Origin of the sequence: Pseudomonas sp. FSL R10-1339, assembly GCF_009600545.1 — a bacterium.
GTDB lineage: Bacteria > Pseudomonadota > Gammaproteobacteria > Pseudomonadales > Pseudomonadaceae > Aquipseudomonas > Aquipseudomonas bubulae.
Window position 1 is genome coordinate 1 of the sequence record NZ_WIVQ01000031.1, and the last position, 50,316, is coordinate 50,316.

At 59.1% G+C, this 50,316-nt stretch carries 48 protein-coding genes and 1 pseudogene; 23 read left to right on the forward strand and 26 right to left on the reverse strand.

The genetic code is table 11. The features are described from left to right. A partial coding sequence (locus tag GHO03_RS11765) for a thermonuclease family protein (RefSeq protein WP_178110307.1) occupies positions 1-327 on the reverse strand: 327 nt, incomplete at its 3' end. A gap of 5 nt (positions 328-332) precedes the next feature. Beyond that, complete coding sequence (gene rpmE, locus GHO03_RS11770) at positions 333-560, reverse strand: 50S ribosomal protein L31 (RefSeq protein WP_016783180.1); 228 nt, start codon at positions 558-560, stop codon at positions 333-335. 214 nt (positions 561-774) lie between these two features. Here rpmE and GHO03_RS11775 point away from each other — a divergent pair, with 214 nt between their 5' ends. From GHO03_RS11775 to GHO03_RS11800, 6 genes are all read left to right on the forward strand, one after another. Further along, complete coding sequence (locus GHO03_RS11775) at positions 775-2,994, forward strand: primosomal protein N' (RefSeq protein WP_095000843.1); 2,220 nt, start codon at positions 775-777, stop codon at positions 2,992-2,994. 242 nt (positions 2,995-3,236) lie between these two features. After that, complete coding sequence (gene argS / locus GHO03_RS11780; protein ID WP_095017730.1) at positions 3,237-4,973, forward strand: arginine--tRNA ligase; 1,737 nt, start codon at positions 3,237-3,239, stop codon at positions 4,971-4,973. A 1-nt stretch (position 4,974) separates the two neighbouring features. After that, positions 4,975-5,667: an SPOR domain-containing protein gene (locus GHO03_RS11785; RefSeq protein ID WP_095000840.1), complete on the forward strand. Its 693-nt coding sequence runs from the start codon at positions 4,975-4,977 to the stop codon at positions 5,665-5,667. Positions 5,668-5,910: 243 nt separating this feature from the next. Beyond that, a complete protein-coding gene (gene hslV / locus GHO03_RS11790; protein ID WP_016783176.1) occupies positions 5,911-6,441 on the forward strand; it encodes an ATP-dependent protease subunit HslV in 531 nt (176 codons plus the stop codon). Between the two features lie 68 nt (positions 6,442-6,509). Continuing rightward, the gene (gene hslU, locus GHO03_RS11795) at positions 6,510-7,844 is read left to right on the forward strand and encodes an ATP-dependent protease ATPase subunit HslU (RefSeq protein ID WP_083369675.1); all 1,335 of its coding nucleotides are present in this window, start codon (positions 6,510-6,512) and stop codon (positions 7,842-7,844) included. Positions 7,845-7,909: 65 nt separating this feature from the next. Further along, positions 7,910-8,281 (forward strand): gamma-butyrobetaine hydroxylase-like domain-containing protein, encoded by a 372-nt coding sequence (locus tag GHO03_RS11800; RefSeq protein WP_169916155.1) that lies wholly within the window; start codon positions 7,910-7,912, stop codon positions 8,279-8,281. A 149-nt stretch (positions 8,282-8,430) separates the two neighbouring features. On the opposite strand, the gene GHO03_RS11805 is transcribed toward GHO03_RS11800, so the two are convergent. After that, positions 8,431-9,111: a phasin family protein gene (locus GHO03_RS11805; protein WP_153399858.1), complete on the reverse strand. Its 681-nt coding sequence runs from the start codon at positions 9,109-9,111 to the stop codon at positions 8,431-8,433. A gap of 144 nt (positions 9,112-9,255) precedes the next feature. Further along, positions 9,256-9,531, reverse strand: coding sequence for a polyhydroxyalkanoic acid system family protein (locus GHO03_RS11810; RefSeq protein ID WP_095000837.1), 276 nt, complete (start codon positions 9,529-9,531; stop codon positions 9,256-9,258). A gap of 106 nt (positions 9,532-9,637) precedes the next feature. On the opposite strand from GHO03_RS11810, the gene ubiE reads away from it, so the two are divergent. The 12 genes and pseudogenes from ubiE (at position 9,638) to GHO03_RS11865 (ending at position 19,438) form a co-directional block, all read left to right on the forward strand. Then, a complete protein-coding gene (gene ubiE / locus GHO03_RS11815) occupies positions 9,638-10,408 on the forward strand; it encodes a bifunctional demethylmenaquinone methyltransferase/2-methoxy-6-polyprenyl-1,4-benzoquinol methylase UbiE (RefSeq protein ID WP_095000836.1) in 771 nt (256 codons plus the stop codon). Continuing rightward, on the forward strand, positions 10,408-11,031 hold the full coding sequence (locus GHO03_RS11820; protein WP_095000835.1) for an SCP2 domain-containing protein: 624 nt from the start codon (positions 10,408-10,410) through the stop codon (positions 11,029-11,031). Before ubiE ends, GHO03_RS11820 begins: the two co-directional genes overlap by 1 nt. After that, positions 11,028-12,632 (forward strand): ubiquinone biosynthesis regulatory protein kinase UbiB, encoded by a 1,605-nt coding sequence (gene ubiB / locus GHO03_RS11825; RefSeq protein ID WP_095000834.1) that lies wholly within the window; start codon positions 11,028-11,030, stop codon positions 12,630-12,632. The genes GHO03_RS11820 and ubiB overlap by 4 nt, the downstream gene beginning before the upstream one ends. A 79-nt stretch (positions 12,633-12,711) precedes the next feature. Continuing rightward, positions 12,712-13,113, forward strand: a complete 402-nt coding sequence (gene hisI / locus GHO03_RS11830; protein WP_095023783.1) for a phosphoribosyl-AMP cyclohydrolase — start codon at positions 12,712-12,714, stop codon at positions 13,111-13,113. Further along, positions 13,106-13,438, forward strand: coding sequence for a phosphoribosyl-ATP diphosphatase (locus tag GHO03_RS11835; protein ID WP_095000832.1), 333 nt, complete (start codon positions 13,106-13,108; stop codon positions 13,436-13,438). Before hisI ends, GHO03_RS11835 begins: the two co-directional genes overlap by 8 nt. A gap of 24 nt (positions 13,439-13,462) precedes the next feature. Then, entirely contained in the window at positions 13,463-13,741 is a 279-nt protein-coding gene (locus tag GHO03_RS11840; RefSeq protein ID WP_019825245.1) for a twin-arginine translocase TatA/TatE family subunit, read from the forward strand. 10 nt (positions 13,742-13,751) lie between these two features. After that, a complete protein-coding gene (tatB, locus tag GHO03_RS11845; RefSeq protein WP_095000831.1) occupies positions 13,752-14,168 on the forward strand; it encodes a Sec-independent protein translocase protein TatB in 417 nt (138 codons plus the stop codon). Between the two features lie 4 nt (positions 14,169-14,172). Then, positions 14,173-14,970, forward strand: a complete 798-nt coding sequence (gene tatC / locus GHO03_RS11850; protein ID WP_095000830.1) for a twin-arginine translocase subunit TatC — start codon at positions 14,173-14,175, stop codon at positions 14,968-14,970. After that, the gene (locus tag GHO03_RS11855) at positions 14,967-15,677 is read left to right on the forward strand and encodes a 16S rRNA (uracil(1498)-N(3))-methyltransferase (RefSeq protein WP_095000829.1); all 711 of its coding nucleotides are present in this window, start codon (positions 14,967-14,969) and stop codon (positions 15,675-15,677) included. Before tatC ends, GHO03_RS11855 begins: the two co-directional genes overlap by 4 nt. Before the next feature lie 179 nt (positions 15,678-15,856). Beyond that, a pseudogene (locus GHO03_RS25835) lies at positions 15,857-16,918 on the forward strand (methyl-accepting chemotaxis protein); the annotation flags it as partial. Positions 16,919-17,059: 141 nt separating this feature from the next. Next, complete coding sequence (locus tag GHO03_RS25840) at positions 17,060-17,773, forward strand: methyl-accepting chemotaxis protein (protein WP_371926149.1); 714 nt, start codon at positions 17,060-17,062, stop codon at positions 17,771-17,773. A gap of 96 nt (positions 17,774-17,869) precedes the next feature. Next, positions 17,870-19,438, forward strand: a complete 1,569-nt coding sequence (locus tag GHO03_RS11865; protein ID WP_153399860.1) for a methyl-accepting chemotaxis protein — start codon at positions 17,870-17,872, stop codon at positions 19,436-19,438. 61 nt (positions 19,439-19,499) lie between these two features. On the opposite strand, the gene GHO03_RS11870 is transcribed toward GHO03_RS11865, so the two are convergent. The 14 genes from GHO03_RS11870 to hutC form a co-directional block, all read right to left on the reverse strand. Then, positions 19,500-20,234, reverse strand: coding sequence for an amino acid ABC transporter ATP-binding protein (locus GHO03_RS11870; protein ID WP_095000826.1), 735 nt, complete (start codon positions 20,232-20,234; stop codon positions 19,500-19,502). Beyond that, positions 20,227-21,186, reverse strand: coding sequence for an amino acid ABC transporter permease (locus tag GHO03_RS11875; protein ID WP_370688616.1), 960 nt, complete (start codon positions 21,184-21,186; stop codon positions 20,227-20,229). The genes GHO03_RS11870 and GHO03_RS11875 overlap by 8 nt, the downstream gene beginning before the upstream one ends. Positions 21,187-21,260: 74 nt before the next feature. Next, a complete protein-coding gene (locus tag GHO03_RS11880; RefSeq protein WP_016783160.1) occupies positions 21,261-22,058 on the reverse strand; it encodes a transporter substrate-binding domain-containing protein in 798 nt (265 codons plus the stop codon). Positions 22,059-22,342: 284 nt separating this feature from the next. Further along, the gene (gene mdoH / locus GHO03_RS11885) at positions 22,343-24,895 is read right to left on the reverse strand and encodes a glucans biosynthesis glucosyltransferase MdoH (RefSeq protein ID WP_095017735.1); all 2,553 of its coding nucleotides are present in this window, start codon (positions 24,893-24,895) and stop codon (positions 22,343-22,345) included. Further along, positions 24,888-26,618, reverse strand: coding sequence for a glucan biosynthesis protein G (locus tag GHO03_RS11890; RefSeq protein ID WP_095001089.1), 1,731 nt, complete (start codon positions 26,616-26,618; stop codon positions 24,888-24,890). The genes mdoH and GHO03_RS11890 overlap by 8 nt, the downstream gene beginning before the upstream one ends. Before the next feature lie 231 nt (positions 26,619-26,849). Further along, positions 26,850-27,287, reverse strand: coding sequence for a D-aminoacyl-tRNA deacylase (gene dtd / locus GHO03_RS11895; RefSeq protein WP_095000823.1), 438 nt, complete (start codon positions 27,285-27,287; stop codon positions 26,850-26,852). After that, a complete protein-coding gene (gene pip / locus GHO03_RS11900; protein ID WP_095000822.1) occupies positions 27,284-28,255 on the reverse strand; it encodes a prolyl aminopeptidase in 972 nt (323 codons plus the stop codon). Before pip ends, dtd begins: the two co-directional genes overlap by 4 nt. A gap of 220 nt (positions 28,256-28,475) precedes the next feature. Beyond that, positions 28,476-29,270, reverse strand: coding sequence for an N-formylglutamate deformylase (hutG, locus tag GHO03_RS11905; RefSeq protein ID WP_095017736.1), 795 nt, complete (start codon positions 29,268-29,270; stop codon positions 28,476-28,478). A 10-nt stretch (positions 29,271-29,280) separates the two neighbouring features. Continuing rightward, positions 29,281-30,486 carry an imidazolonepropionase gene (gene hutI / locus GHO03_RS11910; RefSeq protein WP_133143889.1) on the reverse strand — a complete coding sequence of 402 codons (1,206 nt, stop codon included), beginning with the start codon at positions 30,484-30,486 and terminating at the stop codon, positions 29,281-29,283. A 27-nt stretch (positions 30,487-30,513) separates the two neighbouring features. Continuing rightward, the gene (locus tag GHO03_RS11915) at positions 30,514-31,917 is read right to left on the reverse strand and encodes an amino acid permease (protein WP_133143890.1); all 1,404 of its coding nucleotides are present in this window, start codon (positions 31,915-31,917) and stop codon (positions 30,514-30,516) included. Positions 31,918-31,991: 74 nt separating this feature from the next. Beyond that, positions 31,992-33,524: a histidine ammonia-lyase gene (gene hutH / locus GHO03_RS11920; protein WP_095000818.1), complete on the reverse strand. Its 1,533-nt coding sequence runs from the start codon at positions 33,522-33,524 to the stop codon at positions 31,992-31,994. A gap of 118 nt (positions 33,525-33,642) precedes the next feature. After that, positions 33,643-35,340, reverse strand: coding sequence for a urocanate hydratase (gene hutU / locus GHO03_RS11925; protein WP_133143891.1), 1,698 nt, complete (start codon positions 35,338-35,340; stop codon positions 33,643-33,645). Between the two features lie 354 nt (positions 35,341-35,694). After that, positions 35,695-36,273 carry a HutD family protein gene (locus GHO03_RS11930; RefSeq protein WP_095017740.1) on the reverse strand — a complete coding sequence of 193 codons (579 nt, stop codon included), beginning with the start codon at positions 36,271-36,273 and terminating at the stop codon, positions 35,695-35,697. Beyond that, a complete protein-coding gene (gene hutC, locus GHO03_RS11935; RefSeq protein WP_153399868.1) occupies positions 36,270-36,980 on the reverse strand; it encodes a histidine utilization repressor in 711 nt (236 codons plus the stop codon). The genes GHO03_RS11930 and hutC overlap by 4 nt, the downstream gene beginning before the upstream one ends. Positions 36,981-37,125: 145 nt before the next feature. Here hutC and GHO03_RS11940 point away from each other — a divergent pair, with 145 nt between their 5' ends. Beyond that, entirely contained in the window at positions 37,126-38,490 is a 1,365-nt protein-coding gene (locus tag GHO03_RS11940; protein ID WP_153399862.1) for a formimidoylglutamate deiminase, read from the forward strand. A gap of 119 nt (positions 38,491-38,609) precedes the next feature. On the opposite strand, the gene GHO03_RS11945 is transcribed toward GHO03_RS11940, so the two are convergent. The 3 genes from GHO03_RS11945 to GHO03_RS11955 form a co-directional block, all read right to left on the reverse strand. Further along, on the reverse strand, positions 38,610-40,547 hold the full coding sequence (locus GHO03_RS11945) for an ATP-dependent DNA helicase RecQ (RefSeq protein ID WP_133143894.1): 1,938 nt from the start codon (positions 40,545-40,547) through the stop codon (positions 38,610-38,612). A gap of 124 nt (positions 40,548-40,671) precedes the next feature. Then, positions 40,672-41,010: a type II toxin-antitoxin system RelE/ParE family toxin gene (locus tag GHO03_RS11950; RefSeq protein WP_095038729.1), complete on the reverse strand. Its 339-nt coding sequence runs from the start codon at positions 41,008-41,010 to the stop codon at positions 40,672-40,674. Next, positions 40,979-41,248, reverse strand: coding sequence for a type II toxin-antitoxin system Phd/YefM family antitoxin (locus tag GHO03_RS11955; protein WP_169916159.1), 270 nt, complete (start codon positions 41,246-41,248; stop codon positions 40,979-40,981). Before GHO03_RS11955 ends, GHO03_RS11950 begins: the two co-directional genes overlap by 32 nt. A 153-nt stretch (positions 41,249-41,401) precedes the next feature. On the opposite strand from GHO03_RS11955, the gene GHO03_RS11960 reads away from it, so the two are divergent. After that, on the forward strand, positions 41,402-41,752 hold the full coding sequence (locus GHO03_RS11960; protein WP_095017744.1) for a DUF1493 family protein: 351 nt from the start codon (positions 41,402-41,404) through the stop codon (positions 41,750-41,752). Between the two features lie 176 nt (positions 41,753-41,928). Here GHO03_RS11960 and GHO03_RS11965 read toward each other — a convergent pair whose 3' ends face one another. The 3 genes from GHO03_RS11965 to GHO03_RS11975 all read right to left on the reverse strand — a co-directional run bounded on the left by GHO03_RS11965 (position 41,929) and on the right by GHO03_RS11975 (position 45,105). Further along, a complete protein-coding gene (locus GHO03_RS11965) occupies positions 41,929-43,470 on the reverse strand; it encodes a phosphoenolpyruvate carboxykinase (RefSeq protein WP_095017745.1) in 1,542 nt (513 codons plus the stop codon). A gap of 179 nt (positions 43,471-43,649) precedes the next feature. Further along, the gene (gene hslO / locus GHO03_RS11970; RefSeq protein ID WP_133143895.1) at positions 43,650-44,552 is read right to left on the reverse strand and encodes an Hsp33 family molecular chaperone HslO; all 903 of its coding nucleotides are present in this window, start codon (positions 44,550-44,552) and stop codon (positions 43,650-43,652) included. Positions 44,553-44,697: 145 nt separating this feature from the next. Beyond that, complete coding sequence (locus GHO03_RS11975) at positions 44,698-45,105, reverse strand: RNA-binding S4 domain-containing protein (protein ID WP_095000808.1); 408 nt, start codon at positions 45,103-45,105, stop codon at positions 44,698-44,700. Positions 45,106-45,373: 268 nt separating this feature from the next. On the opposite strand from GHO03_RS11975, the gene GHO03_RS11980 reads away from it, so the two are divergent. Continuing rightward, on the forward strand, positions 45,374-45,823 hold the full coding sequence (locus GHO03_RS11980; protein WP_169916200.1) for an ATP-dependent zinc protease: 450 nt from the start codon (positions 45,374-45,376) through the stop codon (positions 45,821-45,823). Then, entirely contained in the window at positions 45,820-46,725 is a 906-nt protein-coding gene (rimK, locus tag GHO03_RS11985; RefSeq protein WP_016783140.1) for a 30S ribosomal protein S6--L-glutamate ligase, read from the forward strand. The genes GHO03_RS11980 and rimK overlap by 4 nt, the downstream gene beginning before the upstream one ends. A 69-nt stretch (positions 46,726-46,794) precedes the next feature. On the opposite strand, the gene GHO03_RS11990 is transcribed toward rimK, so the two are convergent. Both GHO03_RS11990 and ompR read right to left on the reverse strand, forming a co-directional pair. After that, the gene (locus GHO03_RS11990; protein ID WP_016783139.1) at positions 46,795-48,108 is read right to left on the reverse strand and encodes an ATP-binding protein; all 1,314 of its coding nucleotides are present in this window, start codon (positions 48,106-48,108) and stop codon (positions 46,795-46,797) included. 114 nt (positions 48,109-48,222) lie between these two features. Then, on the reverse strand, positions 48,223-48,963 hold the full coding sequence (gene ompR / locus GHO03_RS11995) for a two-component system response regulator OmpR (protein ID WP_095000806.1): 741 nt from the start codon (positions 48,961-48,963) through the stop codon (positions 48,223-48,225). A gap of 359 nt (positions 48,964-49,322) precedes the next feature. Here ompR and GHO03_RS12000 point away from each other — a divergent pair. Beyond that, a partial coding sequence (locus tag GHO03_RS12000) for a Tex-like N-terminal domain-containing protein (RefSeq protein WP_306108793.1) occupies positions 49,323-50,316 on the forward strand: 994 nt, incomplete at its 3' end.

Here is a 50,316-nt window from a genome sequence, read left to right on the forward strand (position 1 = left end):
TGCCAGCAACCCGACACGGCCATCGCTTTGCGCCACCAGCGTTTGCAGGCGCTTGCGCGCCGCCTCGGCAAAGGGCTCGGCGGGCCGGCCTTTTTTGCCCGTCTCCGGGGCATTGAGGCCGATCATGCGCACGCTGCGGCCATCCTTGAGACGCAGGGTGTCGCCATCGGTCACCCGCTCCACCGTGGCGTAGGCCACAGCCCCTGGCGCCGGGCACAGCGGCGCGGCCGAAACACTGGCCAGCCAAATCGCAGGCACAAAAAAGGCGCCCGCAAGGGACGCCTTTTTCAATAACCTGGCCAGACCCAAAAGCCTGCCCATGGTCATGCGCCTTACTCGGCGGCTTTTTTCGTAGCGCCGAAAGCACCGAAACGAGTTTTGAAGCGATCAACACGACCGCCAACGTCCAGAGTTTTCTGCTTACCGGTGTAGAACGGGTGGCACTCGTTGCATACGTCGGTGCCCAGTGGCTTGCACAGGTTCGAACGAGTTTCGAACTTGTTGCCGCAGCTGCAAGTTACCAGGATTGTTTCGTACGCTGGATGGATATCGGCTTTCATGGGGTATTCCTCTAGCGTGCCGCCACTCAACACCATTGTTGAATACCGCACGTAAAATTAGGGCGCCGATAATACCAGACCTTTGCATTGACGCAAGCGGCAAAGCATGATCCGCCTGCAAGTTTCACAGTTCATTGACCTGCCTTTTAGTCCCGCGCGGCGTTGTCTGCTAGGCTCCGGGCCATCTTTGCCGTTCATCACTTGAGAGCTCCGCGTGCCCGACGCCATTTTGCGCCTTGCCCTGCCTTCCCCCTTGCGCCGCCTGTTTGATTACCGGGCGCCTGCTGGCGTGCTGCGCAGTCAATTACAGCCCGGCATGCGCCTGCGGGTACCGTTCGGACGACGGGAGATGATTGGCATACTGGTCGAGGTGGTCGACCACAGCGAAGTACCAGCCGAAAAGCTCAAGCCCGCCATCGCACTGCTCGACGCCACGCCGCCGCTGCCCGCCTCTTTATTCAAGCTGTGCCTGTGGACGTCGCAGTACTACCAGCACAGCCTGGGCGACACCCTGAGCTGGGCGTTGCCAGTATTGCTGCGCCAGGGTGAGCTGGCCGAAACGCGCCAGGAACGATTCTGGCAGATTGCCCCGGGCGCCCGGCTTGACGACCCCCGTGTTGCCCGCGCTCCACGCCAGCGTGAAGCACTGGCCACCCTCGCCCAACACCCCCACGGCGTGGCGCATCAACTGTTAAGCAAGTTGATGCTGAGCAAGGACAGCCTCGACCTGCTGCTGGCCAAGGAGCTGGTCACTGTCGAGATTCGCCGCCATGCACCCAGTGAGCGCCATGAACATTGGCTGGCTCAGCCCGAGTTGCCGCTCAACGACGAGCAACGCGCTGCCTACGAAGCGATTCGCGCAGGTTTCGACCACTTCCATGCCTTCCTGCTGGCCGGGGTCACTGGCAGCGGCAAGACCGAAGTGTATTTGCAATTGATCCGTGAAACCCTCCAGGCCGGCAAGCAGGCGCTGGTGCTGATCCCGGAAATCAACCTGGGTCCGCAAACCCTGGCCCGCTTCGAACAACGCTTCAATGCCCGTATTGCGCTGGTGCATTCTGCGGTCAATGACCGCGAGCGCCTGGAAAGCTGGCTGGCAGCCCGTGATGGCGAAGCCGACATTATTATTGGCACGCGTTCAGCGCTGTTCACCCCGATGAAAAACCCGGGGCTGATCATTATCGACGAAGAGCACGACGGCTCTTATAAACAGCAGGAAGGTTTGCGCTACCACGCCCGCGACCTGGCACTGGTGCGTGCCCGGCAGGAAAACATCCCCATCGTACTCGGCTCCGCAACGCCATCACTGGAAAGCCTGCACAACGCCTACACCGGCCGTTACGGCTTGCTGCGCCTGAACGAGCGTGCTGGCGGGGCCAAACAGCCTCGTTTTCTGCGCCTGGATGTGAAAAGCCGCCCCCTGGACAGCGGCATTTCCGGGCCGATGCAACAGGCCATCGGCCAGACCCTCGCTGCGGGCCAGCAAGTACTGGTGTTTTTGAACCGTCGAGGCTTCGCGCCGACATTGCTGTGCCATGACTGTGGCTGGATGTCTGAATGCCAGCGCTGCGATGCGCGCATGACCGTTCATCAGCGCTCTGGCGAGCTACGCTGCCATCACTGCGGCTACGTCGAGCGCGTTCCGCGCAACTGCCCGCAATGCGGCAAAGTCGACCTGCGGCCAGTAGGTGCCGGGACTGAGCGCGCCGAAGAGCGGCTGGGGATTCTGTTCCCCGACTACCCGGTACTGCGGGTAGATCGAGACAGCACCTCGCGCAAGGACGCGATGAACCAACTGTTTGCCACGATCCAGAAGGGCCAGCCGTGCATACTGATCGGCACACAAATGCTCGCCAAAGGCCATCACTTCCCCCGGGTGACGCTGGTATCGATCCTGGATGCCGATGGCGGCCTGTTCTCCGGCGACTTCCGCGCCAGCGAGCGCATGGCCCAGCTGATCGTTCAGGTCGCGGGCCGGGCCGGCCGGGCTGAAGAGCCGGGCAAGGTGATTATCCAGACCCATCTGGCCGACCACCCGCTGCTGATCCAACTGACCGAGCAGGGTTACTTCGCCTTCGCCGAACAGGCCCTGAGCGAACGCCGGGCGGCAGGGCTGCCGCCTTTCGCCCATCTGGCGCTGCTGCGCGCAGAAGCCCACAAACCGGGACAAGCCGAAGGTTTTCTGGATGAAGCCTGCAGCGAGGCTGAACGCCTGCTGGGTGAGCTGAACCTGGGGGGTATCGAGTTGCTCGGCCCCGTGCCTGCGCCAATGGAGCGCAGGGCCGGACGCTATCGTGCTCAACTACTATTACAGGCCAATGCCCGTGCACCGCTGCATCGTTTACTGAGCCAATGGCTGCTGGTCCTTGAGCAAATGCCCAGCGGTCGTCAGGTGCGCTGGTCGCTGGACGTAGACCCGGTAGACCTTTATTGAGTCACCTCATGACCACCGTGGGAGCGGGCTTGCTCGCGATGCAGACGACGCGGTACAACTTGAAAACCGCAGCGATGCCATCGCGAGCAAGCTCGCGCCCACCGTTTTGAAGTAATAACCGAACACCGCAGATCCATAACCCGCCTGCTAAGGTTGGCAAGGCCGACCTTGCAACGGATAATACCCAGTTTTTCCACCTGCGCACTGAAGCGCTACCGCGCTTGCGGTCGAAAGAGAAGACCATGAAAGACACCATTCGCCAGCTTATTCAACAAGCCCTAGCTCAACTCGTCACAGAAGGTGTGTTGCCTGAAGGCCTGACGCCAGCGATTCAGGTGGAAAACGCCCGTGACAAAACCCACGGCGACTTCGCCAGCAACATCGCCATGATGCTGGCCAAGCCTGCGGGTATGAAACCCCGTGATCTGGCTGAAAAAATCATCGCGGCACTGCCCGCCGATGAGCAGATCAGCAAAACCGAAATCGCCGGCCCTGGCTTCCTGAATTTCTTCCAGAACACCCAGGCCCTGGCTTCGCGCCTCGACGCGGCCCTGGCTGACGAGAAAATCGGTGTACGCAAGGCCACCCCGGCCATGCGTACCGTGATCGACATGTCCGCGCCCAACCTGGCCAAAGAGATGCATGTGGGCCACTTGCGCTCCACCATCATTGGCGATGGCGTGGCCCGTGTACTGGAATTCCTCGGCGACGAGGTGATTCGCCAAAACCACGTAGGCGACTGGGGCACCCAGTTCGGCATGCTGATGGCCTATCTGGAAGAAAACCCGATCACCAGCGACGAGCTGTCCGATCTGGAAAACTTCTACCGCGCCGCGAAAAAACGCTTTGACGAGTCCCCGGAGTTCGCCGACCGTGCCCGTAGCCTGGTGGTCAAGCTGCAAGCCGGTGACCCGGACTGCCTGGCACTGTGGACCAAGTTCAAAGACATCTCACTGTCGCACTGCCAGAAAATCTACGAGCAGTTGAACGTTAAACTGACCATGGCTGACGTAATGGGCGAAAGCGCCTACAACGACGACCTGATCAACGTGGTCAACGACCTCAAGGCCAAGGGCATGCTGGTCGAGAGCAACGGCGCCCAGTGCGTGTTCCTCGATGAGTTCAAGAATGCCGAAGGCGAACCGCTGCCCGTCATCATCGTCAAAGCTGACGGCGGCTATCTATACGCCACCACTGACTTGGCAGCCATCCGCTATCGCAGCGGCGTATTGAAAGCCGATCGCGCCCTGTACTTCGTCGATCAGCGCCAGGCCCTGCACTTCCAGCAGGTGTTTGCGGTTGCGCGCAAGGCCGGTTTCATCACCCATCCGATGGAAATGGAACACATGGGCTTCGGCACCATGAACGGCGCCGATGGCCGTCCATTCAAGACCCGTGATGGCGGTACGGTTAAACTCATTGACCTGCTCAACGAAGCCAAAGAACGTGCCTACACGTTGGTTAAAGAGAAAAACCCGGAGTTGCCTGAAGACGAACTGCGTGCCATCGCCAAAGTTGTCGGCATTGGCGCGGTGAAATACGCCGACCTGTCCAAGCACCGCACCAGCGACTACAGCTTCAACTTCGACTTGATGCTGAACTTTGAAGGCAATACCGCACCTTACCTGCTGTACGCCTACACCCGCGTTGCGGGCGTGTTCCGTAAACTGGGCAAGGGCTTTGAAGAAGTGCAGGGCCAGATCGTGCTTGAAGCCCCGCAAGAACAGGAACTGGCTGCCAAGCTGGCGCAGTTCGGCGAGGTGCTGAACAACGTGGCCGAAAAAGGCACGCCTCATACCCTCTGTACTTACCTGTACGAAGTGGCCGGCCTGTTCTCCAGCTTTTACGAGAACTGCCCGATCCTGAGCGCCGAAGACGAAGCACAGAAACAGAGCCGCTTGCGTCTGGCGGCACTGGCAGGCCGTACCCTCAAGCAAGGCCTGGAACTGCTGGGTCTGGAAACCCTGGAGCGCATGTAAGTTGGCCGCCAAGAAGAAACCAGTACCCAAGCGTGGTGCCAGCCGGTATCAGGCGCCCGCCAAAAAGCCGATCCCGGGCTGGCTATGGATGGCCATCGGCCTGACCGTGGGCGCCTTTATCGTGTTTCTGATGAAGCTCGAACCCGGCCAGGGTGATGACGTCAAACGGGTCAAGCAGGAGCAGCAGAAAGCCACGAAAGTGGCCGAAGCCAACAAGACCGCGCCGAGCCCGACTCAGCCGGCCAAGCCCAAGTACGACTTCTATACCTTGCTGCCCGAGTCTGAAGTGCTCGTGCCGCCAGAAGCCGTGCCCGAGAAGACCCTGCCTACACCACAAACCGCGCCGCTGGCACCGGTAACACCGGCTGAAGCAGCCAAAATCGACACCGCCCGCGCCCAGGCAGCCTTGAGCGGAATCACTCCGCCTCCAGCGCCACCTGTCGTCAAGGCGGCACCGGTTACCAAGTTCTTCCTGCAAGCGGGCTCGTTCCGCAAACAGGCCGATGCCGAAAAAGTACGCGCGCAAATCATCCTGCTGGGCCAGACCGCTACGGTTGAAGCCGGCACGGTGAAAGACGAAACCTGGTACCGGGTGCTGGTTGGCCCGTTCAGCAATCGCGACCAGTTGACGGTGGCCCAAAAGCAATTGGCGGGCGGCGGTTTCAACAACCTGTTGTTGCAACAGCGCCGCTGACAGCAGCCGCTCCCACGGGATTACGCTACACCCTGTGGGAGCGGGCTTGCTCGCGATGGCATCACCGCGATCAGCCTGACACTGCGGGTCGTCTGCATTTCGAGCAAGCCCGCTCCCACAACATCTTCGCCAAATCCTGCCTCCCCGTTCATCCCCATTCCCTCCCCGCTGTTGAAAAATCCGCGACAACCCCCATATGTATTTCCATCAGGCATTTTCGCCCCGCTGCGTGGAGACTCTCCCTTGACCACCATCGTTTCAGTACGCCGCCACGGCAAAGTCGTCATGGCTGGCGACGGCCAGGTTTCTCTTGGCAATACCGTGATGAAAGGCAACGCGAAAAAAGTCCGTCGCCTCTATCACGGCCAGGTCATCGCCGGTTTCGCCGGTGCCACCGCTGATGCATTCACCCTGTTCGAACGCTTTGAAGGCCAGCTTGAAAAGCACCAGGGCCATCTGGTTCGCGCCGCTGTCGAGTTGGCCAAAGAATGGCGTACCGACCGCTCTCTGAGCCGCCTGGAAGCCATGCTGGCCGTAGCCAACAAGGACGCATCCTTGATCATCACCGGCAACGGTGACGTGGTTGAGCCTGAAGACGGCTTGATCGCAATGGGTTCGGGCGGTGCATTCGCCCAGGCAGCGGCCCGTGCCCTGCTGATGAAGACCGAACTGTCGGCCCGCGAAATCGCTGAAACAGCACTCGGTATTGCTGGCGATATCTGCGTATTCACCAACCACAACATCACTATTGAGGAGCAGGACCTCGCTGAATAAGTCACCTGCCGGGCCGCTTCAACGGCCCGTTTGTGAACCTTGATTCTGCTAGAGGAACGCCAATTATTATGTCCATGACTCCCCGCGAAATTGTCCACGAACTCAATCGCCACATCATCGGCCAGGACGACGCCAAGCGCGCCGTTGCCATCGCGCTGCGTAACCGCTGGCGCCGGATGCAACTGCCGGAAGAACTGCGCGTTGAAGTCACACCAAAAAACATCTTGATGATCGGCCCTACCGGCGTCGGTAAAACCGAGATCGCCCGTCGTCTGGCCAAATTGGCCAACGCACCGTTCATCAAGGTTGAAGCGACCAAGTTCACCGAAGTTGGCTATGTAGGCCGCGACGTCGAGTCGATCATCCGTGATCTGGCTGATGCTGCAATCAAGCTGCTGCGCGAACAGGAAATCGTAAAGGTTCGCCACCGTGCCGAAGACGCCGCCGAAGAGCGCATCCTCGACGCCCTGCTGCCTCCTGCCCGCACATTCGGCGAAGAAGCCGCCGTACCGCAGGATTCCAACACTCGCCAGCTGTTCCGCAAGCGTCTGCGTGAAGGCCAGCTGGACGACAAGGAAATCGAAATCGAAGTCGCCGATGCTGTTGGTGTGGACATCTCCGCGCCGCCTGGCATGGAAGAAATGACCAACCAGTTGCAAAGCCTGTTTGCCAACATGGGCAAAGGCAAGCGCAAGAGCCGCAAGCTGAAAGTCAAAGAAGCCCTGAAAATGGTGCGTGACGAAGAAGCCGGTCGCCTGGTTAATGACGAAGAACTCAAGGCCAAGGCCCTGGAGGCGGTCGAACAGCACGGTATCGTGTTTATCGATGAAATCGACAAAGTGGCCAAGCGCGGTAATGTCGGTGGCGCCGATGTGTCCCGCGAAGGCGTGCAGCGCGACCTGCTGCCGCTGATCGAAGGTTGCACCGTCAATACCAAACTGGGCATGGTCAAGACCGACCACATCCTGTTTATCGCTTCCGGTGCGTTCCACCTGAGCAAGCCAAGCGACCTGGTGCCCGAGCTGCAAGGCCGTCTGCCGATCCGCGTTGAACTCAAGGCGCTGTCGCCACAGGATTTCGAACGCATCCTCAGCGAGCCGCACGCTTCGTTGACCGAGCAATACCGCGAGCTGCTGAAAACCGAAGGCCTGAACATCGAGTTCATGCCTGAAGGCATCAAGCGTCTGGCCGAAATTGCCTGGCAGGTGAACGAGAAAACCGAGAACATCGGTGCCCGCCGCCTGCACACGCTGCTTGAACGTTTGCTCGAAGAGGTGTCCTTCAGCGCCGGTGATATCGCCAGTGCGCAGAATGAGGAGCCTATCCGCATCGACGCCGAATACGTCAACAGCCACCTGGGCGAACTGGCCGAGAACGAAGACCTCTCGCGCTACATCTTGTAAGCCCTTTGCACCTGTAGCCGCTCTCAGCGGCTACAGCGCTTGTGCAATGACCTAAGGTTATGACCATGATCCCCAGTGCCATCAACCTGCACAAAGCTTCTAAGACCCTCACCCTCAAATACCCGTCCGGCGAAGAGCACCACCTGCCGGCCGAGTTTCTGCGCGTGCACTCGCCGTCTGCCGAGGTCCAGGGCCACGGCAATCCGATTCTGCAATTTGGCAAGATCAATGTCGGCTTGAGCAAGATCGAACCCGCAGGCCAGTACGCGTTGAAACTGACCTTCGATGACGGTCACGACAGCGGGCTGTTTACCTGGGACTACCTCTACCAGCTTGGCGTGCGCCAGCAAGAGCTGTGGGCGGATTACTTGCAGGAACTGAAAAAAGCCGGCAAGTCCCGCGACCCTTCGGTGTCGGTGGTCAAATTGATGCTCTGAGCCGGCTGCAGCTTTTTTGTAGCCGCTGAGGCTGCGCCCGGCGGCGAAGCCGTCGTAGAACCATCCACTCCGGTTATTCAGATGCACTGCGTTTACCGGATTTACGACGGCTTCGCCGCCGGGCGCAGCCTCGCGCGGCTCGTCAGCGGCTACAAAGTGGAAGTCGTTCCCTTGGCATCAACCGCTGGCGCTTTAGGCGCTACTGGTTTCTTGGCCGCAGGTTTTTTGGCGGCCGGTTTGGCGGCTGCTGGCTTGCTCGCGGCCGCAGGAGCTTTAACAGCAGCGGGCTTGGCTGCAGGTTTGGCTGCAGGTTTGGCCGCAGGCTTGGCAGCCGCTTTGGCAACCGCAGGTTTTGCCGCAGCCTTGGCCGGTGCCGCCTTGCTCGCAACCGGCGCCTTGCTGGCCGCAACTTTGGCAGCCGCCGCAGTCAGCTTCTCGATATGCTTGGTCAGGGTCTCGACCTTGGCATGCAACGCCTTGACCTCATCACGGCTGGGGACACCCAAGCGGGTAATGGCGCTATTAAGGCGCTTGTCGAAAGCCTCTTCGAACTCGCCCCACTTTTCCAGGGCCAGATCCTTGACATCTTCAACCCGCGAGCGCGCGGACGATGTCGACGATTTAACGCCCTCGGCCACTTTGTGCCCGGCATCCTTGGCCAGTTTTTCGGCCTTTTCGCCATCCTTGACCAGGGTGTCGAAGAGCTTGCTGCCATCGGTATCAATTTTCGAGTACACACCCAAACCAGCCAGCCAGATTTTTCGTGAGTACTCTTCCACCTTGCCTACCCAGGTGTTGCTGTCTTTAGCAGTCGGTTTTTTCGCAGCCATCGTGTTCCCCTCAATGTCATGTCGCGACGCCGGAGAGCAGGATCGTCGAATCATCAAGATGAACAAAGGTGCTCACCTGCATCAGGTTTAGACGTTAAACCGCCTTGTATCAAGGGCGCGGCCGCTATTAGACCGGCAACACGACTACGCCAGCGCCTTATCCAGCGAGCGTTCGATTTCCGACTGGATCATGCCGCTCATCGCCGACATCAACAGGCCCAGTTCCACATCGACCTTGACGTTGTTGTCGCTGATTAGCAGGGTGCCATTCACTCCCGAGCGCTTCAGTTTTACCGTGTCGCCCGCCCAGGTAGGGGTCAGGCCATACTGGCTGGCCAGTTTCTCGACCAAAGGACGGGCTTTTTCCCGTGCGGCCTCAAGGCCCAGACTGTGGGTACGTTCAACGCTGATACGCGCCATGGCGTGGCTCCTGATAAATAAAGCCGCCACTATACATTCACCCTCGCCAAGACAAAGCCGGCCACCGGGATTAGAATGGCCAGCATTCTCTTTTGGTGACAGCGATATGACTGATCAGCGCAAAGGCAGCGATGCCGAACCCACCACTCACTTCGGCTTCAAAAACGTACCGGAAAGCCAGAAGGCCGAGAAAGTCGCCGAGGTTTTCCACTCTGTAGCCGGCAAATATGACCTGATGAACGACGTTCTGTCAGGCGGCATGCACCGTCTGTGGAAGCGTTTTACCATCGAGCTGTCCGGCGTACGCCCGGGCAACAAGGTGCTGGACATCGCTGGCGGTACCGGCGATCTGGCCCGCAAGTTCTCCCATCTGGTTGGCCCTACCGGCCAGGTCGTGCTGGCTGATATCAACGCGTCCATGCTTAAAGTCGGCCGTGACCGCCTGCTGGACAAGGGCGTAGCCGGCAATATCGAGTTCGTTCAGGCCGACGCTGAAAAGCTGCCGTTCCCGGACAACTATTTCGATTGCGTGACCATCGCTTTCGGCCTGCGCAACGTGACCCACAAGGAAGACGCCCTGCGCTCCATGCTGCGCGTGCTGAAGCCGGGCGGCCGCCTGTTGGTACTGGAGTTCTCCAAGCCGACCAACGCGCTGATGTCCAAGGTCTACGACACCTACTCGTTCGCTTTCATGCCGATGGTGGGCAAGCTGATCCTCAACGACCCGGAAAGCTATCGCTACCTGGCAGAATCGATCCGCATGCACCCGGACCAGGAAACCCTGAAGTCGATGATGGTCGAGGCCGGTTTTGACCGCGTGACCTATCACAACATGACCTCAGGTATCGTCGCCCTGCATCGCGGCATCAAGCCCTGATGTTGCTGCGCGGCCTTCTCGCCAGCGTCGAACACGGCGTCAACCGCGTATTGCGGCTGGACAGCACGGCCCTGGCGCGTTTGCGCCCCTTGACCGGCAAGTTGATTGCCGTCGATTGCGCCAGCCCTTCGCTGCACCTGTTTATTCTGCCCAGCGAAGAAGGCCTGATGCTGGCGAGCCAATGGGCAGCCGAGCCTGACTGCACCCTGCGCGCGCCTGCCTCCAGCCTGTTGCGCCTTGCTCTGAGCAAGGACAAGAGCGCCATCCTGCACAGCCCTGAAGTCGAACTCGAAGGCGACAGCGCTGTGTTGATGGAATTGGCGGCGGTGCTGCAAGACCTGGAACTGGATTGGGAGTATGAACTTTCGAACTGGATCGGGCCTGTGGCAACGGCATTGATCGGTGGCCATGTACGCAGCCGCGCCAACTGGTATCAACAAGGTTTCGCCAGCATCAACCAGAACCTGGCCGAATACCTGAGCGAAGAAGCCCGCACTTTGGTCGGAGAACGTGAGGCGCAAGCGCGCTTTGACGAGCTGGACCAACTCAAACTCGACCTGGATCGCCTTGAGGCGCGCTTCGAGCGCCTTTGCCGATCCCTCAATTCCAGCGATAACGCATGAAGCTGCTTGCCATACGCCGTTTGTTCCGCATCCAGCGCGTCGTCATTCGCTACCGGCTCGATGACCTGCTGTTCGCCCTGCCCTTGCCGTGGTGGATGTTGTCCCTGCGCTATGCACTGCCGTGGCGCTGGTTCCCGCGCAAAAAACTGGAGCTGAGCCGCGGTGCCGCCCTGCGCCTGGCGTTGCAGGATCTGGGGCCGATTTTCATCAAGTTCGGCCAGATCCTTTCGACCCGCCGCGACCTGCTGCCCGCCGATATCGCCGATGAGCTGATGCTGCTGCAAGACCGCGTACCGCCGTTTGACCCGCAGTTGGCAGTCAAGCTGATCGAAGAACAGCTCGGTGCCCGGATCAGTGAAGTGTTCAGCCGTTTTGATATCGAACCACTGGCCTCGGCCTCGGTGGCCCAGGTTCACTCGGCCAAACTCAAGACCGGCGAAGAAGTGGTGGTCAAGGTTGTACGCCCGGGCCTCAAGCCGATCATCGGCTCCGACCTGGCCTGGCTGTTTATCCTCGCCCGCACTGCCGAGCGTTTGAGCGCAGACGCCCGCCTGCTGCATCCGGTGGATGTGGTCAGTGACTACGAAAAAACCATTTACGACGAACTCGATCTGTTGCGTGAAGCAGCCAATGCCAGCCAGCTCAAGCGCAACTTCGAAGGCTCGCCGCTGATGTATGTGCCGCAAGTCTACTGGGACTGGTGCCGCCCGAAAGTGTTGGTGATGGAGCGCATCTACGGGATCCAGGTCACCGACCTTGCGGCCCTGGCCGATCAGCGCACCGACATGAAAATGCTGGCCGAGCGTGGCGTGGAGATTTTCTTCACCCAGGTGTTCCGCGACAGCTTCTTTCACGCCGACATGCACCCCGGCAACATTTTTGTCAGCACCGTGAACCCGTGGGCCCCGCAATACATCGCCATCGACTGCGGCATTGTCGGCAGCCTGACCCCCGAGGACCAGGACTATCTGGCGCGCAACCTGTTCGCCTTTTTCAAGCGCGATTACCGGCGCGTGGCGCAGTTGCACATCGATTCAGGCTGGGTACCGGCGCACACCAAGCTCAACGAGTTTGAAGCGGCGATCCGCACCGTCTGTGAGCCTATCTTCGAAAAGCCGCTGAAGGAGATTTCCTTTGGCCAGGTGCTTATGCGCCTGTTCCAAACTGCGCGACGCTTCAATATGGAAGTCCAGCCACAGTTGGTGCTGCTGCAAAAAACCCTGCTCAATATCGAAGGCCTGGGCCGCCAGCTGTACCCCGACCTGGATTTGTGGAGTACCGCCCAGCCGTTCCTTGAGCGCTGGATGCGTGAGCGCGTCAGCCCCAAGACCCTGCTGCGCAACCTGCACAGCCAGGTCGAGCAGATCCCGCATCTGGCCGGCATGACCCGCGACTTGCTCGAACGCATGTCGCAGCCCCATGCCCATAACAAACAATTGGTCGTGCGCGAACCCCGTGACAGCTGGTTCCTGCGCCTGATCGGTGCCGGGCATCTGGCCGCTGGCGCATTACTGGCCAGTATTGGCCCGCTACACACTGCAGGCTATTGGCCTGCCGGCATAATGCTGGCCGTGGGCTTGTATCTGATCGTGCGCCGATAGCCAGCCCCGGTCGAGGCTGGCAAACTGTTAATTCACCAGGCCTCAGCCACAGGGCTGAGGCAGGTTGTCGGAGTCGAACATGAAAGACTGGCTGGACGAGATCAAATGGGACAACGACGGCCTGGTGCCGGCGATTGCCCAGGACCACAAAACCGGGCGCGTACTGATGATGGCCTGGATGAACCGCGAGGCACTGAGCCTGACGGCAACCGAGAACCGTGCCATCTACTGGTCACGTTCCCGTGGCAAGCTGTGGCGCAAGGGCGAAGAGTCCGGCCATGTGCAAAAGCTGCATGAAATGCGCCTGGACTGCGACGCCGACGTGATCATCCTGATGGTCGAACAAATCGGTGATATCGCCTGCCATACCGGCCGTCAGAGCTGCTTCTACCGCGTGTACGAAAACGCCGAGTGGAAGATCGTCGACCCGGTACTTAAAGATCCGAACGCCATTTACCAAGCAGGGCACTCCCATGACTGACACTCTGAGCCGCGTAGCCCAAGTGCTCGAAGCGCGCAAAGGCGCAACCCCGGACAGCTCCTATGTGGCCAGTCTGTACCACAAGGGCCTGAACAAGATTCTGGAAAAGGTCGGCGAAGAGTCGATCGAGACCATCATCGCCGCCAAGGACGCTGCCATCAGCGGTGATTGCAGCGATGTCATCTACGAAACAGCCGATCTGTGGTTCCATAGCATGATCATGCTGGCCCAGCTGGGGCAGCACCCTCAGGCCGTACTGGATGAACTGGAGCGTCGTATCGGCACCTCCGGCCATGTGGAAAAAGCCTCGCGGCCGTCCACCTAACCCTTATTTGCAAAGGAACAGATCATGGGCATTTTTGACTGGAAACACTGGATCGTCATTCTGGTAGTCGTAGTCCTTGTCTTCGGCACCAAAAAACTGAAAAACCTGGGCACGGATGTCGGCGAATCGATCAAGGGCTTTCGCAAGGCCATGAACGACGACGAAAAGCCTGCCGAGCCCGTGGTTCCACCTGCGCAGCCAACCGCCGCGCCGCAGCCGCACACCACTTCGACCCTGAACGAGCCGCACACCATCGACGTGCAGGCGCAAAAAGTCGAAGAGCCGACCCGCAAAGACGTGTGAGCCAAAACTAATGTTCGGTATCAGCTTCAGTGAACTGCTGCTCGTCGGCCTGGTGGCCCTGCTGGTGCTCGGCCCCGAGCGCTTGCCGGGTGCTGCACGCACGGCGGGCCTGTGGATCGGGCGCCTGAAACGCAGCTTTAATGCGATCAAACAGGAAGTTGAACGGGAAATCGGCGCGGACGAAATACGTCGGCAGCTGCACAACGAACATATCCTGTCGATGGAAGAGGAAGCCAAGAAAATTCTGGCTCCGCTGCAGGACGCTGTGAAGCCGTTAACGCCCACCGAGCCACCTGTCAGTACCGCTCCCGTCGCACACCCAGAGTCTGCGAGCGCTGCGCCCGTGACCCTGAGCAAAACCGCGTCCGCCCCTGCGCCGCAACCGGCAGCGCCACACGACCCCACCCTGCCACCGCGAGCCCCTTAAGCGCATGAGCGATAAGCCTGAACACGACCAGCCAATGCCGCTGGTTTCGCACCTGACCGAGTTGCGTACCCGCCTGTTGCGCTGCATCGCGGCGATTTTCATCATTTTTGCCGGGCTGTTTGCCTTTACCCAGCAGATCTACACCCTGGTCTCCACGCCGCTGCGTGAATACCTGCCGGTGGGTGCAACGATGATCGCCACCGACGTGGCCTCGCCGTTCCTGACCCCGCTCAAGCTGACCATGATGGTCTCGCTGTTTATCGCCATTCCGGTGATCCTGCATCAGATCTGGGGGTTTATTGCACCGGGCCTGTACAAGCATGAAAAACGCATCGCCGTGCCCCTGCTGGTGTCGAGCATTTTCCTGTTTTACGCCGGCATGGCCTTTGCCTACTTCCTGGTATTCCCGCTGGTGTTCAAGTTCTTCGCCGCTGCCACCCCGGAAGGGGTTGCGATGATGACCGATATCAGCAGCTACCTTGATTTCGTCATGACCCTGTTCTTTGCTTTTGGCGTGGCCTTTGAAATCCCCGTAGCCGTAGTGCTGCTGGTGTGGATCGGCATCGTCGATGTGCAATACCTGCGCAAGATCCGCCCCTACGTGATTATCGGCTGCTTCGTGGTCGGCATGATCCTGACCCCGCCCGACATTTTCTCGCAAACCTTGCTGGCGATCCCGATGTGGATGCTGTTTGAAATCGGCATCCTGTTTGGCAGCCTGGTCAGCAAAAACAAGCGTGGCGATGACGCAGACGAGCAACCGGCCGATAACGACGCCCAACCGCCAGCACCACAAGCGTGAACCTGCTGCTCCTCGAAGAGGCTGATTTCATTGCCGCCGACCGCGTGATCCTGCGTGACCGGCGCCTGACGCATATGCAGGAAGTTCACCGTGCTGCAGTGGGCGACAGCCTGCGCGTGGGGCGCATTGGCGGGCTGATGGGCAGCGCCGAACTGGTGCGTCTGGAGGCCAAAGAGGCTGAGCTGGTTATCCACAGCCTGGACCTGCCGCCACCCGCCAAACTGCCACTGACCCTGCTGCTGGCGCTGCCGCGCCCGAAAATGCTGCGCCGGGTGCTGCAAACCGTAGCCTCGATGGGTGTGCCCAAGATCATTCTGGTCAACAGCTACCGGGTTGAAAAAAGCTTCTGGCAGACACCGTTTCTGGAGCCCGAAGCCATCCGTGAACAGTTGATCCTGGGGCTGGAGCAGTCCCGTGACAGCGTGTTGCCCGAGGTCATCATCGAAAAACGCTTCAAGCCGTTTGTCGAAGACCGCCTGCCGGCGCTGGTGGAAGGCACCCTGGGCCTGGTGGGCCACCCGGGGGATTACCCGGCCTGCCCGCGCGGGCTGGATGAGGCCGTAACCCTGGCCATCGGCCCTGAGGGTGGCTGGATCCCCTACGAGATCGACTTGCTGGCCAAGGCGGGCTTGCAGCCAGTGCAACTGGGCGCACGCATCCTGCGGGTCGAAACCGCCGTCACGGCGCTGCTCGCCCGCCTGTTCTAGACCGCTCTGCAGGGCGCTGCGGGCGCATTCCAGCCCCGCAGCAGCCCCTGACATTTGTGTAGCCTCTTTTCCTCCTTAAGATTTGCTCGCTCGAGCCGATGCAGTAGCACTTCAATATCACTCAAGAAGCCATGGACGGCTGTTATCGATGCCAATCGATCAAAAAAAGGAACTCGTCCATGAACCATTGGTTGACTGCCACACTAGGCAATATCAGTGTCAATCGTAAGCTCGGCCTGGGCTTCGGCCTTGTGTTGTTGCTGACCCTGCTCATCACCATCACCGGCTGGAAGGGGCTGACCAGCGTGATTGAGCGGGGCGACAAGCTGGCCAATATTTCCCAGGTCATCGCCCTGATCAAGGATTTGCGCATTGCCCGCGTCACCTACGACAAGAACAACGGTGAAAACGGCCCGGGCGAGGTCAATGACCTGCTCAACAAGATCGGTAACCAGCTGGTCGCCGCCAACAAGCTGATGGTCCAGGCCAATGACCTGAGCATGAGCAAGGACGAAATCAGGGCCGTCGAGCAGTACAAGAGCATCTTCGCCACTATCGATGAGGCGACCCGGGCACGCGAAGTCAGCAGGGCCAAGCTCGGTGCAACATCCGTCGCCGCCCTCAGCCAGATTGCCGGGATCGAAAAGGACGTGCTCCAGAGTGAAAACCTGGCCGAGTTCAACAGCGTCAACCAGGTCAACCGGTCGCTGTTGCAGGCCCGCTTCGAGGTGCGCGGCTACACCCACACCGGCGACATCGATGCCGCGGTGCCTGCCGTGGAAGCCATCGATCAAGCGCTGGCAGAACTGGCCAGCCTCAGTAAGCGACTGCCCGCTACCTATGCCCCTCAATTCGAGCAGGCCATCGCTTCGCTGAAGAACTACCGCGCTGCCTTTATCGACTTTCGCGATTCCCAAGTGAATAGCGACAAGCAATTATCACAACTGCAAGTACTGGGCGATGCACTGGTCGACCTGAGCAACAAACTGTCCCTGTCACAACTTGACCAACGGGATATCGATACCCGACACGCCAAAACCGCGCTGCTGGTCTGCGCATCATTGGCACTGGTGCTGGGCATTATCGCGGCCTGGATCATCACCTGGCAGATCGTTACGCCCTTGCGCGACACGCTCAATATTGTCCGGGCCGTGGCAGCCGGTGACCTCAGCCAGAGCCGCCCGACAACCCGCCGTGACGAACCCGGCCAGCTGCAACAGGCCATTGAAGTCATGCGCGGGGGCTTGCACGAACTGATCTGCGGGATCGGCGAAGGCGTTAGCCAAATTGCCAGCGCAGCGGAGCAGCTGTCTGCCGTTACCGGGCAAACCAGCGCAGGGGTCAACAGCCAGCGCATCGAAACCGATCAGGTCGCCACTGCCATGAATGAAATGGCCGCCACCGTGCATGAAGTCGCGCGCAATGCCCAGGAAGCGTCCAAAGCCGCGATCACCGCCGACCTGCAAGCTCAGGAGGGTGACACCGTGGTGGCCCAGGCCGTTGAGCAGATTGGCCGCCTGGTGGCGGAAGTGCAGCTATCCACTGATGCAATGGCACATCTGAAGCACGAAAGTGACAAGATCGGTAGCGTACTGGATGTCATCAAGGCTGTTTCGCAACAAACCAACTTGCTGGCCCTCAACGCCGCAATTGAAGCCGCCCGTGCCGGAGAGGCAGGTCGTGGTTTTGCCGTGGTGGCCGACGAGGTACGCAGCCTGGCGCAGCGCACGCAGAAGTCCACGGAAGAGATTGAAGTGCTGATCACGGGCCTGCAAAACGGTACGCAACAAGTATCCAGCAGCATGGACAGCAGCCGGTTGCTGACGGACAGCAGTGTAGAGTTGACCCGGCGGGCGGGTGAGTCTTTGAGCACCATTACCCGTACCGTATCGACCATTCAAGGTATGAATCAGCAGATTGCGGCCGCGGCCGAGCAACAAAGCGCGGTGGCCGAAGAGATCAACCGCAGTGTGGTGAATGTGCGCGACGTGTCAGAGCAAACTGCCACCGCCAGTAAGCAGACCGCCGCCTCCAGCATTGAACTCGCACGGCTAGGCACACAGCTGCAAACCCTGGTGGCCCGTTTCAAGGTCTGACCAGGAGCGGTGCGACTTTCGTCACACTAACGGCAACTGTCCTTCAGTTCCGGGCCACGACGCCGATGACCTGATACCCCTCCAAGGAGTATCACCATGTACCGTCAGCTGGCCCAACTGCTGGGCAATATCAGCGTCAACCGCAAACTCTGCCTGGGCTTCGGCCTGGTGCTGGTGCTGACCCTGCTGATTGCCGGCACGGGCTGGAACGGCCTGGTCTCGGTGATCGACCGGGGCGACAAGCTGGCCAACATTTCGAAAATCATCAGCCTGACCAAAGACCTGCGTATTGCCCGCCTCGAATATGAACGCCAGCCCGGGGAAAGCGCACTTGCCGGCGTTACCAACCAACTGAGCGAACTGGACAACGCACTGGCGTTGTCGCGCAAACAGCTGACCTCTCCCGACGACCTGGCCCTGGTTGAGCAGCAGCTCAACGCCGTGGCGGAGTACAAACGTGCCTTCGCCGACCTGATCCAGGGTACGCAGGCCAGTGATCAAGCCGTTGAACGCATGCACCAGCAGGGCAATGTCCTGATCGAGCAAAGCCAGAAGCTCTCGACCCTGCAGGCCACCAAACGCAACAACGAAAGCCGCCAGGCTACCAACCTGCTGATCGGCTGCACACTGCTGGCACTGGTACTGGGCATCATTGCTGCCTGGGTTATTACCCGCCAGATAGTCATACCGCTGCAACGCACCCTCAAAACCGTTGAGCGCATTGCAGCAGGCGACCTGACCCACGACCACCCGACCGACCGCCGCGACGAGCTGGGCCAGCTACAGCAAGCCATACAGCGCATGACTGCCGGCCTGCGGGAATTGATTGGCGGTATCAGCGACGGCATAACGCAAATCGCCAGTGCCGCCGAAGAACTCTCGGCGGTCACCGAGCAAACCAGCGCCGGGGTCAACAACCAGAAGGTCGAGACCGATCAGGTCGCTACCGCCATGCACGAAATGGCGGCAACCGTGCAGGAAGTGGCGCGTAATGCCGAAGAAGCTTCCGAGGCTGCGCTCGCGGCCGACCAGCAGGCGCGTGAAGGCGACACAGTGGTCGCGCAGGCCCTGGCCCAGATCGAGAAGCTGGCCATCGAAGTCGGCCACTCCACCGACGCCATGGGCCATCTCAAGCGCGAGAGCGACAAGATCGGCAGTGTGCTTGACGTGATCAAGTCCGTGGCCCAGCAAACCAACCTGCTGGCGCTCAACGCGGCGATTGAAGCGGCACGGACGGGTGAAGCCGGTCGCGGCTTTGCCGTGGTGGCCGATGAGGTACGCAGCCTGGCGCAGCGCACGCAAAAATCCACTGAGGAGATCGAAGAGCTGATTGCCGGGCTGCAAAGCGGCACCCAGCAGGTCTCCAGCAGCATGGACAGCAGCCGCGCCCTGACTGACAACAGCGTTGAGCTGACCCGTCGAGCAGGCGAATCACTGGGCAATATTACCCGCACGGTGTCTACGATTCAGGGCATGAACCAGCAGATTGCCGCAGCCGCCGAGCAGCAGAGCGCGGTGGCGGAGGAAATCAACCGCAGTGTATTGAATGTGCGTGATGTGTCTGAGCAAACCGCCGCCGCCAGCGAAGAGACAGCAGCCTCCAGCGTTGAACTGGCGCGCCTGGGTACGCATTTGCAGACATTGGTGGGGCGGTTCAAGGTTTAGAAACCTCTGCCCCTGTGGGAGCGGGCAAGCCCGCTCCCACAAAAGCAGGCAGGCCCTGCTCTTAAAGCACCTGACGCAAAAACGCCTGGGCGCGCAGGTCTTTGGGCGAGGTGAAGAAATCTTCCGGGGCGGAATCTTCCAGTAACTTGCCGTGGTCGAAGAACAGCACGCGGTTCGCCACTTCACGGGCAAAGCCCATTTCGTGGGTCACGCAGACCATGGTCATACCTTCGCGGGCCAGGGTCTTCATCACGTCCAGCACTTCGCCGACCATCTCCGGGTCGAGCGCCGAAGTCGGCTCGTCAAACAACATCACCTTGGGTTCCATCGCCAGCGCACGGGCAATTGCCACACGCTGTTGCTGGCCACCCGAGAGACGTGACGGGTACTCATTGGCTTTTTGCCCGATCCCGACCTTGTCCAGCAATGCCCGGGCCTTGGCTTCGCGCTCGGTCTTGCCGCGCTTGCGCACAACCTTCTGCGCCAGGCACAGGTTTTCCAGCACGGTCATATGCGGAAACAGGTTGAAATGCTGGAACACCATGCCGACTTCACGCCGGTAGGCGTTCACGTCGGTCTTGGGGTTGGCCAGATCCAGGCCGTCGATGCTGACGGAGCCCGAGTCGAAGTCTTCCAGGCCGTTGAGGCAGCGCAGGAAAGTCGACTTGCCGGAACCCGACGGGCCAATCACCACCAGCACTTCGCCCTGGGCGACGGTGGTGCTGACGTTGTCCACGGCGCGCACGATATGGCCGCGGGTGTCGAAGACTTTTACCAGTTCGCGAACTTCAATCACTTTGCGCGAGCCTCCGCTCAAGCCGGCTGGCGAAATGCGACAGCGGCAGGTTGATCAACAGGTACAGGCCCGCTACGCAGAACAGGATTTCGAACGGCGAAAACGAGGTAGTGATGACTTCCCGACCGCTTTTGAGCAGTTCGGTAATGGCAATCACCGACACCAGCGAAGTGTCCTTGACCAGGCTGATAAATTGCCCGGCCAATGGCGGCAGCACCCGCTTGAACGCCTGCGGCAACACCACATAGCGCATCGACTGGCTGCCGTTGAGGCCCAGCGAGCGGGCCGCTTCGTTTTGCCCGCGAGCAATGGACTGCACGCCCGAGCGGATGATTTCAGCCACATACGCACCGGTGAACAGCGACAGCGCGGCAATACCGGCAAATTCGCGGGACAGGTTGAGTACGGTGCCGATAAAGAAGTAGAAGATAAAAATCTGCACCAGCAACGGCGTGCCACGGACCAGTTCGACGTACAGTGTCGAGAGGTCGCGCAGGGTCGGGTTGTTCGATAGCCGGCACAGGCCCGTAACCAGCCCGATAATCAAGCCCAGTACGCCAGACACCAGCGACAGCCAGACGGTCGTCCACAGGCCCCACAGCAGCGGCCCCGCAGCCCAGTGGCGGTTGACGCCGATCACATCGCCTTCGTCGACTTCGTCACCTTCGGCCAGTTGCAGGCTATTGCCGGCAACGCTCACCCGTTGTTCATTGCCATCATCACCGCGCAGCAGCACTTCGGCAGTGTCGCCCTTGCGTACCAGTTCGATGATGGTCGAGTGCTCAGCAGCCCGCTGGGCTTCTTCGGCCTGATAAGCGAAATACTGGGGGACGCGGTTCCAGCGCCATTCGTAAGACATCAGCGAGGTGGCGTAATACAAAGCCCCCGCCAGGCCGATGAGCACCAGCACGGTCAATACGTGCCAGGGCCACTGGGCTTTTTTTTGTTTGATCACTTTCAGGTTCCACGTCTTGTATCGCTAGGGAGGCCGTCATCGCGGGCAAGCCCGCGATGATTCAATCAGCCTTATTCCATGTCCTTGAGCCAGGCGGTGTCTTTGAACCACTTGTCATGGATGCGATCGTAAGTGCCGTCTTCGTGGATCTGGTGCAGGAAGTTGTTGATGAAGTTGATGCTGTCGTAGTCACCCTTCTTCAGACCGAAGGCCAGTGGCTCGTAGGTGAATGGCTGGTCAAGGAACACCAGTTTGCCGTTACCGAACTTGTTGACGGCTACAACGTTGTAAGGCGCGTCGTATACAAAGGCATCAGCCTTACCGTTAACCACGTCCAGCACACCTTCAGGCTCGTTGTCGTAGCCGTGGTACTGGGCTTTGGACATCAGCTTGCGGGCGATCATTTCGCCGGTGGTGCCGATTTTCGAGGTCAGGCGGTATTGCGGGTCGTTGAGGTCTTTGTAGGACTTGATCTTGTCAGCCAGTTCCTTGCGTACCAGCAGGGTTTGGCCCACAACAATGAAGGGTTCGCTGAAGTTCAGGCGCAAGTTGCGTTCCTGGGTCAGGGTCATGCCGCTGCCGATCATGTCGAACTTGTTGGTCATCAGGGCCGGGATGATGCCGTCGTAACCGGTAGACACCAGCTCCAGCTTGACACCCATGGACTTGGCCATCGCTTTGAGCAGGTCAACTTCGAAGCCAATGATCTGGCCACGCTTGTTGGTCATTTCAAAGGGCATGTAGGTAGGGTCCATGCCCACCTTTAAGGTGCCACGCTTGACCGCATCATCAATTGCGCCTGCATGGGCTGCGCTGATCGCCAGCAGTGCAGTGACACCGCACAGCAGTTTCGAGACAAACTTCTTCATCATCAACTCCCCCTCACCTACTCAATTAAGGTGTTGGCCTGCGGCTGGCTTGAAGCAAAAAGCCAATAAAGCCGGGCGCTCACCCATTCGAAAACGGATGCTAACTCACTGAGGGTTGTGAGACGAGTTTTGAAACAGAAAAGGCCAATGGCCGGGGGATACAGTCACTGTGGGAGCGGGCTTGCTCGCGATACAAGCGACGCGGTGCAACAGGTATTACGAGGTGATGCAATCGCGAGCAAGCCCGCTCCCACTTAAAGCGGAAACGGGTTGCTCACGAAGGATCAAGCTGCAGGCTGCAACGGCAACAGCGGTGCGTGAGGGTCGGCAGCAACCGACTCACGCCAGGCGTTCAGCCAGCCTTCGTGCCCCTCGCTCCACACCAGCGCATGCAGGCGTGCAAGGGCAACCGGGTCGCTCAACAACTGCATGCGCTCGTTGTTGGTAACGCCCTCTGGACCGACTTTGAGTGCATGACGCACACGCTCGGTACGCAACCACTCAATCGGCTCGGCTTCCCGGTGACGCGAGGTCGCCAAAGCACAGGCCAATGCGTTCTGCTGCGGATCAACCACGGCCCGGACAAAACCGTCATGCAGCGCATGGTAGCGATTTTCATGGGTGTATTCGGCGGTAGCCGACAACTCACGGGGCGGCGCATATTCCTCAGGAATCAGGAACAGGCTTTCGTCACGGGTCTTGAGGCCCAGTTTCACCCGACTGGAGATCACGGAAACCGGGATCGACAACATCAGTGAACCGACAATCGGTACCAGCCACCACAAAAAGCTCGGGTTCAACCACAGCACCAATGCAGCCCATGCAGCACCCAGCAGGGTTTGCGGGCCATGACGGCGTACGGCTTCGCTCCACGGCGTGGAGTCGTCGTCACGCTGTGGCGAGTTCCAGGTCGCCGCCCAGCCCAGAAACGCGGCCAGTACAAAGCGGGTGTGGAAGATCATGCGCACCGGTGCCAGCAGCACCGAGAAGAGCATCTCAAGCAGCATCGACAGCGTTACTTTGAACTTGCCACCGAACTCTTTGGCACCCTTGGCCCAGATCAGAATGATGCTCAGCAGCTTGGGCAGGAACAACAAGACGATGGTGGTGGAAAACAGCGCCACGGCTTTTTCCGGGTGCCACTGTGGCCACAACGGGTACAACTGCCGTGGTTCCAGGAAGTACTGTGGCTCCATCAGCGTGTTGACCGCCAGCAGGGCCGTCGACAACAGCAGGAAGAAGAACCACAACGGTGCCGACAGGTACGACATCACCCCGGTCAGAAACACCGCACGGTGCACCGGGTGCATACCCTTGACCAGAAACAGGCGGAAGTTCATCAGGTTACCGTGGCACCAGCGACGGTCACGCTTGAGTTCATCCAGCAGGTTAGGCGGCAACTCTTCATAGCTGCCCGGCAAGTCGTAGGCAATCCACACACCCCAACCGGCACGGCGCATCAACGCGGCTTCCACGAAGTCGTGGGACAGGATCGCGCCCGCAAAAGCGCCTTTACCCGGCAGCGGCGCCAGGGCGCAGTGCTCGATAAACGGCTTCATGCGGATAATTGCGTTGTGACCCCAGTAGTGGGATTCACCCAACTGCCAGAAGTGCAAGCCGGCGGTAAACAGCGGGCCGTACACACGGGTGGCGAACTGCTGCATGCGCGCATACAGCGTGTCCATGCCCGAGGCTCGTGGCGCGGTCTGGATGATACCGGCGTCCGGCGTAGCTTCCATCAGGCGTACCAGGCTGGTCAGGCACTCACCGCTCATCACGCTGTCTGCGTCGAGCACCACCATGTACTTGTAATCACCGCCCCAGCGACGGCAGAAGTCGTCGAGGTTGCCGCTTTTACGTTTTACACGGCGGCGGCGACGGCGGTAGAAGATCCGCCCGAAGCCTTCGGTTTCGCGGCATACATCCAGCCAGGCCTGTTGCTCGGCAACGCAGATATCGGGATCGTTGCTGTCACTGAGGACGAAGAAGTCGAAGCGGTCCAGGTCGCCGGTGGCGGCCACCGACTCGTAAGTCGCGCGCAAACCCGCGAATACACGGGTGACGTCTTCGTTGCAGATCGGCATCACCAGCGCGGTACGCGCTTGTTCCGGGATCGGTTCATTACCGGCGCTGGCGCCGGAAATACGGTATTTGTCGTGCCCGGTCAGCAGTTCCAGAAAGCCCATCAGGGCGGTCCAGAAACCCGCCGACACCCAACAGAACAGAATCCCGAACAGGATCAGGATGCTGGTTTGCAGGGCATAGGGCAGCACTTGCTGGGCCGTTTGCATCAACGGCTGGTGCAATACTTCTTCAAGGTCAACGAACGACCAGCCCTGGTACGGCATGATGCCTTTCATGTACCAGCCCGCAACGATGGTCTGGCCGAGCATCAACACCAGCAGGATGTAGCGGCGGATCGAACCCACCGTACGCCAGCGGGCCTTGGGCAGGACGCGTTCGTCGATTTCCGGCTTGGGCGGGTTGCTGCGTCCGGTCAGGCGCCGCCAGCCACGCACCAGGATATTGGTGCGCCATGGCTCTGGCACTACCTTGGTACGGCGAATCGGCGGCGTAGCCTTGAGCATGACCCGGCCGCTGGCGTCGAGGGCGAGCATTTCTGCTTCCTCAAGTTCAGCCGCCGAAGTCAGGTTCAGACGCGTGCCCACCGAAGCCTGAGCGGCCTCGGCGGCATCCACGTCGCTCTGCGCCGACAAGCGCGCATGCAACTCGGCGAACGAGGTGCAGTTCGCCAGTTCCGCGCGCTGCTCATCGCTCAGTGGTAAATGCGCCAGGTACTCGCTGAGCGAGGCCGGGTGGGGCTGAGCATTACTCATCGGCTGGCAACTGGTAGCTCCAGGTCTCGGTCAGCACTTTTTCAGTCTTGACCGGCTCCGGAGTGGCTGGGGTCGCTTCAGGCGCCTTGGCGTCCTTGGCTGCGTGGTCTTTCTTGTCCTGTGCCTTGGCCGCAGCTTTCTCGGCTTTGGTCTCAGGTGCCTTATCCGCTTTGGCGGCCGCAGCCGGCTCAACGTCCTGGACCAGCGCTGCACGCATTTCCGTGGCCTTGCTCGGGTCTTTGATTTTCAACCGCAGGGTCAAACGCCAGCCCTTGGTTTCAGGGTTGTAACGCACGTTGTTTTCAACCAGTTCGGCGTTGTCACCCACACTGACCTGGCTGCGCACAGCAGCATTTTCCGGCAGAGCCTTGAGGGACGGGCCTTCGAAGTCCACCAGATACGCCACACTGCCGTCTGGTTGGCGGATCAGGTTGGATTGCTTGACGTCACCGGTCGAACGCAGGGTCTGTTGTGCCCAGGCGCTGTCGGCCGGGTGCAGAGCTGCTTCATCCATGGTCCAGTGCAGGCGATAAGCGAAATCAAACGGCTTGAGCGGCTCCGGCAGGGTGTCCGGGCTCCAGAAAGCAACAATGTTGTCGTTGGTTTCATCAGCAGTCGGAATTTCTACCAGATCAACCGAGCCTTTGCCCCAGTCGCCCTGAGGTTCGATCCACGCACTTGGACGCTTATGGTAGTTGTCATCCAGGTCTTCGTAGTGGCTGAAATCACGGCCACGTTGCAGCAAGCCGAAACCACGCGGGTTTTCAACGGCGAAGTTGCTTACCGACAAGTGTTTCGGGTTGTTCAGCGGACGCCAGATCCACTCGCCGTTACCGGCGTGAATGGCCAGGCCCGACGAGTCGTGCAGTTCGCGACGGTAGTTGAGGACCTTGGACGGCTGGTTGGCGCCAAACAGGTACATGCTGGTCAGCGGAGCGATGCCCAGCTTGCCTACCTTGTCACGCAGGAACATTTGCGCCTTGACGTCCACTACCGTGTCCACGCCCGGGCGCAGGGTGAAGCGGTAAGCACCGGTAGCCCGTGGCGAGTCCAGCAGGGCGAAGATCACCAGATGCTTGTCGTTAGGCTTGGGTTTTTCGATCCAGAATTCGGTGAAGCGCGGGAACTCTTCGCCCGACGGCAATGCCGTGTCGATCGCCATACCACGGGCCGACAGACCATAGATCTGGCCCTTGCCCACAACGCGGAAGTAACTCGCGCCGAGCATGGTCATGATCTCGTCCTGTTTGTCCGCCTTGTTGATCGGATACAGCACGCGGAAACCCGCCCAACCGAGGTTTTCGGTGGCTTTAGGATCGAACTTGACGTCGCCGAAGTCGAAACGGCTCGGGTCGTACTTGATCTCTTCAACCGTGGTGGCGGTCACTTCGTTGATTTTCACCGGCGTGTCGAAATGCATGCCCTGGTGATAGAAGGACAGTTTGAACGGGGTTTTGTCACCCGCCCACTGGGCCTTGTCACGGTTGAACTGGATTTTCTGGTAGTCCGCGAACTTCATGTCGCGGAATTCCTTTGGCAAATTGCTGCGCGGCGCTTGGTACTTCTGCTCGGCGAGGGTTTTAGCCTCAGCCGCCACGTCATCCAGACTGAATGCCCACAGTTGACCCGCACCGAACAAGCAAAAGAGCGCAGAGCCCGTCACCAGTGCGTTACGCAACCGCTTGGCAGACATTTTTGGTGCATTTAATGGACTAACAATCACGAGCAAACCTCGCCGAAAACAGATGATGAAACCAACGGCCAGCGATCTAAATGCCAGGTTGGCGAGCACTGTTCCGACCGTCAAAGGAATAAATGATTCCCCGGACGTGTCGGATTAGTCTCTGTGTAGCGCAGGATTATCTAGTAGCCCGCGTTACAACGCATCTACTGTCAGCAAGTATTTCTCGCTAAAACCCCCTGTTTTCAGACGAAAACACGGTTTTTCAGGGTTTTAGGTTTGTAACAAAAATGTCACAGGGCCATCATTGATCAAATGCACCTGCATATCAGCGCCAAAACGCCCCGATTCGACGCTGGGGTGAAGTCGTTTTGCCGCTTCAAGCAGCTGATTGAACAACGCCTCGGCCAATGCCGGTGGTGCTGCCGTGGAAAAGCTCGGACGCAGGCCGCTCTTGGTGTCTGCCGCCAGGGTAAATTGCGAAACCAGCAGCAAGCCGCCGCCGATATCGGCCAGTGACAGGTTCATTTTGCCTTCGGCATCGCTGAATACCCGATAGTTGAGCAGCTTATGCAGCAACTTGGCGGCGCTGGCTTCGGTATCCCCGGGCTCGACGGCAACCAGCACCAGCAAGCCCTGATCGATTGAACCGACAATCTCCCCCGCTACCTCCACCCGCGCGCCACTGACGCGCTGCAACAGCCCCTTCATGCTTCGTCAGGCTGCAAGTTGAGCAGACGACGGGCCATTTGCTCGGTGGCGCGCACCAGGGCGTCGGTAATGCCGGGCTCGGAAGCGACGTGCCCGGCTTCACGGATGATTTGCAGCTCACTGCCCGGCCAGGCCTGGTGCAGCTCCCAGGCGTTATCCAGCGGGCAGATCATGTCGTAGCGGCCATGCACGATCACGGCCGGCAGGTGGGCAATCTTGTGCATGTCCCGCAGCAGTTGATTGGGCTCAAGGAACGCGTTGTTCATAAAGTAGTGGCATTCGATACGGGCAATGGACAATGCCCGGTGCGGGTCGCAAAAGCGCTCGACCACCTGCGGGTTGGGCCGCAGGGTGGCGGCGCGGCCTTCCCAGGTCGACCATGCCTTGGCCACATGCATCTGGGCAATCTGGTCGTTGCCCGTGAGGCGCTTGTGAAAGGCACTCATCAGGTCGTCACGCTCTTCCTCAGGGATCGGCGCGATATAGTCCTGCCAGTAGTCGGGGAAAATCCGGCTGGCCCCTGCCTGATAGAACCATTCGATTTCCTGCGGCCGCGCCAGAAAGATCCCACGCAAAATCAGGCCATGTACTTGCGCTGGATGGCTTTGCGCGTACGCCAGTGACAGGGTCGAGCCCCACGAACCGCCGAACAACACCCACTTGTCGATGCCCAGGTACAGGCGAATCCGCTCCATATCGGCGACAAGATCCCACGTGGTGTTGCTGTCCAGGCTGGCGTGCGGTGTCGAGCGACCACAGCCGCGCTGATCAAAGGTGATGATGCGATACAGGCCCGGATCGAAATAGCAGCGGCTGTTGGCATCGCAACCCGACCCCGGCCCGCCGTGGACAAACACCACCGGCAGGCCGTCTGGCGAACCGCTCTCGTCAACGTAGAGCACATGCGGGCCATCGACCGCCAGTTCATGCCGGGCGTAGGGTTTGATCTGCGGGAACAAGGTCTGCATTACGCACTCCAGGGAGGGGTCGAAAGAGATTGCCGTCAGGCATCATAAACCCGATTGGAGGTATTGAGCATGCCCTTACTAAAAGGATGGGGTTTGGATCGGTGGCGCGCCTCCAACCCTCTCCTGTAGGGCGAGGGGGGCTGATTGTCGGTGTTCTTGAGGCCGCGCGCACTCTGTCCCCTCTCCCTCCGGGAGAGGGCTAGGGTGAGGAGCTTTTGACTTAACGTTCCCGGCCCCACTCAATAATCCGCGCCAACAATTGCTTGAGTACCACCCGGGTCGGTGCCGCAAGGTCTTCGCGATAGTTGAACGGCTCGAACTCTTCCATATAGGTGCACTGCGCCAGTTCCAGTTGCACAGCATGGATGTTGTCCACCGGACTGCCGTAATGACGGGTGATATGGCCACCCTTGAAGCGTCCGTTCAGTACATGACTGTAGGCTGGATGCTCGGCACAAATGGCTTCAAGATCGCGGGCCAGCGTCGGATCGCAACTGGCACCATTGAAGGTGCCCAGATTGAAGTCCGGCAGACGGCCGTCAAACAGATGAGGGATTTGCGAACGAATGGAATGCGCATCAAACAGCAGCGCATAGCCAAACTCGTCTTTCATGCGTTTGAGTTCCTGTTGCAAGGTCTGGTGATAGGGTTTCCAGATCTGCTCCAGGTACGTCGCACGCTCCTCTTTCGTAGGCACCAGCCCTTCACGAAACAATGGCACGCCATCAAATAGCGTGGCCGGGAACAAACCTGTGGTGGCGCCCACATACATCGGCGCATCGTCCTGCGGGCGATTGAGGTCAATCACAAACCGCGAATACTCGGCTGCCAGGGTGCTGGCACCCAGCTCGCTGGCAAAGTCGTACAGCTGCGGGATATGCCAGTCGGTGTCCGGCAGGCTTTGCGCCTCAGGGATCAGCCCGGCCTTGACTGCCGGAGTCAGTTTCAGACCAGCATGGGGCATGCTGATCAGCAACGGCACGCGGCCTTGTTTGAATGTCAGAACCTTGTCCACAAGCTTTCTCCTAAAGCGTTACGTCAACGCCGCTACGCACGACGCGTTTGTCCAGATCACCGCCCAGCCAATAAGCCAGGTCTGCCGGACGATCAATGTTCCAGGCGACAAAGTCGGCCACCTTGCCGGGCTCAAGCGAGCCGTGGGTCTCGCCCATGCCCAATGCCGTTGCCGCGTGCAGGGTGACCCCGGCCAGGGCTTCTTCGGGGGTCATACGGAACAGGGTGCAGGCCATGTTCAGCATCAGGCGCAACGACAGTCCCGGCGAGGTTCCCGGGTTGAGGTCACTGGCAATGGCGATTTTTACCCCGTGCTTGCGCAGGGCCTCCATCGGCGGCAACTGGGTTTCACGCAAGAAGTAAAACGCACCAGGCAAGAGCACGGCCACGGTGCCGGAGGCGGCCATGGCAATGGCATCTTCTTCGGTCATGAATTCCAGATGATCGGCCGACAGCGCCTGATAGCGCGCCGCCAAGCTGGAGCCATGCAATGAAGACAGCTGCTCGGCGTGCAATTTGACCGGCAGGCCCAATTGCTGCGCTACCTTGAACACCCGCTCGACCTGGGCCGGTGAGAACGCCAGGTATTCGCAGAACGCATCCACAGCGTCCACCAGCCCTTCGGCCGCCAGCGCGGGTAGCATCTCGTTGCAGATATGCTCGATATAGTCATCGGCGCGATCCTTGAACTCCGGCGGCAAGGCATGGGCGGCCAGGCAGGTGCTGCGCACCGTGACCGGCAACACTTCGCCAAGACGGCGGATCACCCGCAAAATTTTGCGTTCACTCTCCAGGCTCAGGCCATAACCGGACTTGATCTCGACACTGGTCACGCCATCGCGCAGCAAACACCGCAAACGCTGACGGGCACTGTCGAACAACTCGTCCTCGCTGGCCGCGCGGGTCGCACGCACAGTGCTGGCAATACCGCCTCCGGCCGCGGCGATTTCGGCATAGCTCACGCCTTGCAGACGCTGCTCGAACTCACCGCTGCGGTTGCCGCCAAACACCGTGTGCGTATGGCAATCGATAAGCCCCGGCGTTACCCACGCGCCTTCAAGGCCGTGGGTTTGCCCATATTCGCCCGTCGGCAACTGCTGACGCGGGCCAAGCCACTCAATGTAGCCGTCACGGGTGACGAGGGCGGCATCCTCGATGATCGAGTACGTGCCGTTGGCCATTGTTGCGACATTGCAGTGCTGCCAAAGGGTTTTCATCGCGTCACTCCGTCAATGATCAAAAACTCAGGAAAGCTCGGGAGCCACTTCAATTGCCCGACCCGCTGCAGGTTTTACCCACAGCAGATAAGCCACAACCAGCATGAGAATCCAGACCACACCTACCATTAGCGCGGCTTGTGTCTCAGGGAAGTAACCCAGTACGCCGAAGATAAACACCATGAACACAATGGCGGCAATCGGCGCATACGGCCAGAACGGCACCGGGAACTTGAGTTCGGCCACTTGTTCACGGGTCATGGAACGACGCATGGCCACCTGGGTGACCAGAATCATCAGCCATACCCATACCGTGGCAAAGGTCGCAATCGAGGCGATTACCAAAAAGATGTTTTCCGGGATCAGGTAGTTAAGCACCACACCCACCAGCAAGGTGGCGCCCATTACCAGCACGGTCATCCACGGCACGCCGTGTCTGGAGATTTTGGCAAAGCCCTTGGGCGCCTGCCCTTGCTGGGCCAGCCCGTACATCATGCGGCCTGCACCGAAGATGTCGCTGTTGATCGCCGACACTGCCGCCGAGATCACCACAATATTGAGGATGGTGGCCGCCGAGCTGATACCCAGACTGTCAAAGATCTGCACAAACGGGCTGCCCTGGCTGCCGATCTGAGTCCACGGGTAAATGGCCATCAGTACAAACAGAGTCAGTACATAGAACAGCAGAATGCGCAGCGGCACCGCGTTGATCGCTTTAGGGATCACACGCTGCGGGTCTTTGGCTTCGCCAGCGGTGATACCAATGATTTCAATGCCGCCAAAGGCAAACATCACCACGGCAAACGAGGCGATCAAACCGCCCACGCCATTGGGCATGAAGCCGCCGAAGGACCACAGGTTGCTGATGCCGGTCGCCACCGCATCGGAGGTGCCCGAGGTGCCAATACCAAACAGCATGATGCCGAAGCCGGCCAGGATCATCGCCACGATGGCAGCAACCTTGAGCAGCGATAGCCAGAACTCCATTTCACCGAAGACTTTAACGCTGCACAGGTTCAGGCCGCCAATCAGCAGCACGATACCCAGCACCCAGATCCAGCGCGCCACTTCCGGGAACCAGAAGCCCATGTAAATACCGAACGCGGTGACATCGGCCAGACACACGATGATCATCTCGAAGGCATAGGTCCAGCCGAGAATAAAGCCCGACATGGGCCCCAGATAGGTGCTGGCGTAGTGACCGAAGGAACCGGACACCGGATTGTGCACGGCCATTTCGCCCAGTGCGCGCATGACCATGAAGACCGCCGCGCCACCAATCAGGTAAGCCAGCAGCACAGCAGGTCCAGCCATCTGGATGGCAGCAGCTGAACCATAGAAAAGACCCGTCCCGATCGCTGAACCCAGCGCCATGAAACGGATGTGGCGAGCGGAAAGCCCGCGTTTCAAACCTTGAGTCTGGTTTTGCATTTCGCGTCCTTGATTATTTTTGTCGGCGAAAACAGAGACGCAGAGAGCCCGTAGGCCCTCTGCGTTTTTTTGGATTACAGGCTTGGCAGAACGTGTGCAGGCAGCAGTGCGTTCAGGCAACGGGACGCCAGCAGTTGCATGGCGATTTCGATGTCCGGCGCGAAGAAACGGTCTTTTTCATAATGCGCGACTTTGCTGCGCAGGGTGGTGCGAGCGATTTCCAGCTTGGCGGACGTTTTCAGGCCATCACGCAGATCCAGGCCCTGGCACGCGGCCAGCCATTCAATGGCCAGAACACCGCGAACGTTTTCGGCCATTTCCCACAGACGCTTGCCTGCAGAAGGCGCCATCGATACGTGGTCTTCCTGGTTGGCCGAGGTAGGAATGCTGTCCACGCTATGCGGGTGGGACAACGCCTTGTTCTCGCTGGCCAGGGCCGCAGCCGTCACCTGGGCGATCATGAAACCGGAGTTGACGCCGCCATTGGCCACCAGGAACGGCGGCAGTTGCGACATGTGCTTATCCATCATCAACGAGATGCGACGCTCACTCAGCGAACCGATTTCGGCAATGGCCAACGCCATATTGTCTGCAGCCATGGCAACCGGCTCGGCGTGGAAGTTACCGCCGGAGATCACGTCGCCCTGTTCGGCAAATACCAGCGGGTTATCCGACACCGCGTTGGCTTCAATGCCCAGCACTTCGGCGGCCTGACGGAACTGGGTCAGGCAGGCGCCCATGACTTGTGGCTGGCAGCGCAAGGAGTACGGGTCTTGTACCTTGTCGCAGTTTTTGTGCGACTCGGACACTGCGCTGCTGGTGCCCAGCAGATCGCGATAAATCGCCGCCGCGTCGATTTGACCGCGTTGGCCGCGGGCAGCATGAATGCGTGGGTCGAACGGCGAGCGCGAACCCAGAACGGCTTCAACGGTCAGGCCGCCACAGGCCATCGCAGCGGCAAACAGGTCTTCGCCTTCAAACAGACCGCGCAGAGCGTAGGCCGTCGATACTTGAGTACCGTTAAGCAGGGCCAGGCCTTCCTTGGCAGCCAGGGTCAGCGGCTCAAGACCGGCTTGTTTCAAGGCAGTGACGGCATCCAGCCACTCGCCTTTGTAACGGGCCTTGCCTTCACCCAGCAGCACCAGCGACATATGCGCCAGGGGTGCCAGATCGCCCGATGCGCCCACCGAACCTTTGAGCGGAATATGCGGGTAAACCTCGGCATTGATCAGGGCGATCAATGCATCGATGACCACGCGACGAATCCCGGAGAAACCACGGCTCAGGCTGTTGACCTTGAGCACCATGATCAGGCGCACCAGGTCATCGCTGATCGGTTCGCCGATACCAGCGGCGTGGGACAGCACCAGCGAACGCTGGAGGTTTTCCAGGTCTTCACTGGCGATTTTGGTCGAAGCCAACAAGCCAAAACCTGTATTGATACCGTAGGTGGTGCGGTTTTCGGCAAGGATCTGCTCAACGCACGCCACGCTGGCATCGATCTGCGCCGAGGCGCTCGCGTCCAGGCTGAGGGTAACCGGCTGCTGATAAATGTCACGCAGTTGGGCAAGGCTCAGTTGGCCGGGGATCAGGTTTAACTCAAGCACGTTAATACTCCTTCACGCGTGTTACCGAAAATTATAGAAATCTTTAACAACCATGTGGGAGCGAGCCTGCTCGCGAAGGCCGTTCGCGAGCAGGCTCGCTCCCACGGGAGACCAGAGGTCAGCCGTTGATCATCGGCAGGTTCAGGCCCTGCTCGTTGGCGCAATCGATGGCGATGTCGTAACCGGCATCGGCGTGACGCATTACACCGGTGGCCGGGTCGTTGTGCAGGACACGGGCGATGCGCTCAGCCGCTTCGTCGGTACCGTCACACACGATCACCATGCCCGAATGCTGGGAGAAGCCCATGCCGACGCCGCCGCCGTGGTGCAGCGACACCCAGGTCGCGCCGCTGGCAGTGTTGAGCATGGCATTGAGCAGTGGCCAGTCGGACACGGCATCCGAACCGTCCTGCATGGCTTCGGTTTCGCGGTTCGGGCTGGACACCGAGCCGGAGTCCAGGTGGTCGCGGCCGATCACGATCGGGGCCTTCAGCTCGCCGCTGCGCACCATTTCGTTGAACGCCAGGCCCAGCTTGGCACGCTGGCCCAGGCCGACCCAGCAGATACGTGCCGGCAGCCCCTGGAAGCTGATGCGCTCGCGCGCCATGTCCAGCCAGTTGTGCAGGTGGGCGTCGTCGGCGATCAGCTCCTTGACCTTGGCATCGGTCTTGTAGATATCTTCGGCATCCCCCGACAGTGCGACCCAGCGGAACGGCCCTACACCACGGCAGAACAGTGGGCGGATATAAGCAGGGACAAAACCCGGGAAGTCGAAGGCGTTTTCTACGCCAACTTCTTTAGCCATCTGACGGATGTTGTTGCCGTAGTCGAAGGTCGGCACGCCAGCTTTCTGGAATGCCAGCATCGCTTCAACGTGCTCACCCATTGACGCTTTGGCAGCTTTGACCACAGCAGCCGGATCGGTCACGGCGCGGTCGCGGTACTGCTCCCAGGTCCAGCCTTTTGGCAGGTAGCCATTCAGCGGGTCGTGGGCGCTGGTCTGGTCGGTGACCATGTCCGGGCGCACACCACGGCGAACCATTTCTGGCAGCAGTTCAGCAGCGTTGCCGCACAGGGCAATGGAAATCGCTTTGCCTTCAGCGGTGTATTTGGCAATACGCGCCAGTGCGTCATCCAGGTCCGCGGCTTGCTCGTCGACATAACGGGTGGCCAGACGGAAATCGATACGGCTTTGCTGGCATTCGATGTTCAGCGAGCAGGCACCGGCCAGAGTTGCTGCCAGCGGTTGTGCGCCGCCCATGCCGCCCAGGCCTGCGGTCAGTACCCACTTGCCGACCAGGCTGCCGTTGTAGTGCTGGCGACCGGCCTCGACGAAGGTTTCGTAGGTGCCCTGGACGATGCCCTGGCTGCCGATGTAGATCCAGCTGCCGGCGGTCATCTGGCCGTACATGGCCAGGCCCTTGGCGTCGAGTTCGTTGAAGTGCTCCCAGGTGGCCCAGTGCGGTACCAGGTTGGAGTTGGCGATCAGTACCCGTGGCGCGTTGCTGTGGGTTTTGAACACGCCGACCGGCTTGCCCGATTGCACCAGCAGGGTTTCGTCATCGTTTAGGTTGGTCAGGCTTTCGACGATTTTGTCGTAGCACTCCCAGTTGCGCGCTGCCCGGCCAATACCGCCATACACCACCAGTTCAGTCGGGTTCTCGGCCACTTGCGGGTCGAGGTTGTTCATCAGCATCCGCAGGGGTGCTTCGGTCATCCAGCTTTTGGCAGTGAGCTGGGTGCCGCGGGCGGCGCGGATCTCACCATCACGGTGACGGGTGAACTCGGCAGGCGATTTTGGGGTAGTTGAAGTCACGGGTAACTCCTCAGCGTTGGGCAGATGCGTCGGGTGTGAGAAGAGGATCGACGCACACTTATGTACTTGTACATACAAGCATATGCAAGTTAGCGGCCAATCTGAAAATTTTCCTGATGAAAAAGCTGCAAGCCACGGAAATAAAGGTGCGCAACCGCAAGAGAAGTTTTTTGGTGGAGAGGGAGAAATTAGCGAGGGGTGTTACTGAAGTAGATGTGTGCGCTGATTTGGGGCGTTTGGTAACGCATGTGTTCTGTGGGAGCGGGCTTGCTCGCGATCGCATCACTGCGACCCGCCAATAAACCGAGTCACCTGCATCGCGAGCAAGCCCGCTCCCACCTGATCAGGACTGTGTCAGACCGCGCTCAACTCAATCACGCAACACAGCCCGGTTAGCGTGATTTCCAGCAACTCGCGATTGCCGCTTAGTTGCAGGCAGTCGTAGCGGCCCAGGTGTTCATGGCAGGTGTTACCCAGGCCAACATGCACCTGCTCGCCCGCACTGAACACCAATACGGTCTGCGCCGAACTGAACAGGCGTTGCGGGACGGTTGCATCCAGCCATTGCAGACGTGCTGCGTAGCGCTGCGGGGCGTAGATCAGGTTGAAGTCACGGATCGGCCCATCAATCAGGGTGCAGGAGACGGTGCTTTCACCCTTGAACGCATATGCATCAAAGGGTAACAGTGCCCGCGTGCTCGCCCCGTCAACTTGCAAGTTCATGCCCGCGCCTTGCAGCACGCTGATAATCCGCTGATAACCCTCAAAACGCGAAAAGCCACCTGATTCGCCAATATCGGCAATCGACAGGCGCCAGCCAAAACCGACAAGGCCTTCACCTGCGTCACGGGTGATTTCTTCAGTGCTGCCGCCGCCGTTTTTCCACGGCATGCGTGGATAATCGACGGCACGTAAAACAACGGGCTGGCTCATTTATTGAAGCGTCCTTCAAGACGATGACGGGAACCGGGGTGGATCAGCCGGGCGGCGGTCACAGGCTGACGGCCCGACCAGGTGCGGCGGCGAATCAGCAGGCACGGCTCGCCTAGCTCGATTTGCAGCAACTTGCACTCTTTGGGGTCAGCCAGAATCGCTTCGACCACATGCTCGCCTTCGGTCAGCGGAGCGACCTGAGACAAATAGGCATACGGTGTTTGCAGGGTGAAATCCTGCTTGAGGTAGTCCGGCGCCACCTGTGCATTCACGAAACGGTCCTCGATTTGCACGGCAATCCCGTTTTCGTAATGCACGATCAGGGAATGAAAGACCTTTTGCCCTTCACGCATATCGAGCACGGCGGCGCGTTCCGAGCCGGCCATTTCTTCACCCAGGCTGATGACCTTGCAGGTGTGAGTGTGCCCGCGGGCAGCAATTTCATCAGCGATGTTGTTGACTTCAAACAGCGCGGACTGTGTCTTGGGCTCGGCCACAAAGGTACCGACACCCTGCATGCGCACCAGCAAGCCGTCGGCGGTCATTTCACGCAGCGCACGGTTGATGGTCATGCGGCTGAAACCCAACTGGGTCACCAGTTCGCTTTCAGATGGCACACGGTAATGCGGCGGCCAGTTTCCACTCTGGATCTGTTGAGTGATCATTTGCTTTACGCGGGCGTAAAGCGGGGCCGGGCTGTCGCCCATGTGGGCGGCCAGCGGGGACAAGACAGGCGGAGTCGACACAGGCAATCCTTGTTCATGAGTAAAGGGCGTAGCTTGCCGGAGTTTACCGGGCAGGCAAACGTCTGTATATGTATATACAAATAACAAGCTTTGGGGTACCGAACCGATGTCTGTCTTCTTTGCCGAGCGCGCCCTGCTACCGACTGGCTGGTCTGCCAATGTCCGAATCGAGGTGGGTGCCGATGGTCGCCTGACACAAATTACAGCCAATGCCGACGCGCACGGGGCAGAACGTTTGAGCGGCCCGCTGTTGCCGGGCATGCCGAACCTGCACTCTCACGCGTTCCAGCGGGCCATGGCCGGTTTGGCCGAAGTGGCGGGCAACCCCAATGACAGCTTCTGGACGTGGCGCGACTTGATGTATCGGCTCGTCGGAAAAATCAGCCCTGAACAACTCGGCGTCATTGCCCGTCAGTTGTACATCGAGATGCTCAAGGCCGGTTACACCTCGGTGGCGGAATTCCATTATGTCCATCACGATCTGTCAGGGCAGCCCTATACCAACCCGGCTGAGCTGGCACTGCGAATTAGCGAAGCTGCACGCTCCACCGGCATTGGCCTGACGTTGCTGCCGGTACTTTATAGCCACTCGGGTTTTGGCGGTCAGACACCCAACGACGGTCAGCGGCGCTTTATCAACAGCACCGAGCAATACCTCAAATTGCAGCAACAGCTCAAGCCGCTACTGGCGCAACAGCCAGCGCAGACCCTGGGGCTGTGTTTTCACTCGTTACGCGCCGTTACTCCCGGGCAAATAAACGCAGTGCTGGGCGCCAGCGACACAACCTGCCCGGTGCATATCCATATTGCCGAGCAACAAAAGGAAGTCGACGACTGCCTGAGCTGGAGCGGCAAGCGTCCGATCCAGTGGCTATATGACAATGTCGAAGTCGATTCGCGCTGGTGCCTGGTGCATGCCACCCACGCCAACGCAGACGAAGTTCAACTGATGGCGCAGAGCAAGGCCGTAGCCGGGTTATGCCTGACCACTGAAGCCAATCTGGGTGACGGTATTTTCCCGGCGGTGGATTACCTCGCTCAAGGCGGGCGCATGGGCATCGGTTCGGACAGCCATGTATCACTGAGCGTGGTCGAGGAACTGCGCTGGCTGGAGTACGGCCAACGTTTGCGCGACCAACGCCGCAACCGGATGTATCGCAGTGATCAGCCGATGGTCGGGCGTACGCTGTACGACGCCGCCCTGGCGGGTGGTGCACAAGCGATGGGGCAACCAGTCGCTGGCTTGGCCGTTGGTCAACGCGCCGACTGGCTGGTGCTTGACGGCAACGACCCGTACCTGGCCACCGCACAGGACGACGCCATTTTAAACCGCTGGTTGTTTGCCGGCGGCGACCGCCAGATACGCAACGTGATGGTTAACGGCCAATGGGTAGTTCGCGACGGGCATCATGCCGATGAAGAGGCCAGCTGCCGCAACTTCACCCGTGTGCTACGCGAGTTGTTGGGGTAGGTGCATAACACCTTGTGGGAGCGGGCTTGCTCGCGATGGCTACGACGCGGTCTATCTGTCAAACCACGGCGATCCAATCGCGAGCAAGCCCGCTCCCACAACACCCACAGGTAGTTGGATTACAGACCGTTCAGATGCTTCGCAGCCCAATCGCGAACCTCGGCATAGGGATAATTTTCCAACGCTGCAAACCCCGGAATGGCCCGCGCTTTCATCTTGGTGAACATCGGCACACTGATCCCGCATAAAAACCGGGTCAGGCGTTCTGCCGGGGGATAACTTCCTGCGTATTCCTGATGCCTGTGGATAAAAGCGCCACACAGTACTTCAACGTTTTTATCCACAAGCGGCGCCAGCGCGGGGGGCTCCGGTAAACGCGCCACCTGCCCTGCGCATACCGAGCAATGCCCGCACTGCCGAGGTGCCTGGTCATCGCCAAAATACCGGGCCAGTCGGTAGCTCAGACAGGTATCACTGGCAAACAGCGCCAGCATTGCGTGAATCCGCTTGATCTCGCCGCTCTCGTGGGCACAGAAGTAAGCATGCAGCTCCTGGCTTAATGCTTCGGCATCAAAATCGCTCACCAGCAGGCTGTAGACCTCGGTCATCTGCTTGCTTTCAAGCTCGATCCAACCCTTCTCCTGAAAATAATCCAGCGCCTTGACCACCCGATTGCGATCGGCCTGATGCTGCCCGTACAGGGTATCGAAATTTACCGTGGCCCAGGTTCTGGCGCGGGTGGAGGTCTGAATGATGGCCGAGACAAATTGCTGACGTTCACCTTCGAATTTGGCCAGTAATACCTCGGGCTCGATCAGGAATTTGAAACGATACTCGGCAAAGTAGGCATAGCGCGGTGCTATCAAGCCGCGCAACTCCAGCTGCACCAGCAAGGTTTTAAGTGGTAGCTGACGAATATTGCTCTGATCGGACAACGGCAGCAGCATAAATTCCCACTGCCCTTCAGGTATTGCTCCACGCAACTCCTCAAGTACACAGCGAATACCCGCAAGCTCGGGCGTGTCGCCATACACAAAGTTTTCCAGCACGTTAAGGCTGTCGCGGTTGGCCAGCACCAGACAGTCGGAGGGCTGGCCATCACGCCCGGCGCGACCGATTTCCTGGCTATAGTTTTCAATCGATTTGGGCAGGTCGAAATGCACCACATTGCGGATATCGCTTTTATCGATACCCATCCCGAAGGCGATGGTGGCGACGATGCAGTTCAGCTGCCCGCCCATGAACTGGCGCTGAATGCCCTCGCGCTGCTCATGGGGCAAACCGGCGTGATAAGCATTGGCACTGATACCGTGCTGGCTGAGGTGCTCGGCAATCTGCTCGGCGGTCCGTTGCAATGTGACATAGACGATGCTCGGCTGGCCGATGCGCCCGTTCATCCACTGCACCAGGCGCTGGCGCTTTGCCGCGCCGCTGACCGGCTCAACCCACAGGTTGAGGTTGGCGCGATAGAAGCCGGTGGTGATCACATCCGTCTCGGCAATCGCGAACTTGGCCTGCATGTCCGCGATCACATTGGGCGTGGCGGTCGCTGTAAGCAGCAAGGCTTGGGGGATATTGAACTGGCGCTGGTAGTCTGGAAGTTTCAGATAATCAGGGCGAAAGTTATGCCCCCATTCAGAAATACAGTGGGCTTCATCCACCACCAGCAGTGAAATCGGTACTTGCTGCAAAAAGTTACGGAAGCGCTCGTTTTTCAGGCGCTCGACCGAAATCATCAGGATCTTCAATTCGCCCGCCTTGGCCCGGGCCATCACGGCGCTGGCGTCCTCACGACTTTGCGCGGAATCAATACTGGCGGCGGCAATGCCGTGGCGCTGCAAAAAAGCCAGTTGGTCCTGCATAAGAGCCAACAGCGGCGAAACCACCAGCGTCAGGTGGGGCAACAGCAGCGCCGGCAGTTGATAACACAACGACTTGCCCGAGCCCGTGGGGAAAATCGCTGCCGCCGAACGCCCGGCCAAAACAGCACTGACCACCGCCTCTTGCCCGGCACGAAATTGTGGATAACCGAAAACCTGTTCCAGGGTGTTGTACATCACTGTCACTCCATTGACCGCCACACGCGCAAAACTTTAACGCCAAGTTTGCAGACGATCGAGAAAAGGTCGGGGCAAATTGAGAGAGGATGATACAGGTGTGTTTTGAAATTACCCGATATCACTAGTGCAGACGCTTCTTCGCGGCGATATAGACAGCATTGTCATCACGACGACCGACACCAAGCACCAGAACTATCAGACGGTTATCAATCACTTCATACACCAGCCTCACCCCGCTGGCACGCAGCTTGATTTTGTAACAGTTCGGCATATTCCTGAGCCCGGCGGCCGGAACCTTTGGGGACAACAACCGGCACTTGAGCTTCTTTAGTAGCTGGATCTGGAGCACCTTATCCAGCTTTTCCAGCTCCTTTTTTGCTTCAATTTCGAACTCAAGGGTATAAGTCTTGATTGCATCTGCCTGCGACTCAGTTTTTCTCGGCAGTTGCGATGAGCTCATCAATTTCGACCTTGATTGTAGGATTGCCACGCCGCTCTTTGACCAACCTGGCCAATTCAGCGTCGTCGATCATCTCCAGCAACAGCTCGTAGCGCTCAGGGGAAAGAATATAAAACGCAGGTTCGTTACGATTGAGAATGACCATTGGGTCACCACCGCTTTCACGATAAGTACCCATAGGGTCTTTTTTCAGATCTGTTACTGACGCAGCGACTTTAGCGAGCATGGCGAATGTCATGATATGGCCTCATGCCTATGTATACGGAAAGACTCATCTGCTAAATCTGTAAGCTGCTGAGCCAACACAATCAAGCACTAAAAATAGCACTTTTAACAGCGCCATAAAAGACACTCCAACAAACGCTCACACTGAAAATCGGGACAATGAATAATGAACCTCGCCCCAGACCTCCCGGATACCCCAACCCTGCGTGAGCTGCTGCAGCTGCTGCACGAAGAAATCGGCTTGCCGGAACACAAGACCATCAGCCTCAAGACCGCGATCAATGCTGATTTGGGCTGCAATGGCGCGGATGCCCAGCATTTGATAGAAGCCCTGGAAGAACGTTTTGGCCTGGAACTGGCGGACTACGATGCCTATCGCTATTTCCAGCCCGCCGGTAATGACCCGCACCTCAAGCGCAAGGCCAAGGGTCGGGAAAGCAAAGTACCGCTGACCATCGGTATGCTCTACGCGGCGATCTGCAGCGGACAGTGGGATACCCAAGGCCTGGAGGCCTAGGCATGTGGGAGCAGGCTTGCTCGCGATGCAGACGCTGCGGTTTTGTCTGATTCACCGCCGCGATGCCATCGCGAGCAAGCCCGCTCCCACAGGATGTATACCCACAGAAAAATTCAGGCACAAAAAAGCCGCCTTTTCAGGCGGCTTTTTTGTGGATCAACACACTGACCGAATACTTACGCCTTCGGGCCGGCTGCCTTGATCGCGTCGCTGACGTCGAACTTCTTGAAGTTCTCTACGAACAGGCCGGCCAATGCTTTGGCAGCTTCGTCGTAGGCAGTTTTGTCAGCCCAGGTGTTGCGCGGGTTGAGCAGAACAGTCTCAACGCCCGGTACGGCTTTAGGCACGTCCAGGTTGATGATGTCCAGGTGCTCGGTTTCAGCGCCGATCAGAGCACCGCTCTGGATCGCAGCAATCACCGCACGGGTGGTCGGGATGTTGAAGCGCTTGCCAACGCCGTAGCCACCGCCGGTCCAGCCGGTGTTAACCAGGTACACCTTGGAGCCGAAGCCACGGATGCGCTTGATCAGCAGCTCTGCGTATTCACCGGCCGGACGCGGGAAGAACGGTGCGCCAAAGCAGGTGGAAAAAGTCGACTTGATGCCGCTGCCTGAACCCATTTCAGTCGAGCCCACCAGTGCGGTGTAGCCAGACAGGAAGTGGTAGGCCGCTTGCTCTTCGCTGAGGATCGACACAGGTGGCAGTACGCCAGTCAGGTCGCAGGTCAGGAAGATCACAGCGTTTGGTTCGCCGCCCAGGTTCTTCTCGGAACGCTTGGCAACGTGCTCCAGCGGGTAAGCGGCGCGGCTGTTCTGGGTCAGGCTGACATCGGCATAGTCAGGGTGACCGGCAGCGTCGAGCACAACGTTTTCCAGCACGGCGCCGTGCTTGATGGCTTTCCAGATAACCGGCTCGTTCTTCTCCGACAGGTCGATGCACTTGGCATAGCAACCGCCTTCGATGTTGAACACCACGCCTTCGCCCCAACCGTGTTCGTCGTCACCGATCAGGTAACGGCTTTCATCGGCGGACAGGGTGGTTTTACCGGTACCGGACAGACCGAAGAACAGGGTCACGTCGCCTTCTTCGCCAATGTTTGCAGCACAGTGCATAGGCAGCACGTCAGCAGCAGGCAGCAGGAAGTTCTGTACCGAGAACATGGCTTTTTTCATTTCACCGGCGTAACGCATGCCAGCGATCAGCACTTTTTTCTGGGCGAAGTTGATGATCACGCAACCGTCAGAGTTGGTGCCATCACGCTCAGGCACGCACTCGAAGTTGGCCACGTTAAGCACTTGCCACTCATCACGACCGGCTGGGTTGTATTTAGCCGGGTTGATGAACAGGCAACGACCGAACAGGTTCTGCCAGGCAGTCTGGGTGGTCATTTTCACGGCCAGGTAGTGGTCTTCGGAAGCACCTACATGCACGTGGGAAACGAAATGCTCTTGCGCGTTGTTGAACGCCTCGACGCGGTCCCACAGGGCATCGAACTTGTCGGCCGGGAACTTGCGGTTGATCGGGCCCCAGGCAATGGCAGCCTGAGTGGACGGTTCTTCAACAATGAAGCGGTCAGCCGGCGAACGGCCTGTACGGTGGCCAGTTTCGACAACCAGTGCGCCATTGTCGGCAAGCACGCCTTCACCACGGTTCAGGGCTTCTTTGACCAGATCGTCGATGCTCAGATCGGTGTACACGGCGTTATTAGCTTGCGTCATGAGGTTCCCCGTCGGCCATTGGCCGAGTGCGCCAAACGTTTTGTAGTAGAAAAGTTTGCACTACTACCGCGAAAAAAGTGGGCCGGATTATGCCAGAAAACCCCAAAAAGAGTAGGCCCCACCTGTCAGAACCGCGCAAGAACGGGCTTTGACAGGTGTTTTACCTGAGCTGAAACGTTTTAGTGATGAGTGCCTGAAGGGGATTCAACACCTGCGCCAGCGAACAATTGATCGACATCTGCTGCATCAAACAGGTAACGCTCGTTGCAGAACTGGCAATCGATTTCGATATGACCGCCATGCTCGGTCACCAGATTGAGCGCATCGGCATGACCCAGGCTGGTCAGGGCATTGCCCGAACGCTCACGGGAGCAACTGCACTTGAATTCAATGGCCTGATTATCAAACAGGCGCACGGTTTCTTCGTGATACAAACGGTGCAGGATGGTCTCGTTATCCAGCCCCAGCAGCTCTTCTGATTTGAGCGTATCGCCCAGCATCAGCAGGCGGTCCCAGCTGTCGACGCGCTCGTCTTCATCCTTGACCACATCGGCAGGCAACTGCTGCAGGAACATGCCCCGCGCACGCTGGCCATCAGCAACCAGCCAGAAGCGGGTCGGCACTTGCTCGGACATCACGAAGTAATTGGTGAAGCAGTCAGCCAGGGTTTCGCCGTTCAGGTCCACGATGCCCTGGTAGCGCTTGCCAACCGTAGGGTCAATGGTAATGGCCAGCACGCCATTAGGCAGCAGATCAGCCAGCGTGGCATCGGCAGCAATCTGGTCGGCGTCAAAACGGGCCAGGCCGCGTATTTCCCGGTCGCTGGTGCATTCGATCATCAGCAGCGGCACCGGGCCTTCGGAACGGGCCTGCAGGCTCAGCAAGCCATCGATTTTCTGGTTGCCCACCAGCAACGCAGCCGCAGCCATCAGCTCGCCCAGCAATTGCTGGACCGGCTGTGGATAAGCGTGCTTGGCCAACACGTCAGCGTAGCTGTGCTCCAACGAGGCCAGTTCGCCGCGGACGTCGCTGGTATCGAACATAAAGCGTTGTGTGGCATCGGTTTTGTGTAAGTCGGACATAAGAATAGAGTTCTGAATTGGTGACAAAATGTGTAAGCGCCATTAAATATCGTGCAGGTCTGATGACCCTATATGGCGCCATACCTGAATGATTACAAGCCATGCAGCCACGGACTCGACGTACGGCTTGCGGGCCCTGGCCAGCTCACTCGCCCCCACTGGCGTCATGAAACTGATGCAGTTGGCGCCGCTGCTTCTTGGTCGGTTTGCCATCAGTCGTGATGCCCATGGCCCCGGATTTGCGCATGGCAGCCGCGTTTTCGCGCTTGGCGATGCTTTGTTCGGTTTCGGCGTACAGCAATTGGGCTTCAGGGGCGCCACGGCGGACCACAGACAGCGCTTTGACTTCGACAGTGCGCTCTTCAAGGCCAACACGAATTTGCAGTTCATCGCCCAGGCGAGGTTCTTTGCTCGGCTTGCAGCGCTCACCCCGGCAATGCACCTTGCCGCTTTCAATCGCGGCCTTGGCCAGTGCCCGGGTCTTGTAAAAACGCGCCGCCCAGAGCCACTTATCCAGGCGAACCTTGTCGTCCTCTTCCTGCTTTTGCGCCACTGGAATTCCTCTTCACTTGAATAGTCAGAACTGTACTACTACTTGCAATGAACAACTGAAGCATTCGTCCCGATAGAATGCCTGCCTGCCGAGTAGCGGACACGCAGATAACTGTCGCCATTTGCTGAATATTCTGCGTGAATGCTCTTTGTACATTGCCAAATCGGCATCGCCGATTGCTTTACCTGCAGGGTTCCTCCTGCGGCCTGAATACGTTAATCGCTGGTTACTTATATTGAAGACTTTTGATCACTTGACCGTTGTCGGTCTGCGCGAGTGGGTGGCGCTTCCCGATTTGGGAGTCGCCGGCCTGCGCGCGAAAATCGACACCGGTGCCAGTACTTCCAGCCTGCACGCTACCGAAATCGAGCCTTTTGTGCGCGACGGTGTCGAGTGGGTACGTTTCAATGCCCACCTGGGCACCCTGGTACAACTGCGTCACCGTCACTGTGAAGCGCCTTTGGTGGCAATTAAAACCATTAAAAGCTCCAATGGCCACACCCAGGTTCGCTATGTGATCCGCACCGGCCTGGCGCTGGGTGATAGGGTCTGGCCGGTCGAGTTCACCCTCGCCTGCCGCAAATCGATGCGTTATCGCTTGTTGCTGGGCTCAAAAGCGTTGATCGACGGCCAATTGGTCGTCAACCCTGCACTAAAATATGTACAAGACAAGCCGGAATTCCCGGTCACTACTACCTCTGCCACAGGTGTTGCATGAAGATCGCTGTGCTGTCGCGTAACCCGCGTCTGTATTCCACTCGTCGTCTGGTTGAAGCCGGTACCGAACGAGGCCATGAGATGGTAGTGATCGATACCCTGCGCGCCTATATGAACATAGCCAGTCATAAGCCGCAGATTCACTATCGCGGCAAGCCGCTGGAAGGCTTTGATGCGGTGATCCCGCGCATTGGCGCGTCAGTCACGTTCTATGGCTGCGCAGTGCTGCGCCAGTTTGAAATGATGGGCGTGTTTCCGCTCAACGAATCGGTGGCAATTGCTCGCTCGCGGGACAAATTACGTTCGTTGCAGCTGTTGTCCCGGCGTGGCCTGGGTTTGCCGGTAACCGGTTTTGCCCACTCGCCGGATGATATTCCCGACCTCATCGAAATGGTCAACGGCGCCCCGCTGGTCATCAAGGTGCTGGAAGGCACCCAGGGCATCGGCGTGGTGCTGTGTGAAACCGCTACCGCCGCCGAGTCGGTGATTGAGGCCTTTATGGGCCTCAAGCAAAACATCATGGTGCAGGAATACATCAAGGAGGCCGGGGGTGCCGATATTCGCTGCTTCGTGGTCGGTGACAAGGTGATCGCGGCCATGAAACGCCAGGCCAAACCTGGAGAGTTCCGCTCCAACCTTCACCGGGGCGGCAGCGCCAGCCTGATCAAGATCACCCCCGAAGAGCGCATGACCGCCATTCGTGCGGCCAAGGTCATGGGGCTGAGTGTGGCGGGTGTCGATATCCTGCGCTCCAACCACGGCCCGCTGGTGCTGGAGGTCAACTCATCGCCAGGCCTGGAAGGCATTGAAACCACCACCGGCAAGGATGTGGCCGGGATTATCATCCAGCACCTGGAAAAAAACAGCAGCCCGCATATGACCCGGACCAAGGGCAAAGGCTGACAGCGCATCAACCCTTGGGTGAGCAGACTTGTTGTGGGAGCGGGCAAGCCCGCTCCCACAGGGTCAAAGCTATACCGCCCCTCTTGGCAACATAAGCCCCAGCGGCAAACGTACACGGGCTTCAAGCCCTCCGCCGCTGCGGTTACGCAGCTCGACATTGCCACCATGCATGGAGGCAATCCGCTTGACGATCGCCAGCCCCAGCCCCGTACCTTTACCGCCACGGGCACGGTCACCGCGGATAAACGGGTTGAAGATATCTTCCAGCTCCGCAGGATCAATCCCTGCCCCCCGGTCCATCACGCTCAGCACCACATACGGCGCGCTGACATCACCCGATACGTAAGCCGCAACCTCCACGTCTTCGCCAGCATGGTGCAAGGCATTGCCGATCAGGTTGTTGAGCAAACGCTTCATCGATACCCGACGTAGCGCAAACGGCTGAATCGGCTGCAGACGCAGGCGCACCTGCTCTCCGTTCTGGTTATAGGGTGCCACCACTTCACGGATCAATTCACACAGATCAACCTCTTCAACCGGCTCGTCACGGCCGTCACGGATAAAGGCCAGGAACTGGTCGAGAATCGCGTCCATGTCCTCAATATCACGCACCATGTCGTCGGTCAGGTCGTTGTGGTTGCCCATCAGCTCCAGAGACAGACGCAAACGGGTCAGCGGGGTGCGCAGGTCATGGGACACGCCTGCAAGCATCAGTTCTCGCTCGCGGCCCGCCTGTTCGACGTCTTCAGCCATCTGATTGAAGGCGCTGTACACCTCCGTCATTTCGCTGGGCGTGTCGCCGACAGGCAAGCGCACGCTGCGCCCCTGCCCCAACTGGCGAGCTGCATACACCAGACGCTTGAGGGGCTGATTAAGCTGGCTGACGAAAATCCACGCCGAAGCAGTGGACAACAAGCCGATGGCTAAAAACCAGCCCAGTACATTCCAGATTTTTTGCCCACGCAGCGGGTGCGGATACAACGGCACTTTCAACCAGCCATCCCCCAGGCTCGGGGCACGCACCCACAGCGCAGGGGATGTGTGCATACGCAAGCGCACCTCTGTATCGGGGCCAAGCTCGGCCTGCATCTGACGCTGATAAATCTCGCTGTAAGGCCAGTGCTGTTCACCCTCGGGTACACCTCCGCCCACGACGCGAACCAAATCAACGGCATCGATGATCTTATTGCGGTTTTCCTCATCGGCGGCCCAATAGGCACGCAGGGTCAGCGCCACGCCGTGGCTGTACTGGCGGTCAACCAGCACGTCCTCGTTCATAAGCAGATAAACCAGCGTCAGGGCCTTGGAAAACAGCACAACAATCAGGACAAGCCAGAGTGTGCGCGAGAAGAAACTTTGGGGGAACCAGACAGGGGTTTTCATAGACAGCCGCTTTTATACTTTGCAGGAGCGAGCCCCGAGGCCCGAAAAAAAGATAAATCGCGAGCCACACGGTACCAGACAGCACCAGTGCGACTCGCTCCTACAAATGATCTGTCATTTGGTTGCGTTGCCATCCGGCACGAACACATAACCCACGCCCCAGACGGTCTGGATATAGCGGGGCTTGGACGGATCCGGCTCGATCATGCGGCGCAAACGGGAAATCTGGACATCGATTGAACGCTCCAGCGCATCCCACTCACGACCACGGGCCAGGTTCATCAGCTTGTCGCGGGTCAATGGCTCGCGGGCATGCATGACCAGGGCTTTAAGTACCGCAAACTCACCCGTGGTGAGCATGTGAACTTCGTCGCCACGTTTGAGTTCGCGGGTTGCCAGGGACAACTCGTAATCACCGAATGTCACGCTTTCGTCTTCGCTACCCGGCGCACCCGGCACCGGCGGCGCCTGACGACGCAATACCGCACGCACACGGGCCATCAGCTCATCGGGGTTGAAAGGCTTGGCCAGATAATCGTCGGCACCCAGTTCCAGGCCCTTGATACGGCTAAGTTCATCACCTTTGGCTGTCAGCATGATGATCGGCACGCGATTGCCCGCTGCACGCAAACGGCGACAGGCTGACAGGCCGTCTTCGCCGGGCAGCATCAGATCCAGCACCACAAGGTGGTACATTTCGCGGGCCAGCCGACGATCCATGTCCGCTGCATTGGTCACGGAAGTGGCGCGATAACCCTTGCTGGAAAAGAAACGTACCAGCAAGTTGCTCAGCCCAGGATCATCATCAACGATAAGGATTTTTTCGCCTTCAGACGTTTGTGCAGTGCTGCTCATTAGGATGCTCCTGTGATCTCGGCGCGCATTATGGCTCAGCCGCTGCGATACGCATTGTGTGCATTGTTAGCAGATTTTTCTTCCTTAAACATTAGACCAGGTAATGAGACCACCGCGCGCAATCCCCTGAATCCGGGAACGCTGGTTATAATGCGCGGCCTTTTGTGTCGGGCAATCTCGAACTTTCAATGGTTGTGCCAGTATTTATTTTTTCAACATCTGGCGTAATCAGCTGACTTCACGGGTCAACAGGCTGCCCTTTTGGCCCAGGCAGCGGCCCCTTCCGGGCTGCTCAACCAGCCTCGCAAGCCTTCAAGCCCGGGCCTGCGAGCCTGCATCACATTTTGTCAGGTGGTTTTATGGACAGCATCAACAGCCGCATCGCCGAAGAACTCGGCGTGCGCCCGCAGCAGGTCGAAGCGGCCGTCGCTCTTCTGGATGAGGGCTCCACCGTACCCTTCATCTCTCGGTATCGTAAGGAAGTGACCGGCAGCCTGGATGACACCCAGTTGCGTCACCTCGAAGAGCGCCTGCGCTACCTGCGCGAACTCGACGAGCGGCGCGTCAGTATCCTCGCCAGCATCGAAGAACAAGGCAAGTTGACCCCCGAACTGGCCCGCGACATCAAACTCGCCGACACCAAGACCCGCCTTGAAGACTTGTACCTGCCGTATAAGCAAAAGCGCCGCACCAAGGGCCAGATCGCCCTGGAAGCCGGCCTCGGCGAGCTGGCAGACGGCCTGTTCAACGACCCGACACTCACGCCAGATGCCGAAGCTGCCCGTTTTGTCGACACTGAAAAAGGTGTGGCTGACGTCAAGGCAGCCCTTGATGGCGCCAAGTACATCCTCATGGAGCGCTTCGCCGAAGACGCCAGCCTGCTGGACAAGCTGCGCAGCTTCCTCAAACAGGAAGCCATCCTCAGCGCCCGCGTAATTGCCGGCAAGGAAGAGGAAGGCGCCAAGTTCCGCGATTACTTCGAGCACGATGAACCGCTCAAAAGCATGCCATCGCACCGCGCACTGGCGATTTTCCGCGGTCGCAACGAAGGCATTCTGAGCTCGTCGCTCAAAGTCGGTGAAGAATTGCCCGGCACGATGCACCCCGGCGAAATGATGATTGCCCAGCGCTTCGGTCTGGAAAATCAAAACCGCCCGGCTGATAAATGGTTGAGCGAAGTGGTGCGCTGGACCTGGAAGGTCAAGCTCTACACCCACCTCGAAACCGACCTGCTGGGTGAATTGCGCGACGCCGCTGAAACCGAAGCCATCAATGTATTCGCCCACAACCTGCACGACCTGCTGCTGGCCGCGCCGGCTGGCCCGCGCGGCCAGCAGCAGGTCGTGCAGGTTG

Coding starts and splice junctions, on each gene's coding strand:
- rpmE (WP_016783180.1), bottom strand. CDS start 560: ATGAAAGCCGATATCCATCCAGCGTACGAAACAATCCTGGTAACTTGC.
- argS (WP_095017730.1), top strand. CDS start 3,237: ATGAAAGACACCATTCGCCAGCTTATTCAACAAGCCCTAGCTCAACTC.
- hslU (WP_083369675.1), top strand. CDS start 6,510: ATGTCCATGACTCCCCGCGAAATTGTCCACGAACTCAATCGCCACATC.
- GHO03_RS11800 (WP_169916155.1), top strand. CDS start 7,910: ATGATCCCCAGTGCCATCAACCTGCACAAAGCTTCTAAGACCCTCACC.
- GHO03_RS11805 (WP_153399858.1), bottom strand. CDS start 9,111: ATGGCTGCGAAAAAACCGACTGCTAAAGACAGCAACACCTGGGTAGGC.
- GHO03_RS11810 (WP_095000837.1), bottom strand. CDS start 9,531: ATGGCGCGTATCAGCGTTGAACGTACCCACAGTCTGGGCCTTGAGGCC.
- ubiE (WP_095000836.1), top strand. CDS start 9,638: ATGACTGATCAGCGCAAAGGCAGCGATGCCGAACCCACCACTCACTTC.
- GHO03_RS11820 (WP_095000835.1), top strand. CDS start 10,408: ATGTTGCTGCGCGGCCTTCTCGCCAGCGTCGAACACGGCGTCAACCGC.
- ubiB (WP_095000834.1), top strand. CDS start 11,028: ATGAAGCTGCTTGCCATACGCCGTTTGTTCCGCATCCAGCGCGTCGTC.
- hisI (WP_095023783.1), top strand. CDS start 12,712: ATGAAAGACTGGCTGGACGAGATCAAATGGGACAACGACGGCCTGGTG.
- GHO03_RS11835 (WP_095000832.1), top strand. CDS start 13,106: ATGACTGACACTCTGAGCCGCGTAGCCCAAGTGCTCGAAGCGCGCAAA.
- GHO03_RS11840 (WP_019825245.1), top strand. CDS start 13,463: ATGGGCATTTTTGACTGGAAACACTGGATCGTCATTCTGGTAGTCGTA.
- tatB (WP_095000831.1), top strand. CDS start 13,752: ATGTTCGGTATCAGCTTCAGTGAACTGCTGCTCGTCGGCCTGGTGGCC.
- tatC (WP_095000830.1), top strand. CDS start 14,173: ATGAGCGATAAGCCTGAACACGACCAGCCAATGCCGCTGGTTTCGCAC.
- GHO03_RS25840 (WP_371926149.1), top strand. CDS start 17,060: ATGAATGAAATGGCCGCCACCGTGCATGAAGTCGCGCGCAATGCCCAG.
- GHO03_RS11865 (WP_153399860.1), top strand. CDS start 17,870: ATGTACCGTCAGCTGGCCCAACTGCTGGGCAATATCAGCGTCAACCGC.
- GHO03_RS11880 (WP_016783160.1), bottom strand. CDS start 22,058: ATGAAGAAGTTTGTCTCGAAACTGCTGTGCGGTGTCACTGCACTGCTG.
- mdoH (WP_095017735.1), bottom strand. CDS start 24,895: ATGAGTAATGCTCAGCCCCACCCGGCCTCGCTCAGCGAGTACCTGGCG.
- dtd (WP_095000823.1), bottom strand. CDS start 27,287: ATGAAGGGGCTGTTGCAGCGCGTCAGTGGCGCGCGGGTGGAGGTAGCG.
- pip (WP_095000822.1), bottom strand. CDS start 28,255: ATGCAGACCTTGTTCCCGCAGATCAAACCCTACGCCCGGCATGAACTG.
- hutI (WP_133143889.1), bottom strand. CDS start 30,486: ATGAAAACCCTTTGGCAGCACTGCAATGTCGCAACAATGGCCAACGGC.
- GHO03_RS11915 (WP_133143890.1), bottom strand. CDS start 31,917: ATGCAAAACCAGACTCAAGGTTTGAAACGCGGGCTTTCCGCTCGCCAC.
- GHO03_RS11930 (WP_095017740.1), bottom strand. CDS start 36,273: ATGAGCCAGCCCGTTGTTTTACGTGCCGTCGATTATCCACGCATGCCG.
- hutC (WP_153399868.1), bottom strand. CDS start 36,980: ATGGGCGACAGCCCGGCCCCGCTTTACGCCCGCGTAAAGCAAATGATC.
- GHO03_RS11940 (WP_153399862.1), top strand. CDS start 37,126: ATGTCTGTCTTCTTTGCCGAGCGCGCCCTGCTACCGACTGGCTGGTCT.
- GHO03_RS11945 (WP_133143894.1), bottom strand. CDS start 40,547: ATGTACAACACCCTGGAACAGGTTTTCGGTTATCCACAATTTCGTGCC.
- GHO03_RS11950 (WP_095038729.1), bottom strand. CDS start 41,010: ATGAGCTCATCGCAACTGCCGAGAAAAACTGAGTCGCAGGCAGATGCA.
- GHO03_RS11955 (WP_169916159.1), bottom strand. CDS start 41,248: ATGACATTCGCCATGCTCGCTAAAGTCGCTGCGTCAGTAACAGATCTG.
- GHO03_RS11960 (WP_095017744.1), top strand. CDS start 41,402: ATGAACCTCGCCCCAGACCTCCCGGATACCCCAACCCTGCGTGAGCTG.
- GHO03_RS11965 (WP_095017745.1), bottom strand. CDS start 43,470: ATGACGCAAGCTAATAACGCCGTGTACACCGATCTGAGCATCGACGAT.
- hslO (WP_133143895.1), bottom strand. CDS start 44,552: ATGTCCGACTTACACAAAACCGATGCCACACAACGCTTTATGTTCGAT.
- rimK (WP_016783140.1), top strand. CDS start 45,820: ATGAAGATCGCTGTGCTGTCGCGTAACCCGCGTCTGTATTCCACTCGT.
- GHO03_RS11990 (WP_016783139.1), bottom strand. CDS start 48,108: ATGAAAACCCCTGTCTGGTTCCCCCAAAGTTTCTTCTCGCGCACACTC.
- ompR (WP_095000806.1), bottom strand. CDS start 48,963: ATGAGCAGCACTGCACAAACGTCTGAAGGCGAAAAAATCCTTATCGTT.